Below are 55,545 nucleotides of genomic sequence, written 5' to 3' on the forward strand. Positions count from 1 at the left end.
GCGCGCACCGGGATAGCTGAAATCGGAAATGGTCTGGTAGGTCGGCGTGATGCCGCTCATCGTCAGGCCCTTGATGCGATCGGCGTTCTCTTCGACATAAGAGAAGCCGAAGATGCCGATCGCCTTGGGATTGGCTTCGATCTTCTGCACGATGAGGTTGTCGTTTTCGCCGGCATCCACATAGACGCCGTCTTCACGCACCTGGGTGCAGACATCGTCATGCTTCTTCTTGTCGCTGTCCTTGAGCGCCTTCATCTCGGCATTGGCATCGCAGCCCTTGGCCAGGATCAGTTCCTTGAGCGCGTCGCGCGTGCCCGAGGTGGAGGGCGGGCCATAGACCAGGATCGGATCGGCGGGCAGCGACGGGTTCACGTCGTGCCAGGTCTTGGCGGTGTTGGGCTTGCCATAGGGATTCTTGGCCAGCGCCTTGTAGATGTCTTCGGGCGTCAGGGCGAGGCTGGCGCCGCCCTTGGCTTCGGCAAAGGCCACGCCATCCAGGCCCACCTGGATTTCGGCGATGTCCTTGACGCCATTGGCCACGCATTCGTCGAATTCCGACTTCTTCATGCGACGCGAGGCATCTTCGATATCGGGGTGCTGCGGGCCGACGCCAGCGCAGAACAGCTTCATGCCCGCGCCCGTGCCGGTCGATTCGATGATCGGCGACTTGATCGACGGGTCGCTCTTGGCGAGCTGCTCGGCCACGGCCTTGGCAAAGGGATAGACGGTCGACGAGCCGACCGCGCGGACCTGGTCGCGGCTGCCGGAGTCGGCGCCGCCGCAACCGGCCAGGGCAAACGAACCCAGCGCGGCCGTCGAAAGAGCAAGAGTGCGAAACGTGACCATGGCAATACCTTCCATTCCCCGTGGCCTGCCGTTCTTGGTGGCCTGGATGTGTCCCGGTGGATGCTGCGCCAATGCGACCGGCGTGTGACAGGTTTATGACAATTCCCGAAGCGATTGTGACAAAACCGCCAAGCCCCCGGAAAAGCGCCGGTCAGCCCTGTGCCGCGGCCTCTTCGGTAGCGAGATCCACCAGCGGCAGATGGACGGTTACGGTGGTGCCTTCGCCCAGGGTGCTGGCGATATCGAGCTTGCCACGATGGCGTTCGACGATGTGCTTCACGATCGCAAGGCCAAGCCCGGTACCGCCCGCCGCGCGGCTGCGCCCCGGATCGGAACGGTAGAACCGCCGCGTGAGGTAAGGCAGGTGATCGGGGTGGATGCCTTCGCCGCGGTCGGCCACTTCGAGCACGACATCGCTGCCCTCGCGGCGCACGCGCACGCGCACCGGTGCCTGCGCATCGCCATACTTGAAGGCGTTGTCGATCAGGTTGCGGATCAACTGGTCCAGTTGCTGGCGGTCGCCGCAGACCAGGCCGCTGTCGGTTTCGGCCACGATCCGCTCGTCGCCCACGGTAAAGCCCACTTCGCTGGCGATCGTCTGGGCCATTTGCCCCAGGTCGATCTTCTCGCGCGGGAATTCGTGCTTTTCCGCCTCGATCCGTGAAAGTGACATGAGGTCTTCCACCAGCGTCTGCAGCCGCTTGGCCTCGCGCAGGACGGTGGCGTGGAACTTGGCCGAAGTGGCCGGATCGATGCGCGCATCGGGATCGGCCAGGGTTTCGACATAGCCGATGATCGAGGCGAGCGGCGTGCGCAATTCGTGGCTGGCATTGGCGACGAAATCGGTGTGGGCGCGGCTGATGTCGGCCTCGGCGGTGCGGTTGACCAGCTCGATCAGCGAAAACCGTTCGTCGATCGCCACGCGGCTGACCTGCCAGATGCTGCGTGCGCCAGTCAGCCCGCGAACCAGCGCGGTTCCCTCGGGCTTGTCGAGCAGGGTGATCGCTTCGGGATGGCGCAGCGCCACGCGCGCATCCTGGCCCACGATGTGCGGGCCCAGCGCCTCGCGCGCGGCGGCATTGGCCGATGCGATGCGCTGGCGATCGAGCATCAGCACGGGCACGCTGAACGGTTCGACCAGCGCGACCATCGCCTGGCGCGAAACGCTGCCTTCCTCGGGCCGGACCTGGACGATCTCGGGCTCGGGACTGGCAAGCCAGAGCGAGGCAAGCCACACGACCAGCACTGCAAAGGCCAGCCACAGGCTGGCGCCGGCAAAGGGCATGGCAAGCGCAGCCGCCAGCGCGATGGCCACGCTTGTCCAGGGCAGGGCCAGACCTTTCATGGGGGTACGTCACTTTCGCAGGAAAACGAAGATGGCCCACCTGTTAGGCGAGGGCAGGGGGTGGCGGCAAGCCTGCGTGGGTGCTGTCACACTTGCGGTCCACAGAAGAGGCGCGTGGGCGCAAAGGCCGGGCGGCGCGCCAGCTTTTGCTTCCGTTTCGGCGGGACCGGTTATGCCGGGCACATTGATCGCGCAAATCTGGCCGGGATAAAAGATTGTTTTGCTTTGCCGAAGTCCGCTGTCTTGGCCATTTTGGCACATGCGCTGGTTGCAGCCGATACCGCCAAAGCTGCGGGGAAAGACGTGGCCGGGCGCCGCCGGGGCGCGTAAACGGGGGGCAAGGTCGAACATTCCCTTCATGGCTCGCCCGCAAGCAGGCACGGGGCAATGGCATGCGCAAGGGCGGTGGGGTGCGCAGGACGGCCCAACGAGGATGCAGCGTTCGGCATGAACCGATCGGCGCCATGGAGTGGAAGGACGTTAGCATGAAACCCTCGGATCGCACCGGCGCCGACAAGGCCGTTCTGGCCGACCTGATCGGCATGCTCGAAGGCTCGCTGGCCGTGCTGGATCGCCAGGGCGCCTCTCTGGCGGCTGCGCACCTGTCGATGGTGCTCGACCTCATGCGCAAGGAACTGGCCGGCCCACGCGTGGTGGAAGGCATCGCCGGCATCCCCGCAACCATGCAATCCTCGCAGGTGCATTGAGCGCCAACGGGGTGCCATCGGGCAAGGCGTTGCCGCCGGGACGCGCCCGCTGATGTGCCAAAATGGAATGTGATCGGGGCTGGCGCTTTGGCGCAGGACCATGATTGCAAACGGTGCTGCGGCAACCGGCCGTCATGGTGACCCCTACGGGAATCGAACCCGTGTTTCAGCCGTGAAAGGGCCGCGTCCTGACCGCTAGACGAAGGGGCCTTTGCATGAAAAGGCGTGCCATAGGCTGCATCGCGCATTGTAGCGTTGCCGGCAATCCACACCTTGGGGAAGGCGGGAATGGTGACCCCTACGGGAATCGAACCCGTGTTTCAGCCGTGAAAGGGCCGCGTCCTGACCGCTAGACGAAGGGGCCGTCCGGCAGCGTGCAATGATGGTGACCCCTACGGGAATCGAACCCGTGTTTCAGCCGTGAAAGGGCCGCGTCCTGACCGCTAGACGAAGGGGCCGCCGGGCTTGCGCCGCTGGGCAGGTCCGCGCCTCTATTAGGCTGGGCGCGGTGCGTCAACCCGGCGATCCAAAAAATCCCGCCAAAAAAATCGGGCCTGAAAATTCAATCGGCAAAAGCGGCGTCTTCGATGTGGAGTTCGGCCGCCGGGCGGCTGCCCCAGTCATCCAGCCGGACCCGCCCGGCAAGCCACAGCTGGCGCCCCTTGCAGCCATGCAGCAGGGTCTGGCCCAACTCAGTTTGCGCGGCGCGAAAGGCCATGGCCTTGAACGAGCGGCCATCGGCGCCCGCCACGATTGCGCGCACGTGATCGTTGCCCACCAGATCGCATTTGACCAGCCGCACCGGCCCCACCGCCACGCGCGGGCCGGGCCAACCCACGCCATAGGGGCCGGCGCCCTCCAGCGTTTCGACCAGGCTGGGGGTGAGGCCACCGGGGCTTAGCGAGAGATCGAGCGCAAGGCTTTGCGCGGCGCGGGCGTTGGCGACATCGCGCCCCAGGCGCTCGTCCAGCCACTGTGCCAGCGGTTCGACGCGATCGTGCGCAATGGTCAGGCCGCAGGCCATGGCATGGCCGCCGCCCTTGACCAGCAACCCAGCTTCGCGCGCGGCAATGATCGCGGCACCCAGGTCGACGCCGGGAATGGACCGGCCCGAGCCCTTGCCCATGCCGGCGCCGTCCACCTCGGCCTGCTCGCCATCGTCCAGCGCGATGACCAGCGTGGGCTTGCCGGTCTTTTCCTTGATGCGCCCGGCCACGATCCCGATCACGCCGGGGTGCCAACCCAGGCCCGACACCACGACCACCGCACGGTTGTGCTGCGCTTCCACTTGTGCTTCGGCGGCTTCCTGCACCGCCTGCTCGATCGCGCGGCGTTCGTCGTTCAGCGCAGACAGGCGGGTGGCGATGTCCTTGGCTTCGTCCGGGTCTTGCGTGGTAAGCAGCCGCACGCCCAGCGAGGAATCGCCGATGCGCCCGGCGGCGTTGATGCGCGGGCCCAGCGCAAAGCCCAGGTCGCTGGCCGTGGGCGCGCGGGCGATGCGGCTGGCATCGATCAGCGCGGACAGGCCGATGTTGGCGCGCTTGGCCATGACTTTAAGCCCCTGTGCCACCAGCGCGCGGTTGAGGCCTTTCAACTGCGCCACGTCGGCCACGGTGCCCAGCGCCACCAGATCGAGCAGCGTCATGAGATCGGGCGTCGGCCGGCTTTCGAACCAGCCGCGGACCCGCAGCACGCGGACCGTGGCCACGGCAAGGAGAAACGCGACGCCGACTGCCGCGAGATGGCCATGGGCGGCGGCTTCGTCTTCCTCGTCCAGGCGATTGGGATTGACCAGGGCCACGGCGGGCGGCAGTTCGGCCGCGCACTTGTGATGGTCCACCACGATCACGTCGATCCCGGCGGCCTGGGCCTGGCCCAGTGCATCGTGGGCCATCGCGCCGCAATCGACCGTGACGATCAGCTGGCTGCCTTCGCGGCCCAGCCGCACCAGCGCCTCGCCCGACGGGCCATAGCCTTCGAGCAGGCGATCGGGGATATAGGCCTGACCTTCCACCCCCAAGGCGCGGAGCAGGCGCAGCAGCAGCGCGGCGCTGGTGGCGCCATCGACGTCGTAATCGCCATAGACGGTGATGCGCTCGGCCCGCACCACGGCGTCCGCCAGGCGGCGGGCGGCCACATCCATGTCGCGAAACACCGAAGGATCGGGCAGGAAATCGCGCAAGGTGGGGCGGCGGTGCCGCTCCAGATCGTCATGGGGCACCCCGCGCGAGAGCAGCAGTTGATCGACCAGGTCGTTGCTCAGGCCATCGTCGCCTGAACCGGCGCGGCCGAAGCGGCCCGAAAGGTCCATGTTGCCGCCGCGCCAACGCCAGGCGAGGCCGGAAAGGGAATGGGTAATCGCAGTGACGGGGATCATCCCTGCGCGGTAGCCGATCAGCGCGGCAGGGGCAAATCGGCCCGATGCCGCCAACACCGTGGAAACCGCATCGGCCACGCGCCGTTCATATCCGATTTGACACGAATTTGTCGGGCGCGTTTGCTGAGGTGGCCGGGGGCTTGGCGGGCAGGCGCGGGATTAAGGATCGGGGCATGTTGGCGATTATCTGGCACAGCCGCACGGGCGCGGCACAGGCCATGGCCGAAGCGGCCGCGCAGGGCGCTGCAGGCGCGGCGATTGCCGTGCGCCTGCTGCGTGCCGAAGCCACCACGCCCGAAGATTGCCTGGCGGCGCAAGGCTTCCTGTTCATCTGCCCCGAGAACCTGGGCGGGCTGACCGGGGAGATGAAGGCGTTTTTCGATCGCTGCTATTATCCCTTGCTGGGCCGGCTGGAGGGGCGCGCCTATGCCAGTGCCATCGCCGCCGGCACGGCGGGGCAGGGGGCGCAGGCCCAGCTCGACAGAATCGTCACCGGCTGGCGGCTGCGCCGTGTTGCCCCGCCCTGCATCATCCTTACGGGTGCAGATCGGCCCGATTCGATCTTGGCCGCCAAGACGCTGCCACATATTGCATTGCAAAAATGTCGCGAATTGGGACAGTTGTTATCAAATGGCTTGGAAATGGGTGCCTTTTGATCGTGGCGCCGCCAGATGTTGACGATATTTCGACCTTCTTGAGCGCAGGCACTCTAAGTAGCCGCAATGGATTGCGGTGCGGTGGTTGGCCCGAAGACAGGAGCGTGTGCGGTGGGCAATGGTAAGGACAGTGCAGGGGGGCGCGCGATGGCGACGCTGTTGTTCGCCCCGGGCGCACGTCCCGATGCCGATGCCCTGGCCCGGCTGGCGCAGGCCGATCATGCTTTTGCGGTAAGCCATCGCCCGGCCGGCTCGGCGGGATGGGTGGAATTGCTGCGCGACGGTTTAACGTTCGATCTCAGCGGTTTATCCCCTGATGGCGGCAATCCCCCACCCGTTGCCGCATCCCGCGTTGGGCTGCCTGCAGGGCTTGACGTGGCCGCGTGCGAAGCCTTGTCGCTGGCGCCAGGACCGCATCTGGCGGGCGCGGAAAATCTGCTTCCCGTGGTTCAGGTGGCCGCCAGCCTGCTCTTGGCGCTGGCCACGTTGCCGGGCTTGGTGGCGATCGGCTGGGTGCCTGCGGGCAACCTCGTTTCGCCACGCTGGTTCGTGGATGCCGTGCAACCCTGGCTCGACGGCGGGCCGTTTCCGGCGCTGGCGCTGGCCGGACTGAAGCGCGGAGCCGAGAGCGTGACGAGCAGTGGCTTGCGATTCTTCACCGGCCAGGAATTTGAACTGCACACGCAGGGCGGCCGGCCCAACGAAAGCCACGCGCGCGCTGCCGTGCGCCTGATCGATTGGCTGGTGGCCCATGGGCGGATCACCCAGGCCCAGACGATCACTTTGCCTGGCATTGGTGCGCTCTGGATAGAAACGGATGAAAGCGGTAATATTTCGGTACGATGGGCCTGACGAAAAATGTTCCTGATTCGTCCCAAAAGCTGCGCCAGGCGGCGCGCACCACGATTCCCTTCTATTCCGTTAACGTGGCCGGATCGCCAGGATACCAGGCGCACATGCAGCGGCACCATATCCTGCCGCGCCAAATCCTCAGCCGTCCCGCGCTGCACACGATGCTGGCCCGCCTGGGCGAGGCCAGCGTGGGCTTTCACGATTTCCGCCGCAACGGCCTGCTGCTGCCGGCGACCGAAGCGGCGGCACGGCGCGTGTTCATGCCGCTGCATCGCGGGCCGCACCGGCAATACAACCAACTCGTGCTCGAACGCATTGGCCAGATCGAGGCCGGCTGGCAAAAGCGCCGCGCCGGCAACGATATGGCCGCCGATCACGAGGCGCTGATGCGGATCGACCTGTTGCAGCGCGCCTTGCGCCGGCGCCTGCTCGATCCGCGGCGCTGGGGCGGCATGCCGCTCAACTCGCGTGATCCTGCGGCCGATTTCAGCCATCTGGACGCGATGGCCGACATGCTCTGGGCCGAAACCGAAGCATAAGCAAAACGCCCCGGAAGCAGACCTTCCGGGGCGCCCTATGCGATTGAAGTGGTTGGCCGTTCAGCGCCCGGCGTTGGCCGCCGAAAGGATGGCGCGCACGCTGGCGGTGGCGACGTCTTCGTCGATCCCCACGCCCCACACCACGCGGCCATCGGCCAGCACGCATTCGACATAGGCTGCGGCGCGCGCATTGGTGCCGCTGCCCATGGCGTGTTCGGAATAGTCGCGCACTTCCAGGCCCACGCCGAAGCCATCGTTGAGCGTGGCCACCACCGACGAGATCAGGCCGTTGCCGCGCCCGCTGACGGATTGCACCTGGCCGTCGATCTCGATCTTGCCGGCAAACACGCGGGTGCCATCGGTGCCGCGCTGCTCGTCATAATCGACCAGCTGGAAGTGCTGCGGTGCATCCAGGCGATAGACCTTGCGGAACACGCCCCAGATATCGCCGGCCTGCAGTTCGCGCCCCAGTTCGTCGGCCAGTTCCTGCACATGGCGCGAGAAGTGCGCCTGCATCTTCTTGGGCAGTTTCAGGCCCTGGTCCTGCTCCAGCACCCAGGCAAACCCGCCCTTGCCGCTTTGCGAATTGACGCGGATCACCGCTTCATAGCTGCGGCCCAGGTCTGCCGGGTCGATCGGCAGGTAGGGTACGGCCCAGAGTTCGTCGTTGCGCTGTTCCTGCGCGGCGAAGCCCTTCTTGATGGCGTCCTGGTGGCTGCCGGAAAAGGCCGTGAAAACCAGTTCGCCGCCATAGGGATGGCGCGGGTGCACGGGCAGCTGGTTGCAGTATTCCACGGTCTGGATCACTTCGTCGATGTCCGAGAAGTCCAGTTCCGGGTCTACGCCTTGCGTGTAGAGATTGAGGCCCACGGTCACCAGGCAGCAGTTGCCGGTGCGCTCGCCATTGCCGAACAGGCAGCCTTCGACGCGGTCTGCGCCGGCCATCAGGCCCAGTTCCGCCGCGGCCACGCCGGTGCCACGGTCGTTATGGGTGTGCAGGCTGATCACCGCGCGGTCGCGGCCGGGCAGGTTGCGGCAGAAATACTCGATCTGGTCGGCATAGATGTTGGGCGTTGCCGCTTCCACCGTGGCCGGCAGGTTGAGGATGATCGGCTTTTCCACCGTGGGTTGCAGCACGTCCATCACCGCTTCGCAGCATTCGATGCTGAAATCGAGTTCGGCGGTGGAGAAGGTTTCCGGGCTGTACTGGAAATGCCAGTCGGTCTGCGGGAAACGGGCGGCCTGGTCGCGCAGGAACGTGGCGCCGCGGCGGGCGATCTCGCGGATTTCGCTCTTTTCCATGCCGAACACCACTGTGCGCCACAGCGGCGAAACGGCGTTGTAGACGTGGACGATGGCCTTCCTCGCGCCAGCAAGGCTTTCGAACGAGGTCTTGATCAGGTCCTCGCGCGATTGCGTCAGCACCTGGACGACGACGTCTTCGGGAATGCGGCCTTCATCGACCAGCGCGCGGATGAAATCATATTCGGTCGCCCCGGCGCTGGGAAAGCCGACTTCGATTTCCTTGATGCCAACCTTGCACAGCAGATCGAAGAAGCGTGCCTTCTTGTCGGCGTCCATCGGATCGATCAGCGACTGGTTGCCATCGCGCATGTCGGTGGAAAGCCAGCGCGGCGCCTGGGTGATGGTGCGCGAGGGCCACAGGCGATCGGGCAGATCAACCTGCGGGAACGGACGGTACTTGATGCCGGGATTCTTCAGCATGGCCATGATGGCTGAACCTTGGATTTGGGAATGATGCGTCTGGTGTGAAGGGATGACCCTTGGGCGCCGTGCGCGCCGCGAAACCGACGCGTCAGCTCACGCCCAAGGGCGTGTAAGTCGCAGGGTAAGGTTCAGCGCGGCGATCATGGGGCATGCCTATGGTGGTTTGCGGCCGCCTTGTCCAGATGAAATGTCCGGCCAAGACAAACCCCGCACCGGCCGGGCCGATGCGGGGTTCGGTTCTGCGCTGGGCGGATCAGGCGGTCTTTTCGAACGCGATCGTGATGTTCAGCTTCACCTCGTCCGACACGAACGGCAGTACGCCGTTCACGCCAAAGTCGGAGCGCTTGATCGTGGTTGCGCCTTCAAAACCCACGGTTTCCTTGCCCGACATGATGTTCTTGCCCGCGCCGATGAAATGCGCGGGGATCGACACCGGCTTGGTCACGCCATTGAGCGTGAGGTTGCCGGCGACAGTGGCGCTGGTGCCATCGGCGCCAGGTGTCACGCTGGTCGAGGTGAACGTGGCATCGGCCGGGGCGGGGCCGAAGAAATCGGGCTTCTTGCCGTCGGCGCCGGGGCGCAGCAGGTGGGCAGTAAGGCCGGCGCTGGCCGTGATCACCTTGCTGACGGGGATCGTGGCCGTCACCTTGGCGGCAGAAGGATTGGCCGGGTCGAGCGTCAGCGTGCCGGTCACGCTGCCGAACAGGCCGAAATAGTCATTGAAGCCCAGGTGATTGACACTCCAGGCCACCAGCGAGTGGTTGGGATCGGCGGCATAGCTGCCGGCAGTGACACGGGCCTTGTCGGGCTGGCCGGGCAGGGCCGGGGCCTGGGCAATCATCGGCGTGGCCGCCAGGGCAAGGGCCAGCGGCGCTGCCAGCGTGAACGCGGTACGAACGGTGATCATGTGAAGTCTCCCATGGGCGCTGCCGTTTCGCAGCAGGGCACGGCGCCCAGGGCATGGGATGCCAAAGGGCTGCGCCTGTGGCAAGCGAGCAAAGCTCATGGCTGGGCCGGCATGCGCGAACAGGACGCGTGCGCGCTGGGCGAGGCGGATAGACCAACCCCACGCGCGATTGCCTCAGCCGCAGCGCGTGGCCGCAATCTGGCCGTGCTCGTCGACGATCACATTGAGGCGGCCGGGTTGGTAATCCATCGTCACGGCGTCGCCGGGATGCACCCAGCGGATGTGGCGGTGGCCGACGGCCGCGATCACGGCGGCGTGGGTCTCATCGTTCTCCGGCTGGTGCATCAGGGCGGCCAGACGCCCTTCGCCGCAATTGATCGCGGGAAGGCTTTCGGCATCGATAGCGTCGCTGCCCTCGGCGAGCGGCGTGGCGGTGCTGGCCTCGGCCGAGGAACCCGGCTTGGGCACCTTGGCGCCGCACGCCGCCAGCAGGCAGAAACCGGCGCAGGCCGTGGCAAGATGTCGCAGCGAAAGCATCGGCAACTCGAATCTGGTCACGCGGGACACGTGGTGGGACAGGGCAAAGGCGGCAATTTCGAACCGGTAGGTCCAAAATGGCTATAATTGCTTTCTGGCCGTTGGCCATGCCGTTTGTCGAGCCTGCGCATACATCCGTAGAGGCCTGATACAAACGGCAAAGGGCCGGCCCGGGTGCGGGCCGGCCCTTTGCCGGACGACATGCGCCCCGCTGCGCAGGCAGCGGGGCGGCAGGCGTTCTGGGGATCAGTTCTTGGTCTGGTCGACCAGCTTGTTGGCGCCGATCCAGGGCATCATCGCGCGCAGTTGGGCACCGGTCTTTTCGATCGGGTGCGCGGCAGCGGCCTTGCGCGCAGCCTTGAGTTCGGGCTGGCCGGCGCGGTTGTCGAGCACGAAGTTCTTGACGAAGCGGCCCGACTGGATGTCGGCTAGAACGCGCTTCATTTCCGCCTTGGTTTCAGCGGTGATGATGCGCGGACCGGTCACGATGTCGCCGTATTCGGCGGTGTTCGAGATCGAGTAGCGCATGTTGGCGATGCCGCCTTCATAGAGCAGATCGACAATCAGCTTGGTTTCGTGGAGGCATTCGAAATAGGCCATTTCCGGGGCATAGCCGGCTTCGACCAGGGTTTCGAAACCCGCCTGGATCAGGTGGGTCACGCCGCCGCACAGCACGGCCTGCTCGCCGAACAGGTCGGTTTCGCATTCTTCCTTGAAGTTGGTTTCGATGATGCCCGAACGGCCACCGCCCACGCCCGAAGCATAGGCCAGCGCGATATCGTGTGCATTGCCGGTCGCGTCCTGGTGGATCGCGACGAGGCAGGGCACGCCGCCGCCCTTGACGTATTCACCCCGCACGGTGTGGCCGGGGCCCTTGGGGGCGACCATGATCACGTCCACGTCGGCGCGCGGTTCGATCAGGCCGAAATGCACGTTGAGACCGTGGGCAAAGGCCAGCGCCGCGCCGGGGCGCAGGTTGGCATGGATGTCGTCGGCATAGATCGCGGCCTGGTGCTCGTCGGGCGCCAGGATCATGAGCACGTCGGCCCAGGCGGCGGCTTCGGCGTTGGGCAGGACCTTGAAGCCGGCCGCTTCGGCCTTGGCGGCGCTGGCCGAGCCCGGACGCAGCGCGATGGCCACTTCCTTGATGCCCGAATCGCGCAAGTTCTGCGCATGCGCGTGGCCCTGGCTGCCATAACCGAGGATGGCGATCTTCTTGCCGGTGATCAGGTTCAGATCGCAATCGGCGTCGTAATAAACCTTCATGGTATTCGTCCTTGGTTGGTCGTCCTGCCGCAAGGGCATCCATCGGGCTGCAAGAGCGCTGTGGCGGACGTTGGTTTGGTCTGTCGCGAAAAATTCTGGTCTGGCGAACGCCGGCTGGTTCAGGCCGCCAGGGCGCCGCGGATCATGCCGACGATGCCGGTGCGGCCCACTTCGACCAGGCCGAGTTCCTTCATCAGGGCAACAAAGGTGTCGATCTTGTCGGGCGCGCCGGTCAGTTCGAAAATGAAGCTCGACGTCGTGGTGTCGACCACGTTGGCACGAAACACTTCGGCCAGGCGCAGCGCTTCCACGCGGTTCTCGCCCTTGCCCGAAACCTTGATCAGCGCCAGTTCGCGGGCCACGTAGGGGCCAACCTCGGTCAGGTCGGTCACCTTGTGCACCGGCACCAGGCGTTCGAGCTGGGCGTGGATCTGGTCGATCACCGCCGGCGGGCCGTGCGTCACGATCGTGATGCGGCTGACATCGTGCTCGTCGGTGATGTCGGCCACGGTCAGGCTGTCGATATTGTAGCCGCGCGCGGTGAACAGCCCGGCGATCTTGGCCAGGATGCCCGCTTCGTTGTCGACCGTGATGGTCAGGACGTGGCGCTCCTGCGCCTCTGCTTTGATTTTCATCATCGGATCAATCTTCAAAATCTGGCTTCAATTCCGGCTTCAGACCAGGGCCTTGGCTTCATCATCCATCGTGCCGGCCACTTCGTCGCCGTAGAGGATCATGTCGGTGTGCGCCGCGCCCGAGGGGATCATCGGGAAGCAGTTGGCTTCCTTCGTCACGCGGCAATCGACGATCACCGGGCCGGGATAGTCGATCATCGCGCGGATGCCATCGTCCAGCTGGTCGAGCGTGTCGATCTGGATGCCCTTCCAGCCATAGGCCTCTGCCAGCTTCACGAAATCGGGCAGGGCATCGGAATAGGAGCTGGAATAACGGCTTTCATACGTCAGTTCCTGCCACTGGCGCACCATCCCCATCCATTCGTTGTTGAGGATGAAGACCTTGACCGGCAGGCGAAACTGCGTGGCGGTGCCCAGTTCCTGGATGTTCATCTGGATCGAGGCGTCGCCGGCAATATCGATCACCAGCGCATCGGGGCAACCGACCTGCGCACCGATGGCGGCGGGCAGGCCATAGCCCATCGTGCCCAGGCCCCCGGACGTGAGCCACTTGTTGGGCGCATCGAAATGGAAATGCTGCGCCGCCCACATCTGGTGCTGGCCCACTTCGGTGCTGATGATCGGCTCGCGGTCCTTGGTCAGTTCATAGAGCCGCTCGATCGCCAGCTGGGGCATGATCTCGCCATTGGTGCGCTTGGGATAGGCCAGGCTGTTGCGCGCGCGCCAGCCTTCGATCCGCGCCTGCCATTCGCCCAGGTCTTGCGCCACATGCCCGGCATCGAGCCAGCCGGTGATGATCTGGCGCAGCACCTGGCCGCAATCGCCCACAAGCGGGAGATCGACGCGCACGGTCTTGTTGATCGAGGCGCGGTCGATATCGATGTGGATCTTGCGGCTGTCGGGCGAGAACGCATCGAGGCGGCCGGTGACGCGATCGTCGAACCGCGCCCCGACGCACACGACCAGATCGGCCTTGTTCATCGCCATGTTGGCTTCATAGGTGCCGTGCATGCCCAGCATGCCCAGCCAATCCTTGTGCGCGGCGGGAAATGCGCCCAGGCCCATCAGCGTGGACGTGACCGGCGCGCCGGTGAGCGCCTGGAGTTCCTGCAGCAGGCGCGCGGCTTCCGGGCCGGAATTGATCACGCCGCCACCAGTATAGAGCACCGGTGCCTTGGCCGCGGCCAGCATGGCAACGGCCTGGGCAACGGCGTCGGCCGGGGCTTCCACTTGCGGGGTATAGCGGTTGCGCACTTGCGGTGCCTGGCCGGTCCAGCGGGTGGAGGCGATCTGCACGTCCTTGGGAATGTCGATCACCACCGGGCCGGGGCGGCCTTGCGTCGCGATGCGGAACGCCTCGTCGATCACGCTGGCCAGTTCGGCCGGGTCCTTCACCAGGTAATTGTGCTTGGTGCAGTGGCGCGTGATGCCAACGGTATCGGCTTCCTGGAACGCGTCGGAACCGATGAGGGCGGTGGGCACCTGGCCGGTAATCACGACGAGCGGAATCGAATCGAGGAACGCGTCGGCAATCCCGGTGACGGCATTGGTGGCGCCGGGGCCGGAGGTGACCAGCACGACGCCGGCTTGCCCGTGGCGCGGGCATAGCCTTCGGCCGCGTGGGCCGCGCCGGCTTCGTGGCGGACCAGGATGTGGCGGATGCGTTCATCGCCGAACAGCGCATCATAGATCGGAAGTACGGCGCCACCGGGATAGCCGAACACGAATTCGACGCCCTTGGCGACCAGGCTTTCGACCAGGATTTCAGCGCCGCTGCGCTCGCTTTTCACGACCTTGTTCCCTTGCTTGCAGGGCCGGATCAACGGCCCAAAACCCTTGAAAACTGCGACCGGCCGCAGTCGCCTGCGCCGGTCCAAAACCCTTAAAAACTGCGGCCCGGCTGCAGTTGCCTGCGCCGGGCCGTCTCTCCCTACTCGGGCACCTGGCAAAGCCAGGCAATTGACGGCTTGGTAATTGACACAAACATTCGTGTCAACTCATGAGTTTTGAAATAAAGATGCTAGGGCGTGGCTGTCAAGGAAATTTTCGTGCGTCCCGCGCGGCCATTCGCCCGGAAACTGGTGTTTGGCCCAGGTGAATTGCCGTTTGGCGTAACGCCGCGTCGCCTGTTGACCGGCGGCAATGGCGGATTCGGCAGTCATTTCCCCACGCAGGAACGCGGCGGTTTCGGGCACGCCGATCGCGCGCATCACCGGCAAATCGGGATCGAGGTTGCGCGCCAGCAGCGCCGTAACTTCCTCCAGCGCGCCGCCCTGCCACATGCGTTCAAAGCGCAAGTCGCAGCGGGCATAGAGCCAGGCGCGATCGGGCAGCAGCACCAGCGGGCGCAGGTCGACCGCAGCGGCAATGCCGCCTTCGCGCCGGCCCTGCCAGTGGGCCAGGGGCTGACCGGTGGAGCGCACCACTTCGAGGGCACGCGCCACGCGGGTGGTATCTGCCGGGTTGAGCAGTGCGGCGCGCGCCGGGTCTTCGCGGCAGAGCGCGGCATGGGCCTCTGCCACCGGCAGCGCGCGCACCGCGGCGCGGGTGGCAGGGTCGATCGGCGGGATGGGGGCAATGCCCTCGATCAGCGTGCGGATATAAAGGCCGGTGCCGCCCACCAGGATGGGCAGCGCGTCTTGCGCATGCGCCGCGGCGATCGCGGCCTTGGCCGCCTGCGCCCAATCGGCGGCAGAGCAGGCCTGCGCCCCGTCCCATGCGCTGAACAGGTGGTGGGGCACGCCTTGCATTTCTTCGGGCGATGGGCGTGCGCTCAACACGGCAAGGTCGGCATAGACCTGCGCGCTATCGGCGTTGATCACCACGGCGCGGCCGCCGGCGGCCTGCTCGGCCAGGGCCAGGCGCACGGCAAGATCGCTCTTGCCGCTGGCGGTCGGCCCTGCAATGAGCGCGAGCCGAGGCCGGCGGTCCGCTGCGGATGCGTGTTGGCCGGAACAGGAAAGGGACGTTTCAGTGCTCATTGCCCGTCTGATAGCAGACCCGGAGACGCTTGGTGACAATCTTGCGCGGGCCATGGAACTGATCGAGGAAGCCGGCGCCGAAGTGGCCGGGGCCGGCATGCTGGATTTCTGCGAATCGGTGCTGGAAATGGAAGTGGTCGATGGCGATGCGGCCACGGTGCGCGACATTCTCGATCGCTGCTTCCCCACCAGCGATTTCCTGCTGTCCGACCGCGTGATCGAAACCCCGCGCCTGTTCGTGTCTGACATGGATTCGACCATGATCAGCGCCGAATGCATCGATGAGCTGGCCGATTTTGCCGGGCTCAAGGATCGCATCGCGGCGATTACCGAACGCGCCATGCAGGGCGAGCTTGATTTCGAATCCGCCCTGCGCGAGCGGGTGGGCCTGCTCAAGGACTTGCCCGAGGCCGCGATCACGCAGTGCCTCGACGAACGCATACGCCCGATGCCCGGCGCGCGCGTGCTGGTGTCCACGCTGAAATCGCGCGGCTGCCACACCGTGCTGGTTACCGGGGGCTTCCATTCCTTTGCCGATCCAGTCGCGGCGCAGCTTGGTTTCGACCGCGTGGTGGGCAATCGCCTGGAAATCGTCGATGGCAAGCTGACGGGGGCCCTGGTTGGCGGGATCGTCGACAGCGGCGTGAAAAAGACCGTGCTGCTGGACGAACTGGCGCGGCTTGGCCCAGCCACCGTCAGCCTGGCCACGGGCGACGGTGCCAACGATATCCCGATGATCGAGGCCGCGACCCACGGAATTGCCTATTATGCCAAGCCCAAGGCACGCCAGGCCGCCGACGGCTGGATCGACCGGGGCGACCTGACCTCGATCCTCCATCTGTTCGGGATCGCGCGCGAGGATTGGGTGATCGACTGATGCAGGCGGAAGAGCGCGACTTTGCGGCGCTGCCGCTGCTGGATCCCGCACGGGAAAAGCCGCGCCTGCGCCCCTGGGTTGCATTCGGGCACTTTCGCCGCCTGATGCACAACACCGAGAACACTGCCGAAGTGTTCGGCATCTTTGCCGCGTTGCCCTGGCGCGGCGGCGGCCGGGCAGGGACGGCGTTCCTGTCCACGCCGCAGGGCCAGGCGCTGGCCCTGGCCGAACCGTGGCTGCCCGCCGTGCTCGACGATCACGGGGCGCTGCGCCGCATGCCGGCCGGCTCGCTCGCCCAGGCCTATTGCGATTTCATGGAAGCCGAGGGGCTGACCGCACAGGGACTGGTGGACGAGGCGGAGCGCTTCCTGGCCGATCGCCCGCGCTACAACGACCGTTTCCAGTGGTACATGAACCGGCTGCGCGATGTGCACGATCTGATCCACGTGCTCACCGGTTATGGCCGTGATCCGCTGGGCGAGGCCTGCGTGCTGGCATTCACTTATCCCCAGCAGCCCGCGCCTGGGCACTTGTTCATCGCGTGGATGGCGGCCCTGCAGATGAAACTGCGCCTGAAAAGCCGCGCCCCGGTGCTGGCCGCCGTGCGCGAGGCCTGGCGGCGGGGCAAGGCTTGCCCGCGTCTGATGGAGCAATCGATCACCATGCTGCTGCCGCTACCGCTGGAGGAAGCCCGGCGGCGGCTGGGGATCGTGCCCGGCCTGACCTATGATCGGGCACACGCTGTTTGGCGCGGCGAGAGCATCGACCCGCGCGACTTGCTGGCCTCGGCGCGCTGAATCCAGATAGCCCCTCCCGCCTGCGAGAGGGGTTGGGGGAGGGCGTGTCATGCCCTGCCGTTTAGGGCTTCCACCACCCCCCGACCCCCTCCTCTGAAGAGGAGGGGGAGTATCGAGCAGGCACAAAAAAGCCCCCTCCTCTTCAGAGGAGGGGGTTGGGGGTGGTGCGAGGCCTAGCAAAGACCTCGAACGATCACCCCTCCATCCAATCCCGGAAGAACGCTTCGTTGGCTTCGCGCAGGGTGGCGAGCGGCACGCCGGCCACGGCCTGGCCACCAGTGGTGCCGAGCTTCGTCGCGCCTTCCAGGTCCACCCCGGCAGGCGTGGTGACGACATAGCGCGACTGGTCTTCGCCAAAGGCCTGCGCGGTGGTGAGCGGCGCATCGAGCGTCACGCCGATCTTGCCGGCCAGCGCCATTTCGGTGAGCGCCACGAGCAGGCCGCCGTCGGCCACGTCGTGCACCGCAGTCACCTTGCCGTCGGCAATCCATTCGCGCACCTGCTCGCCATTGCGGCGTTCGAGCGCGAGATCGACGGACGGTGCTTGGCCTTCCTCGCGGCCCAGGATTTCGCGCAAGTAGAGCGACTGGCCCAGGTGCGTGCCCTGGGGCCCAAGCAGCCACACGGTTTCGCCTTCGGCCTTGAACGCGATGGTGGCCATCTGTTCGTGGTCGAGCATCAGGCCGACGCCGCCGATGGCCGGGGTGGGCAGAATGGCCGAGCCGCCGCCGGTCGCCTTGGATTCGTTGTAGAGGGAGACGTTGCCCGACACGATCGGGTAATCGAGCGCGCGGCAGGCGTCGCCCATGCCTTCCAGGCAGCCCACGATCTGGCCCATGATTTCCGGGCGCTGCGGGTTGGCGAAGTTGAGGCAGTTGGTGATCGCCAGCGGCGTGGCGCCAACCGCGCAGATGTTGCGGAACGTCTCGGCCACGGCCTGCTTGCCGCCTTCATAGGGATCGGCAAAGCAATAGCGAGGGGTGCAATCGGTGCTCATCGCCAGCGCTTTGTCGGTGCCGTGCACGCGCACCACGGCCGCATCGCCACCGCTCTTCTGCAGCGTGTCGGCGCCCACCTGGCTATCGTATTGCTCGAAAATCCAGCGGCGGTTGGCCAGGTCCGGGCTGCCGATCAGCTTGACCAGGTCCGCGCCGATATCCGCGCTTTCGGGCAGGGCGCCGAGCGGCGCCGGCTTAGGGCTCGGCACGTGCGGGCGATCATAGAGCGGGGCATCGTCGGCCAGCGGGTCGAGCGGAATGTCGCACACGACTTCGCCGTTCCATTCCAGCACCATGTGGCCGGTGTCGGTCACTTCGCCGATCACGGCAAAGTCCAGTTCCCACTTGCGGAAGATCGCTTCGGCCATCGGCTCCTTGCCGGGCTTCAAGACCATGAGCATGCGCTCCTGGCTTTCCGAGAGCATCATTTCATAAGGCGTCATGCCCTCTTCGCGGCACGGCACCATGTTCATGTTGAGGCGGATGCCCGCGCCGCCCTTGCTGGCCATTTCCACCGAGGACGACGTGAGACCGGCCGCGCCCATGTCCTGGATGGCCACGATCGCGTCGGTGGCCATCAATTCGAGGCAGGCCTCGATCAGCAGCTTTTCGGTGAAGGGGTCGCCCACTTGCACGGTGGGGCGCTTTTCCTCGCTCTTCTCGTCGAAATCGGCGCTGGCCATGGTGGCGCCGTGGATGCCGTCGCGCCCGGTCTTGGACCCGACATAGACGATCGGGTTGCCCAGGCCCGTGGCCGCCGAGTAAAAGATCTTGTCGGTATCGGCCACGCCCACGGTCATCGCGTTGACCAGGATGTTGCCGTCATAGGCCTTGTGGAAATTGGTTTCGCCGCCAACCGTCGGCACGCCCACGCAATTGCCATAGCCGCCGATGCCCGCGACCACGCCTTGCACCAGATGCTTCATCTTGGGGTGGTCGGGCCGGCCGAAACGCAGCGCGTTCATGTTGGCCACGGGCCGCGCGCCCATGGTGAACACGTCGCGCAGGATGCCGCCAACGCCCGTCGCCGCGCCCTGGTAAGGTTCGATGTAGCTGGGGTGGTTGTGGCTTTCCATCTTGAAGATGGCGGCCTGGCCATCGCCGATGTCGATCACGCCAGCGTTCTCGCCGGGGCCGCAGATCACCCAGGGCGCCGTGGTCGGCAGCTTCTTCAAGTGGATGCGGCTCGACTTGTACGAGCAGTGTTCGGACCACATGACCGAGAAGATGCCCAGTTCCACCAGATTGGGCTCGCGCCCCAGCGCGCCGAGCACGCGGGCGTATTCTTCTTCCGACAGGCCGTGGGCGGCGACGATTTCAGCGGTGATCTGGGACATGGCAGCGCCCTTAGCCGCGTGCGCGCGATTGCGCCAGAGGGAGAACGGCGCAAAAGGCGGGTGAGGGCACGCATGTTCGTCGTGTCACCGGGCTTGACCGGCCTGCCGCGCCCGGCCATTGCTGGCGCCGATGGCAAGCACACCCGATATCGCCGCGCTCAGCTTCGAGGATGCGCTGAAAGAACTGGAAGTGGTGGTTCGCCGCCTGGAAAGCGGCGAGGCTCCGCTCGACGAGTCGATCGACCTCTACACCCGGGGCGAGGCATTGCGCACGCATTGCCAGGCCCGGCTCGATGCCGCGCAGGCGCGAATCGAGGCTGTCGTGGCTGATCGTGAAGGACGTCCGGCGGCAACGCGGCCGTTCGACGGGGCCTGAACGCCATGGCCGCGCCCGAGGGCCGCTTCGGCTTGCTCAAGCCCGCACTGGCGGCGATCCAGGCCGAGATCGACGCGAGTTTCGACGCGCTGCTGCCCATCCCGGGCGATCCGCGTGACCGGCTGGTCGAGGCCATGCGCTATGCCACCATCGGCGGCGGCAAGCGGTTGCGCCCGCTTTTGGTAACCGCGACTGCGGCGATGTATGGCGTCGATCGCCAGGCGGCGGTGCGTGCCGGCACCGCGCTTGAGGCGATCCACGTCTATTCGCTGATCCACGACGATCTGCCGTGCATGGACAATGACGACCTGCGCCATGGCAAGGCCACGGTGCACAAGGCGTTCGACGATGCCACGGCCGTGCTGGCCGGCGACGCGCTGCACGATTTCGCGTTCGAAGTGCTGTCCGATCCGGCGATGAGCGGCGATCCCTTCGTGCGGGTGGAATTGATCCGCACTCTGGCGGTCAACAGCGGCACGCATGGCATGGCCGGCGGCCAGATGATGGACATCGTGGCCGAAACCGCCACGTTCGATTTGCCCACGGTCACCCGGCTGCAACAGCTCAAGACCGGGGCCCTGCTCGCCACGGCGGTGGAAATGGGCGCGATCCTGGGGCGCCTGCCGCCTGAGGGACGCACCCATCTGCGCGGCTATGCGCGCGACATCGGCCTGGCGTTCCAGATCGCCGACGACCTGCTCGACGCCGAAGGCGACGAAGCCGCCGCCGGCAAGGCGCTGCGCAAGGACGCGGTGGCGGGCAAGGAAACCTTTGTTTCGCTCCTGGGCGTGGAGCGCGCCCGCGAACAGGCGAGTATCCTGGTGGAGCAGGCCATTGCCCATCTCGCCAGCCATGGTTCGGAGGCGGACCTGCTGCGCGAACTGGCGCGCTTCATCGTGGAAAGGAATCACTGATGGCGCCGCGCGTTGGCATCTATCCCGGCACGTTCGATCCGATCACGCTGGGCCATCTCGACATCATCCGCCGCGGGGCCAAGCTGGTGGACCAGCTGATCGTGGGGGTGACCACCAATCCTTCCAAGAACCCGATGTTCACGCCTGAAGAGCGCATGGACATGGTGACCCGCGAACTGGACGAGCAGGGCATCGAGAATGTCTCGGTGGTTGGGTTCAATGCCCTGCTGATGAAGTTTGCCGAAGCGCAGGGCGCCAGCGTGATCGTGCGGGGCCTGCGCGCCGTGGCCGATTTCGAATACGAATACCAGATGGCCGGGATGAACCAGCAGCTCAATGACCGCATCGAGACGGTGTTCCTGATGGCCGATGTCAGCCTTCAGCCGATCGCGTCCAAGCTGGTCAAGGAAATCGCCCTGTTCGGTGGCGACATTTCCGGCTTCGTTACCCCCACCGTGCGCGACGATGTGGTGGCGCGTGTGGAGCAGATCGGCCGCCTGGGAGACTATTGACCCCGCGCGCCGGGACACTGGCGGCGTTTATTGCCGAATCGTTCATTGCAGTGTCAGCGCGCTCGGCCTAATCGGCGTTTCACCTATTCCAACAAGGATCGCAGGCTTGATGATCGCCCGTTCGTTTTCCAAGGCCCTGATGAGCGCTGCACTGGCGGCCACGGCGATTGTCTTTGCGGCAACTGCCGCGCCGGCGATGGCGCAAAGCCAGCAGGAAAAGGCGCCGGCCCAGCCCTTCAAGCTCGACAAGGTGGTGCCCGAGCACGAAATTCCCTATGCCGTCGATACGGATCCCGCGCACGATCCCGACAACGTGCTGGTGCTCGACCTGTCGAATGGCGGGCGAGTGCTCATCCGCCTGATGCCGCAATGGGCCCCGCATCATGTGGAGCGGATCAAGACGCTGACGCGCCAGGGCTTTTACGACGGGATCATCTTCCACCGCGTGATCGACGGGTTCATGGCGCAGACCGGCGACCCCACCGGCACCGGGCAGGGCGGGTCCAAGCTGCCCGACCTTCAGGCCGAATTCAACGATGCCCCGCACATGCGCGGCACGGTGTCGATGGCCCGCACCAACGAGCCCAATTCGGCCAACAGCCAGTTCTTCATCGTGTTCTATCCGCGCTTTGCGCTGGATCACAAGTATACCAATTTCGGCCGTGTGATCAGCGGTATGGATGCGGTGGACACCATCGTGCGCGGCGAACCGCCCAGCAACCCGACCAAGATCCTCCAGGCCTCGATCCTGGCCGACAACAAGCCACGCCCGGCCCCGCCGGCAGCCGTGCCGACCAGCGCGATCACGCCCGACATGCTGAGCAAGTCGCGCACCAACTGAGCGGGTATCCGCAAGGCCCTTCGACAAGCTCAGGGCGAACGGCGGGGAGTGTTCGGATTCCCTCAAATCCCGTTCGGGCCGAGCCTGTCGAAGCCCCCTAGCGGTCAAGCCCTTGCCCTGCGCCACCGCTGCGGCTAGCGGCCTGCCCCATGCGTGTTGACCTTTTCGATTTCGAACTGCCGCCCGAAAACATCGCCCTGCGTCCGGCCCGCCCGCGCGATGCGGCCAAGCTGCTCCATGTTGCCGGTGGCGGGGCGCTGACCGATCACGTGGTGCGCGATCTGCCCGGCCTGTTGCGCGCAGGCGATGTGCTCGTGTTCAACGATACCCGCGTGATTCCGGCCCAATTGGAAGGCCGCCGGGGCGAAGCGCGGATCGGCGCCACGCTGCACAAGCGGCTGGATCTGCGGCGCTGGCAGGCGTTCATCCGCAACGGCAAGCGCCTGCGCGCGGGCGATACGATCGATTTCGGCGCCGATGTTGCCGCCACGGCCGAAGAGCGCCATGCCGATGGCAGCTGGACCCTGTTCTTTCCGGGCGAGGAGCCGGTGGAAATCTTGCTGGAGCGGGCGGGGCGCATGCCGCTGCCGCCCTACATCGCCGGCAAGCGAGAGACCGACGCGCAGGATCGCAGCGACTATCAGACGATGTTCGCCCAAAAGGATGGCGCCGTGGCCGCGCCCACGGCGGCGCTGCATTTCACGCCCGAACTGATGGCGGCGCTGGCCCAGGCCGGGATCGCCCATGAAACGCTGACTTTGCATGTCGGCGCGGGCACGTTCCTGCCGGTCAAGGCAGACGACACTGCGGACCACCAGATGCATGCCGAATGGGGCCGGATCGAGCCGGACACCGCAGCCCGCCTCAACGCCGCGCGGGCAGCCGGTGGGCGGATCATCGCGGTGGGCACCACATCGCTGCGCCTGCTGGAAAGCGCGGCCGACGAGGCCCGCACGATCCATCCCTTCGAAGGCGACACCGCCATTTTCATCACGCCCGGCTACACCTTCAAGGCGATCGACGGGCTGATGACCAATTTCCACCTGCCCAAGTCCACGCTGTTCATGCTGGTTTCGGCGTTGATGGGGCTGGAAACGATGCAGGCGGCCTATGCCCACGCCATCGCCGGTGGTTATCGCTTCTACAGCTACGGGGATTCCTCGCTGCTGCTGCCATAAAGCGCAGTTTGCGCCGCGCGCATGATCGTTAAGCCTGCGCTTCCGACAAGCCAGGGGAGAGCGGCATGGTTCCGGCGCATGTTCCACACGCGCGGGTGGTGGATTTCGACATCTTCGATCCGCCCGGCGTGGAGCAGGATTATTTCGCGGCATGGCAGGCGCTGGCTGATGGGCAGGGCCTGGTGTGGACGCGGTCCAATGGCGGCCACTGGATCGCCACGCGGGGCGATGTGGTGCGCGCGCTGTGGATGGATGCAGACCGGCTTTCCAGCGCCTGTCTGGCGGTAACGCCGGGGCTGGGGGAGGTGATGCAGTTCATTCCGCTGCAGCAGGACGGGGCCGAGCACAAGGCATACCGCACCCCGGTGATGAAGGGCCTGGCGTCCCGCTTCGTGGTGGCGATGGAGCCGCAGGTGGAAGCGGTGGCGCGCGAATTGTGCGCCGGCCTGCGCCCGCGCCAGGCTTGCGAATTCGTGGCCGACTTTGCCGAGATCCTGCCCCTCAATATCTTCCTCACCATGATCGACGTGCCGCTGGAAGATCGCCCGCGCCTGCGCCGGCTGGGCGCCCAGCTCACTCGGCCCGATGGCTCGATGACGGTGGAGCAATTGAAGCAGGCTGCCGACGACTATCTCTGGCCGTTCATCGAGAAGCGCATGGCCGCGCCGGGCGAAGACCTGTTCAGCCGCATCCTGGCCGAACCGGTGGAGGGCCGGCCCTGGACGGTCGAGGCGGCGCGGCGCATGTGCCGCAACCTGCTGTTCGGCGGGCTCGATACGGTGGCGGCGATGATCGGCATGGTGGCGCTGCATCTGGCGCGCCACCCGCAGGACCAGGACCTGCTGCGCGCGCAGCCCGACCTGATCCCGGCCGCGGCGGACGAACTGATGCGGCGCTATCCCACGGTCTCGGTTAGCCGCAATGCCGTGGCCGATGTTGCCGTGGATGGCGTGACGATCCGTGCGGGCGATCTGGTCTATCTGCCCAGCGTTCTGCACAATCTCGATCCGGCCTGCTTCGACCGGCCAGAGGAAGTGGACTTTGCCCGCTCCCTTTCGCCCATGCGCCACACCACGCTGGGTGCTGGGGCGCATCGCTGCGTCGGCGCGGGGCTGGCGCGGATGGAAGTGATCGTGTTCCTGCGCGAATGGCTGGCGGCGATCCCGCGCTTTGCCCTGGCGCCCGATCAGCCGGTGACGATGAAAGGCGGCAATGTGGGGGCCTGCACCCGGCTGCCGCTGGTCTGGACGGCCTAGGCGCGGGAACGATCGAGCCGGACGAGAGCAAAGCCGGCGAGAAGCGCCACGGCGCTGCCGATCACGGTATCGAGTGCACGGGCGACCAGCAGCGTTTCCAGCGCCAGCGGGCCGCGATGCGCGGCTTGCGCCAGCAGCAGCGCCAGCGGTGTGATCAGCATCACGGCCAGGCCATAGTGGCGCGGCACCAGCGCTTCGACGCCCCACGAAAGCAATGTGATCGCCAGCGCGACCAGCCAGGGATGCGGCGCAAGCGGGAGCAGCAGCGCGGCCGGCACCAGGCCCAGCAGCGTGCCCGCCACGCGGTGGGCATAACGGGTCTTCACCGCGGCAAAGCTCATCCCCTGGATCACGGCGATGCAACTGACCGGTGCCCAATGAGGGCGCGGCACGCCGGCAAGGTGGGCAAGCGCGTGCGATGCCGCCACGGCAAGTCCTACAACCACCGGCACTGCGCCGCTGCGCTCCACCCAGGCCAGCGGCGTGGCAGCGGGGGCGGACAAGTCCGGCGCCACCACGCGGAACAGCCCGACCATCGCCAGGGCGAGGGCTACCCCGCTGCCCAATTGCAGCATCACCTGCGGCAGGGCGGCGAGCGGCAGCGCAATTTGCGTGGCAAGCGCGGCACTCATGCACGGGAACAGCGCGCCGGGCATCCCCACGCGCCCGCGGAGCACCGCCGCCACCGCGCCGGCGGCAAACAGGCCCAGCCCGATTGCCGCCATCGGCCCGGAAGGCGCCACGATCGTGCCCAGCACGAACCCGGCGATGATCCCCAGCCCCATCGCGCCAACCACTGCAAATTGCCGCCGGGGTGAGCCAGGGAGCAGGGCGCAAAAGGCAAAGGCGCCCAACGCCGCATTGGTGCCGGCCGGAATATTGCCCGCGATCGCGCCGCCGGCCATGGCCACGCCCACCGCCGCTGCGGCCAGCACGGCCAATTGCCACGGACGGCTCGCCGGGCGCAGCGTCAGCAGGCCGTGCAGCCGTGCCATCACCCGGCAAACCATTGCCACACCAGCCGCCCGGTCAGGCCCAGGCTGACGACGATGAGCAGCGGGCGTATCAACCGGGCGCCAAAGCGGGTGGCGAAATGGCTGCCGATCACCGCGCCCGCCATCGCGCCTGCACCCATGCACAGGCCTAGCAGCCACAGCACGTGGCCACCCAGCGCGAAGACGATCACGCTGGCGAGGTTGCTGATCAGGTTGAGCAGCTTGGTCAGTCCCGTGGCGCGGGTCAGCCCCATGCCGCGCAGGGCAACCAGGGTGGTCGTATAGAACTGCCCCGCGCCCGGTCCGAAGAAGCCGTCATAGAACCCCACGCCACCGGCAACGGGCAGGAAGCCGCGCGGCCCCACGCGATCGTGCCGGTCGCCATCGTCCATGCGCGGCGAGAGCACGGTATAGAGTGCCACGCCGATCAGCAGCACCGGCACGATCAGCGAAAGCACATGGGCATCGAAATGCTGGATGATCAGTGCCCCGATCAACGCCCCGGCAAAAGTCACCGCGGCAAGGGTGCCATTGCCCGCCATGGTGAACAGGCCGGCGCGGTGATAGCGCCAGGTGGCCATGCTGGTGCCGCACATCGACTGGATCTTGTTGGTGCCCAGCGTCAGGTGCGGGGGCAGGCCCAGTGTGATCAGCGCCGGCATCATGATCAGACCGCCGCCCCCGGCAATCGCATCGACCATGCCGGTGACCACGGCGATCGCCGTCAGCACGCCATACATCCAGGCGTGCGGCTCGAACGGCGCAACCGGCGGGGTGGCCTGGGTCGCAGCTTGGGCGGTGGCGATGGCAAGGTGGATCAGCGACATTTGCACGCCTTGGCGTTTGCGCCTAAGGGCCGCAACTGTTCTTTCTCCCCCGGATGCCAGCTAGCCCACGATGACCCGCTTTTCGTTCCAGATTCACGCCACCAGCGGCAAGGCCCGCACCGGCACCATCCAGATGATGCGGGGCGAGATCCGCACCCCCGCGTTCATGCCGGTGGGCACCGCGGCCACGGTCAAGGCGATGAAAGTGGAAGACGTGCGCCGCACCGGCGCCGACATCATCCTGGGCAACACCTATCACCTGATGCTGCGTCCCGGCGCCGAGCGCATGGCCCGGCTGGGGGGCCTGCACGCCTTCATGGGCTGGGATCGCCCGATCCTGACCGACAGCGGCGGCTATCAGGTGATGAGCCTGTCGGAACTGCGCAAGATCACCGAGGATGGCGTGACGTTCGCCAGCCACCTCGATGGCTCGCGCCACATGCTCAGTCCCGAACGCTCGATGGAAATCCAGCGCCTGCTCGGCTCCGACATCGTCATGGCGTTCGACGAATGCCCGCGTGCCGACCAGCCGCGCGACGTGATTGCCCGTTCGATGGAAATGTCGATGCGCTGGGCCCGCCGCAGCCGTGCCGGGTTCGACAGTGGCGAGGAACACGCCGCGCGTTCCGCCCTGTTCGGCATCCAGCAGGGCGCGCTCGATGAAGGCCTGCGCCAGGCCAGCGCCGACGCGCTGCGCGACATCGGCTTCGATGGCTATGCCATCGGTGGGCTTGCCGTCGGCGAGGGGCAGGAGGCGATGTTCGCCACGCTCGATTTCGCACCGGGCCAGTTGCCCGCCGATCGCCCGCGCTACCTGATGGGCGTGGGCAAGCCCGATGACCTGGTGGGCGCGGTGGAGCGCGGAGTGGACATGTTCGATTGCGTGCTGCCCACGCGATCGGGCCGCAACGGCCAGGGCTTTACCTGGAACGGCCCGATCAACATGCGCAACGCCCGCCATGCCGAGGACACCGGCCCGCTCGACGAGCGCTGCACCTGCCCGGTCTGCGCCAAATACAGCCGCGCCTATCTGCATCACCTGCACAAGTCGGGCGAGATGCTGGGCGCCATGCTGCTGACCGAGCACAACCTCTCGTTCTACCAGCAGCTGATGGCGGCCATGCGCGCCGCGATTGCCGAAGACCGCTTTGCCGCCTTTGCCGCCGATTTCCGCCGGGACTATCTGCGCAAGGAGTAAGCCCCGCAAAACGGATGCGAATTTTCCCGGTCCTGCCTTTCCCATCCGCGCCACTTTGCTATGCCTAGCAAGGTTTTGATACGAATTGGGATGGGGCATGGCGCATCGGCATCGGGGATTTGGCGGCCTTTTGGCAGGCGCGGGAATGGCGCTGGTGGCCGCGGTTGCTGGCAGCAGTGCCCAGGCCGCCGATCCGGCGGCGCTGGATGGCGCAGCAGCCGCGCGGGCATTCGGCGCACGCGTGGGCGTTTCGGCAATGAGCATGTCGCCCGATGGCACCCATGTCTCTTTCCTGGTGCCCGATGGCGATGGGCAAAAGGTCATGGTTGCAGATCTGGTTGCGGGCGGTGCGCCGCGCGCGATCCTGGGCAGCAATCGCAGCGATGAAAGGATCCGTAGCTGCACCTGGCCCACCAACCAGCGCCTGTTCTGCCGTGTCCAGGTCTATTCCGAGAATGCCGGCACACCGATCAGCTTTGCGCGCATGCTGGCCGTCGATGTGGATGGCAAGCACGTTGGCGTGGTGTCTGAACAGCAAAGCGATCGGGCCCTGGGTTTCGATTATCACGGCGGCGCGGTGATCGATTGGACCGGCGACAAGCCCGGGCAGGTGCTGATGACGCGCACGTTCGTGCCCGAAACCACGATCGGCACGCACCTGGCCAAGACCGACGACGGCTTCGGCGTCGAATCCGTGGACGCGACCACCTTGCAGCGCCGCACCGTGGAACGGCCCCGTGTCGATGCCGAGGCCTATGTCACCGATGGCATCGGCCACGTCCGCCTGATGGCCCGTGCTGTGGCCAATGCCACCGGTTACGATACCGGCAAGGCCACATGGTATTATCGCAAGGCCGGATCGTCCGATTGGCTGGCGTTGGGCCGCACGGATGAAAGCGACGGCATTTCCGCGCGCGGTTTCCAGCCCGCTGCGGTCGATCCCACGCAGGACGTGGCCTATGGCTTCGATGCCGGCGATGGCGGGCGCAGCGCACTGTTTCGCATCAAGCTGGACGGCTCGCTGGCACGCGATCGCGTGCTTGGGCGCGGCGATGTCGATGTTGACGAACTGGTCACCATCGGGCGCAACCGCCGCGTCGTGGGGTGAGCTACGCCACCGAAACCCGCGTGGTGGAATTCTTCGATCCCGCGCTCAAGGCCCTGGCTGCCGCGCTGCACAAGGCCTTGCCCGGCCAGCCGCAGATCGACTTCATCGATGCGGCGGCCGACGAAAGCCGGCTGCTGCTGCTGGCTGGTGGCGATACTGATCCGGGAACCTATTACGTCTACGACAAGCCGACGCACCATCTCGAACAGGTCCTCGCCGTCCGTCCGGAACTTACCGGTGTCGGCTTGGCCCCGATGAAGCCGATCACTTATCCCGCCGCTGACGGAACGTCGATCCCGGCCTACCTCACGCTCCCGGCTGGCAGCAATGGCAAGGGCCTGCCGGCCATCGTCATGCCCCATGGCGGGCCCAGTGCGCGCGATGAATGGGGTTTTGACTGGCTGGTGCAGTTCTTCGCGGCGCGTGGCTATGCCGTGCTGCAGCCCAATTATCGTGGCTCGTCGGGGTTCGGGATCGATTGGCAATCCAGGAACGGCTTTCAATCCTGGCCCAAGGCGATCGGCGATATCGACGACGCGGGTCGCTGGCTTTTGTCGCAGGGCATTGCCGCGCCCGGGAAGATCGCCATCTTCGGCTGGTCCTATGGCGGCTATGCCGCGTTGCAATCGGGAGTGGTCGATCCCGGATTGTTCAAGGCCGTCGTCGCGGTCGCACCGGTGACGGACCTCGCGCGGCTGCGCGAAAACGCGCAAAGCTATACCAATGGTGTCATCGTCGACCGCCAGATCGGCCATGGCGACTATATCAAGGCGGGCTCACCCGCGCAGAACGCATCGTCGATCACGGTGCCGGTCATGCTGTTTCACGGCGATGCCGATCTCAATGTGCCGGTGGACCAATCGCGCCTGATGGCAGACCGGCTCCGGGCGGCGGGTCGCTCCGTCGAATATGTCGAGTTCAAGAAGCTCGATCATCAGCTCGATAGCGGGGCGGCGCGCATCCAGTTGCTGAGCAGCAGCGATGCGTTCCTGCGCAAGGCGATGGGCATCGCTCCCTAAAGCGAGGCCGCCGCCCCGGGGCGGAGCCCCCGGCGTCAGGCAGCGATCTGGGGACGCGGCGTCATCACCGCCTGCGTCTCCAGGCGGGTGCCGGGATATTGCGCGAATTCGCCGGTGCGCGTGTCCAGAAAGCCGGCGCCGATGGCGCTGGCCTGGGCCTTGGCAGTTTCCAGATCGGGATACCATTTGCCGCAACGGTGCGGGGTGACGAAGCGATACATCAGCATGCTCCGACAATGCCTGCAGCGCCGTGCCGTTCCCGCTTTCTGCTGCGCGCGTGCGCGATTTGCGACGATCCGTTTATTGCGGGAAACGGCTGAAAATGTTGCTTTAATATGTCTACCAGGCAGAGGCCATCGGTGGCAGCATTTCCGCCAGGAATTCGATCCAGGCGCGGGTTCTGGCAGCCGGCCGGCGCGAGGGATGGGTGACCGCATGGATCGCGCCGAGTTGCGCCAGGGGCTGGTCCAATGGCACCTCCACCAGCCGGCCCTCGCGCAGCGCGCGTGCCGCGATGAAGCGCGGGCCATAGACCAGGCCCAGGCCTGCAGCGGCAGCTTCAACCAGCACATCGCCGTTGTCGGCTTGCAGCGTTCCGCGCACCGGCTGGTGGATCGTGCCGTCCAGGCCAAAGCGCCAGATGTGCCGCCCCAGCATCGACAGCGTGAAGCCAAGGCAATCGTGCTGCGCCAGGTCGCTCAATTGCGTGGGCGTGCCGCGCCGCGCGAGATAGTTGGGTGAAGCGCAGACGACCAGGTGCATGTCGGCCAGCTTGCGGGCGATCAGGTTGCCATCCAGCAGCCGGCCGATGCGGATCGCCATGTCCCAGCGCTCTTCCACCAGGTCGACATGCCGGTCGCTCAACCCCAGTTCGATGACGATGCCCGGGTGGCGCTGGTTGAAGGCGGCCACCAGCGGGGCCAGGTGCAGCACGCCGAACGACATCGGCACGCTTACCCGCAACAGTCCCTCGATCGCCACGCTTTGGGCGGCGGCATCGGCTTCCGCCTCGCGCAAGTCGGCCAGCACGCGCGTCGCCCGGTCGAGATAGGCCGTGCCCGCCTCGGTCAACAGCAGGCGCCGGGTGGTGCGGTGGACCAGCGTGGTGCCCAGCCTGCTTTCCAGCGCGGTAAGATGCTTGGCGGCCATCGCGGGGGACATGTGCAGCGTGCGCGCGGCGGCCGAAAGCCCGCCCAGGCGGATCGCTTCCACGAAGACTTCGATGCCGGTCAGGCGGTCGGCCACAGATTTCCTACCTCTGGTAAAAAGACAATGTCGTTGGCGACATATTATCATCCAAGGGTGGAAACGCCATCATGGCTGGGATCATTTCAACAAGGACGATCCCCTGTCATGACACGCAACAAGACTTTCGCCGCCCTGGCTCTGGCGCTGGCGGTTCCCGCCCTCGCGGTGCCGGCGCTGGTCGCCGCGCAGGCGACGGCCGCGCCCTCGGCCGTGCCGGCTGGCACCTATCAGGTGGAAAGCCACCACACCCTGGCCGAATTCACGGTCAGCCACTTCGGCTTCAACGATTTCTTCGGCGTCATCCCCGGCGCCACCGGCACGATGACGCTCAACCCGGCGGATCTTGCCGCCACGGCGCTCGACGTGTCGCTGCCGGTCTCGGCCATCTCCACCACCAACGCGACGCTTGATGGTGAACTCAAGAGCGCCGACTGGTTCGACGCGGCCAAGTATCCCACCATCCGCTTCGTGGCGCGCAAGGTGGTGCCCACTGGCGAGCGCAGCGCCAAGATCGAAGGTGATCTTACCCTGCACGGCGTGACCAAGCCGATTACGCTCGATGCCACGTTCGGCGGCGCCGGTGCCAATCCGATGAGCAAGGCCTTCACCGTGGGCTTTGGCGCCACCGGCACGCTCAAGCGTTCGGACTTCGGCGTGAGCAAGTACGTGCCCTTCGTGAGCGACGAAGTGCGCCTCAAGATCACTGTGGCGTTCGAAAAGAAGGCCTGATCGGCAAGGCGGCCCGGTGCGTGCAAACGCATCGGGCCTGCCGGCCAACCGCTGCTCGCAGGCAACAAAAAAGGCGGGGCAAAACCCCGCCTTTTCCGTTTGTCTGATCCTGTGTGGACCGACCGATCAGCGCGAATAGAATTCGACGACCAGGTTCGGTTCCATCTTCACCGGATAGGGCACTTCGTCGAGCGTGGGCACGCGCACGAAAGTGATCTTGTCGTTGCCTTCCTGGGCGACGTAGTCAGGCACGTCGCGCTCGGGCAGGGCCTGGGCTTCGGCGATCAGGGCCATTTCCTTGGCCTTGGGGCCCAGGGTGATGACGTCGCCGGGGCGCACGCGGCGGCTGGCGATGTTGCACTTCACGCCGTTCACGCGGATGTGGCCGTGCGAAACGATCTGGCGAGCCGAGAACACGGTCGGCGCGAACTTGGCGCGGTACACGACCATGTCGAGGCGCTGTTCGAGCAGGCCGATCAGGTTCTGACCGGTATCGCCCTTCATGTTCGACGCTTCCTGGTAGGTGCGCTTGAACTGCTTTTCGGTCACGTCGCCGTAGTAGCCCTTGAGCTTCTGCTTGGCGCGCAGCTGGATACCGAAGTCGGAAACCTTGCTCTTGCGGCGCTGGCCGTGCTGGCCGGGGCCATACGAGCGGCGGTTCACCGAGCTCTTGGGGCGGCCCCACAGGTTTTCACCAAGGCGACGGTCAATCTTGTACTTGGACGAATGGCGCTTCGACACGCGTTCGTTCCTTTCAACTAGCGTTTCATGTGAGGAAAGCCGCTGCGGCCTTCCTGGCTGTTGTCCGGACCCGCACCATCTGGCCTGTTGCCAGATGCGGCCACCACTTCACCGGACGTGTGGGGCCAATTGCGAAGGCGCGCCTAGAACAGGCATTGCCTTCAGAGTCAAGTGCGGAAAGGGAGAACGGGAAAAATCGGCGGGTTTGCGCCGTTCAGGGCCGCTCGCCAGGGGTGCGGCGCAAGGTGGAGAGCACCCCGCGCAGGGTGCGGATTTCCAGGTGATTCCACGCCGGCTTGGTCAACATCGTGCGCAAGGTGCGGCGGCTGGCCTCAGCGCGGCTGGGGGGCTGGAAATAGCCACGCGGTTCCAAGAGGTCGCACAGCTGGCTGAACATGCCCTCGAATTCCTCCTGCGGGGCAGGGGGCAGCAGTTCTTCCACCGTGGGCTGCACCAGCGCGGTGGCGCAGCCCTGATGCTTGGACCATTCATAGGCGCACAGGATCACCGCCTGGGCCAGGTTGAGCGAGCCGAATTCCGGGTTGATCGGCACGGTCACGATCGTGCGCGCCAGCGCCACGTCGTCGGTCTCCAGGCCCGACCGCTCCGGGCCGAACACCAGCGCGCTGCGGCCTTCCTCGGCCACGATCGCGCGCGCGGCTTCCTCGGGCGTGACGACCGGCTTGGTCACCCCGCGCTTGCGCACGGTGGTGGCATAGACATGGGCGCAATCGGCCACGGCCTCGGCCAGGCTGTCGAACACCTGGGCGCGTTCCAGCACGATGTCGGCACCCGAGGCAGCGGGCCCTGCCGAGGGGTTGGGCCAGCCATCGCGCGGGGAAACCAGGCGCATTTCAGCCAGGCCGAAGTTGAGCATGGCGCGCGCGGCCTTGCCGATGTTTTCGCCCAGTTGCGGGCGCACGAGCACGATAACGGGTTGGGAAGGCATGGTTCTTACTTGGCCACTTCGCGCACGGAAGAGGCGAATTCCTCGAAATCGCGGGCTTCGGAAAAATCGCGGTAGACGCTGGCAAAGCGGATATAGGCCACGCTGTCCAACTGGCGCAGCCCGTCCATCACCATTTCACCGATCACCTTGCTGGCCACTTCGCCATCGCCCATCGTCTCGATCTGGCGCTGGATGCCGGTAACCAGCTGGTCCAGCCGTTCCTGGGTGACCGGGCGCTTGCGGCAGGCGAGCGCCACGGACTGTTCGATCTTGGTGCGGTCGAACGGTTCGCGGCGCGGCTCGCTGCCATCGCCCTTGTTCTTCACCACCAGCACTTCGCGCAATTGCACGCGTTCGAACGTGGTGAAGCGGGCGCCGCAGCTTTCACATTGGCGCCGCCGGCGGATCGAGGTGTTGTCCTCGGTCGGCCGGCTGTCCTTCACCTGGCTGTTGTCATGGGCGCAGAACGGGCAACGCAAACGTTCAAAGCTCCGGGTAGATGGGGAACTGGGCGCACAGGTCGGCCACGGCATCGCGCACGCGCTGTTCCACCTGGCCATCGCCTTCGTCGCCATTGCGGGCAAGGCCTTCGACGACCTGGGCGATCAGCTGGCCGATCTGGCGGAATTCTTCCTCGCGGAAGCCGCGCGTGGTGCCCGCCGGCGTACCCAGGCGAATGCCCGAGGTGACAAACGGCGAGCGCTTGTCGAACGGCACGCCGTTCTTGTTGCAGGTGAGCCAGGCGCGATCGAGACCCTTTTCAGCGGCCTTGCCGGTCACGTCCTTGGCCGACAGGTCCACCAGCATCAGGTGGTTGTCGGTGCCGCCCGAAACGATCGACAGGCCCGCATCGACCAGCGACGCCGAAAGCGCGCGGGCATTGGCCACGATCTGGTGGGCATAGGCCTTGAATTCTGGGCGCAGGGCATCGGCAAAGGCCACCGCCTTGGCGGCGATCACATGCACCAGCGGGCCACCCTGCAAGCCGGGGAACACCGCCGTGTTGAACTTCTTGGCCAGCGCCTCGTCGTTGGTGAGGATGATGCCCGAACGGGGACCGCGCAGGCTCTTGTGCGTGGTGGAGGTGACCACATGGGCATGCGGGAACGGCGAGGGGTGCGCGCCACCGGCAACAAGGCCGGAGAAGTGCGACATGTCGACCAGCAGCCAGGCGCCCACTTCATCGGCGATTTCGCGGAAGCGCGGGAAATCCCACACGCGCGAATAGGCGGTGCCGCCCGCGATGATCAGCTTGGGCTTGTGCTCGCGCGCCAGGCGGGCCACTTCGTCCATGTCGATCAGGTGATCTTCCGGGCGCACGCCGTAGGGGATCGGCTTGAACCACTTGCCGCTCATGTTGACCGGCGAACCGTGGGTGAGGTGGCCGCCCGAATTGAGATCCAGCCCCATGAAGCTGTCGCCCGGCTGGAGCAGGGCCAGGAACACCGCCTGGTTCATCTGGCTGCCCGAATTGGGCTGCACATTGGCGAAATCGCAGCCGAACAGCTTCTTCGCGCGTTCGATCGCCAGGGTTTCCACCACGTCGGCATATTCGCAGCCGCCGTAATAGCGCTTGCCCGGATAGCCTTCGGCATACTTGTTGGTGAAGACCGAGCCGGTCGCTTCCAGCACGGCCAGGCTGGTGATGTTTTCCGAAGCGATCAGCTCGATCTTGGTCTGCTGACGCTTCAATTCACCCTGGATGGCGGCGAAGACTTCGGGATCGGCCGAGGCGAGGTGCTCGGTAAAGAAGCCGGCCGTGCGGACTTCCGACGGTGCGGTGGCAGCGGTGGACATCGGTGGGGCTCCTTTTCAGAGTGCGGGATTGGAAAGCTTGGTAACGCGGCGCACGTGGCGGTCACCAGCAAAGGGGGTGGCGAGAAACGCCTCGACGCAGGCCTTGGCCATGTCCAGCCCGGTCAGGCGGGCACCCATGGCCAGCACGTTGGCATCGTTGTGTTCGCGCGAAAGCTTGGCCGAAAGCGGCTCGCCCACCAGGGCGCAGCGCACGGCGGGATTGCGGTTCACGGCAATGGAAATGCCGATGCCCGAACCGCACAGGGCAATGCCGCGCTCGGCTTCGCCGGCCGCCATCGCGCTCGCCAGCTTGTAGCCATAGTCGGGGTAGTCGACGCTGTCGCCGTTGTAGGGGCCAAGGTCGGCCACGTCGTGGCCCAACTCGCCCAGCCATTGGACAAGATCGGCTTTCAGCGCCAGCGCGGCGTGATCGGAAGCAATGGCAATGCGCATGGGTTATAGCGTTTCCGGTTGCCTGTTACGGATATCGTGTCGGGGATTCTGGCGTCCCCCTAAACCCATTGCGCGCGCTATGCCAGATTAATTGGGCTTATGTTGCACCCATTGCCCCGATGGGTGGGCGAGGGGCGTCCGCGCTCAATGCGCCTCGCCGTGCGCGGCGGCCATCTTCCTGGCCACTTCGGGATGCTTGGCGAGATAGTCGGTGATCTGCGCTTTCATTTCCTGCGCGGTGGCCATCCCAACGGACATGCCCTCGCGGTTGAGCGCACCCATCACGGCCATCACTTCCGGGTCCTGCATCAGCTCTGCCGCGCGCGAGAGATAGCGCCCGCCCGCCGGCGTCTGGGCAAAGGCCAGGATGGCGCGCAGGTCTTCGCTGGAAAAGCGGCGCACATAGGCATGGGCCATCGCCTGCGTCAGTTCGGGCAGGTGGCGTTCCATCGCCGGGCGCATCGCGGCGGGCATCTTTTCGAGCATGGTGTCGAAAATCTGGTTGAGGCCGGGATCGTCCACGCCCAGGCCGGCGGCGATGTTGCCGCGCATGGCAGCCATCATCGCTTGCGTGACGCGCTCCACGATGGCCAGGCGCTGTTCGGGCGGCAGGATCACCGCGATGATCTGGTTGGCCACTGCCACGTCGGCGGGATTGAGCGGCACGGCAGCGGGGGGCGGCGTGGTCTGCGCGGCTGCGGGGCTGAGCGGCATGGCAATGGTGGCCAGAACGGCAAGGGCCATGGCGCGGCGGGCAAATGGCATCATCGGCTTCTCCCAGATACGGGGCAGGTGATCCATGCGTCCCGTGGCGCGGTGGTTGCGCCTTGTTGCATCCCGGTCAAGCCGCGAAAGCACTGCGACAGCGCCATGCACCGGGTGGAAATGAAAACGGGGCGGCATCGCTGCCGCCCCGCTTCATGTCATCAGCGGAACGAACCGCTGAGCGAAACCCCGATCGTGCGGGGATCGTTGTAGATCCCGGCGCGATAGTTCGAGGTGTCGATCACCCCGATCAGGTTGCGCTTGTCGGTCAGGTTGCGGGCAAACACCGCCAGTTCATAGCGGCCCCAGGCAACGCCAGCCTTGGCGCCCAGTTCGTAATTGCCGTTGGAGGTGTATTCCACCGTCTTGTACGGCACGTACATGGTATAGCCCTGCAGGTTGAAATCGCCGCCGACAAAGGCCTTGAAATCATCGCTGAGCGGCAGGTCGTAACGGCCCGAGATGTTCAGGTTGAACTTGGGCGCGTTGGGCAGCGGATTGCCGTTGATCTGCGCAAAGTAGTTCGCGCCCACCTGCTTGACCGGGTTGAGCACGGTTTCCGACAGCACGCCGCCGGCCGAGCCGGCCTGGGCATAGACATTGCTGTCCTTCACTTCGGTGTGCAGCACGCTCACGCCGATATCGAAGCGCAGGTTGGTTGCCGGGCGCAGGCCCAGTTCCGCTTCCGCGCCATAGCCCACGGCCTTGTCGGCATTGAACAGCACGCCGCTACCGTTGCTGTCGTTGCCGTTGAGCTGGATGTCGGTGACGGTGTAGTAGAACCCGGTGAGGTTGAACGTGACGGCATTGTCCAGCCACGCGCTCTTCACGCCGGCTTCCCACGAGGTGTTCTTTTCCGAATTGGCCGTGGTGAAGGCCGAATTGAACACGGCCGAGCGACCCTGGATGGTCGGGCCACGGAAGCCGCGCGCCACGCGGGCAAAGAACGACAGGTCGGAATTGGCGCGATAGAGCAGGCTTGCGTCAAAGCTCGGCTGCGTGTCCGACAGGCGCACGGTGCGCGGCGCGGTGGACGGGAACGTGACGACGCCGCCCACGGTGTCTGCCGTCTTGAGCAGCGAGGTGGTCTTGGTGTCGTTAGACAGGCGCGCGCCAGCGGTGAAGCGCAGCTTCTCGGTCAGGTCATAGCTGGCCTGGCCGAACACCGCCCAGCTGGTGTTGACGTTGTGCAGCAGCACCCAGTTGTTGGGATTGGGCGTGGTGCCCAGCGCATTGCTGGTGAGGAAATAGGCGCGCTGGTCGAACTCGGTGTAATCACGCGAATCGAAGTAGATGCCGCCAAACTGCCACTTGAAGCGGGCCGCATCCGGGCTCGCCAGGCGCAGTTCCTGGCTCCACTGGTTGAGGCTACGCAGCACGCCGCGCGATTCGCCATAGCCGGCGCCACCGAAATTGGCCGCCGCGCCGCCATCGGTGTCACCCCGGCTGGACCCGTGCGAGGCTTCGTAGGCGGTGATCGAGGTCAGCGTCGCGCCGCCGAAATCCTGCACGGCCTTGAGCGAGACGCCCTTGGTCTTGTAGGCCTGCGGGTTGTTGCCGCCTTCGTCATAGGCAACATTGGTCAGGTCCAGGTTTTCCGGCACGGTGTGCGTGCCCTTCTGGATCGACCCGCGATAGAAGATCGAGGCGCTGCCGTCATAATCGCGGTAGTGGCCCGACACGCGCAGCGACAGGGTTTCGGTGGGCTGGACCAGCAGCTGCAGGCGCACGTCGCGTTCGTTGAAGCCGCCCATCACATTGTTGCCGGGCTTGGTGCCGTCGTCGCTCACGCCGGTATAGGTGTTGTTGATCCAGTTGTCGCGGTGCTGGTAGAGGCCCGACAGGCGGAAGCTGATGCGGCCATCGCTGGTCAGCGGGCCGCCGACGCCGGCATCCACGTTGATCGCGTTGCGGCTGCCCCAGCTGGCGCTGCCCTGGCCCTGCCACGTCGCGGTGGGCTGGGCGGTGTCGAACTTGACGATGCCAGCCGTGGTGTTGCGGCCGAACAGCGAACCCTGGGGCCCGCGCAGCACTTCGACCTGGGCAATATCGAACGCCGGGTTCGACTTGAGCACGACGTGCTCCATCACCACGTCGTCCTGGATCACCGAGACCGGCTGCGAGGCGCCGAGGTAGAAGTCGATATTGCCCAGGCCACGGATGTAGAAGCGCGGGAAGATGCGGCCCGTGGTCGATTCAACGTTGAGGCTGGGCACGCGGCCGGCCAGCGAAAGCAGCGTGTCGGCGCCGGCAGCCTGCAGGTTGTGCAGCAGCTCGGGCTTCATCACCGCCACCGAAACCGGCACGGACATGATGTTTTCCTGGCGGCGCTCGGCGGTCACGACGATGGCATCGCCGGTTTCGGCGGCCGTGTCGGCAGCAGCCGGTGCGGTGTCTTGCGCGAATGCTGCGGGCGCGATGGCCGCAAGCGCGGCTCCCGCCAGCATGGCGGCAGCGAAATGGGTGGTACGCATGGAAATTCCCCTGACGGAAGGACGCGGTCTTTGCCGCTGTGGTTTGGTCCCTGCGGGGCTATTAGCGTTGTGTGTCAAACCTGTGTCAGACTAATGCAGGTTTGTGTCGGTTTCATCTGATACTGATGCCGCATTGCAACACAATGTCCGCAACGCAAAAGAGGCGCCGGGCCGGTGGCCGGGCGCCTCTTGCATGATGGGGCAGGAATGCCGCGCTTACTGGTCCAGGAACGAGCGCATCTTGCGGCTGCGGCTCGGGTGCTTGAGCTTGCGCAGCGCCTTGGCCTCGATCTGGCGGATACGTTCGCGCGTCACCGAGAACTGCTGGCCCACTTCCTCCAGCGTGTGATCGGTGTTCATGCCGATGCCGAAACGCATGCGTAGCACGCGTTCCTCGCGCGGGGTCAGGCTGGCAAGGACGCGGGTGACGGTTTCCTTGAGATTGGCCTGGATGGCCGCATCCACCGGAATGATCGCGTTCTTGTCCTCGATGAAATCGCCCAGGTGCGAATCTTCCTCGTCGCCGATCGGCGTTTCGAGAGAGATCGGCTCCTTGGCGATCTTCATCACCTTGCGCACCTTTTCGAGCGGCATCGACAGACGCTCGGCCATTTCCTCGGGCGTGGGCTCGCGGCCCTGCTCGTGCAGGAACTGGCGGCTGGTGCGCACCAGCTTGTTGATCGTTTCGATCATGTGCACCGGGATGCGGATGGTGCGCGCCTGGTCGGCGATCGAGCGGGTGATTGCCTGGCGGATCCACCACGTGGCATACGTGCTGAACTTGTAGCCGCGGCGATACTCGAACTTGTCCACCGCCTTCATCAGGCCGATGTTCCCTTCCTGGATCAGGTCCAGGAATTGCAGGCCACGGTTGGTGTACTTCTTGGCGATCGAGATCACCAGGCGCAGGTTCGCCTCGACCATTTCCTTCTTGGCGATGCGCGCTTCGCGCTCGCCCTTCTGCACCATGTTCACGATGCGGCGGAATTCGGCCAGTTGCATGCCGGTGGCCGAAGCGATGTCGGCCACTTCGGAACGAATGCGCTCGACGGCGGCGGTTTCGTTGGCGGCAAAGGCCGCCCACTTCTTGTCGCGCGTGGCGAGCGACTGCAACCAGCCTTCGTCCAGTTCACGGCCGACGTAGTGATCGAGGAAATCCTTGCGGCTCACCTTGTGGCGTTCGGCCAGGCGCAGCATCTGCCCGCCCAGCGTGGTCAGCCGGCGGTTGAACGCATAGAGATTGTCGACCAGGTATTCGATCTTGGAGGCATGGAACTGCACGCTTTCCACCTGCGCGGTCAGTTCCTCGCGCAGCTTGTGGTATTCGGCTTCCTTGGCGGCCGAAAACGCCAGGCCAAGGCCCAGGGAATCCAGGCGCTCGCCCTGCAGCTTTTCGAAAGTGCGGAACAGGCTGGTGATTTCGGCGAACTTCTCAAGCGCGGCCGGCTTGAGCGTGGCTTCCATCTGGGCAAGGGAAAGGGTGTTGTCCTCTTCCTCTTCCTCGGCCGGGCGCGCGCGGCGTTCGCGCAGCTCGTCGTCCTCGTCCTCAGTTTCCTCTTCCTCGACGTCTTCCTCTTCCTTGAAGGAAGGGCCGGCGGTCGCTTCGCTGATTTCGCCGTCGGCGTCTTCACCGTCTTCGGAAAGGTTTTCCGGCTGCGGTTCCTTGGACAGCATGGCGTCGAGATCGAGGATCTCGCGCAGCTGCATTTCGCCCGCGTTTAGCGCTTCGGACCACTGGATGATGGCGTGGAAGGTGATCGGGCTTTCGCACAGGCCCATGATCATGGTGTCGCGGCCGGCTTCGATGCGCTTGGCGATGGCGATTTCGCCCTCGCGGCTGAGCAGCTCCACCGCGCCCATTTCGCGCAAGTACATGCGCACCGGGTCGTCGGTACGCTCGATGGTTTCCTTGCGCTTTTCCACAACCGGGCGGTCATCCATCCCGGTGTCGGCGTCTTCGGCTTCCTCGGCCTCACGCTCTTCGGGATCGACCGCGTCCTCGTCGCTCTCGACGATGTTGACGCCCATTTCCGAGATCGCGGCCATGATGTCCTCGATCTGCTCGGAGGACATCTGGTCTTGCGGCAAAGCCTCGTTCAGCTCGTCATAAGTGATGACCCCGCGGCGCTTGGCGCGCGCGATCAGCTTCTTGATCGAAGCCTCGTTAAGGTCGATCAGCGGTGCATCGCCGCTATCGGTCTTGTCGTTGGAAGCCATTAACCCCGGTACCACCCTTTGACGTCATGCCGCTTTGGCCCTGGTCGGGGCCTAGGCCGGGATCGCGGCCGGTCTCGGGCGATCCCTATCTACCTATTATAACGATGCACGAGTGCGACCCATTTGCCCCAACCGGGCCAGCAATGCCAGCCTTCGTTGCAGCAATCGTTGCTGTTCGGCAAAGCTATCCTCGGAAAAATCGCTTTCCAGGCGCTCTGTCGCGTGCGCCAGCGCCGATTCCACCGCCGGAAGATCCACGATCAGCTCGATTGCCTCGGCCAGTTCGTCAAGCGCGGTTGCGCTCGTTTCGGACAAGAAGCCGAATCGCAGCCCATCGTAATCGTCTGCCTGTGGCACCCGTAGCTGCCGCTCCAGCAATATGGGGCGCAAGGCGGCGCTTTCAAGCGGGGCGCCCGATTCGGCAAAGGCCAGCAAAGTATCGAGCAGTGCCGCCATGCCGGGATTGGCCGGATGGATGCGGGCCAGCGCCTCGCCATGGCCGGCCAGCGCGGCGGGATGGACCACCAGCCCGGCCAGCACAGCGGCCAGCAGGGCATCGCCCGATCCCACTTTCTGTTGCAGGCGGCTGGCCGCCTCGGCGGGCAGGGGCGGGGGCGCGGGCTTCCACGGGCCACCTCGGCGCTGCTGCCCGCCCTGGAAGCTGCCGCCGCCGGCCTGGCGCGGGGTAAACGCCGGCCGCTCGCGCCGGGCAAAGGCCAGTTCGCCAAACCGGTCGAGCAATTCGCGGCGATAGAGCGCCTTGATGTCGGGGTGCTGGATCGTTTCGCAATGGGCCAGCAGGCGCGCTTTCAGGCCGGCCTTGTCCTCCGGCGTGGCGAGCGGCAGGGCGTCGCGCTCGCCCTGCCACAGCACCTCGACCAGGCTGCGCGCCGTCCCCAGCAGATCAAGCATGGCTTCGCGCCCGCGCTTCTTGACCACGTCGTCGGGGTCCATGCCATCGGGCAGGGTCACGATGCGCAGGGAATGGCCGGGGCGCAGCAAGGGCAGGGCGCGCGTCACCGCTTTCATCGCCGCGCGCTGCCCGGCGGCGTCCCCGTCAAAGCACAAGGTGGGGCATTCGGTCACACGCCACAGCCGCTCGATCTGGTGCTCGGTCAGCGCGGTGCCCAGCGGGGCCACCGCCTCGGCAATGCCGGCGGCGGCCAGGGCCACCACGTCCATATAGCCTTCGACCACCACGATCCGCGCGGCACTGCGTGCGGCAGGCGCGGCGCGGTGCAAGTTGTAAAGCGTGCGGCCCTTGTCGAACAGCGGCGTATCGGGCGAATTGAGATACTTGGGCGCGTCGGTCTTGTCGGCGGCCAGGATGCGCCCGCCGAACGCGATGATCCGCCCGCGCTGGTCGGCAATCGGCAGCATCAGCCGGCCGCGAAAGCGGTCGTACGGCGCCTTGCCGTCCACCACGATCTGCAGGCCCGCCTCGATCAGCATCTCTTCGGGAAACTGCGAGAGCGCCTCTTTCAAGGCGGTGCGGCTATCGGGCGCATAGCCAAAGCCGAATTCGCGCGCCACGCGCTCGGGAAACCCGCGCGAGGCAAGATAGGCACGCGCCTGTTCCGCGCCCGGCGCCTTGAGGCTGGCCGCAAAGAAATCCTGCGCGGCTTGCATCACGTCGTGCAACGATTTGGCCGCCTGCGCGCGCTGCGCCGCCTGGCGGTCCATCTCGGGCATGTCCATGCCCGCCTGCGCCGCCAGTTCCTTGACCGCCTCGATGAACGGCAGGCCCTGGTGATCGGTCATCCAGCGGATGACATCGCCATGCGCACCACAGCCAAAGCAGTGGTAGAAGCCCTTTTCGTCGTTGATCGTGAAGCTGGGCGTCTTCTCGTTGTGGAACGGGCAACACGCCTTGAACTCGCGCCCCGCCTTCTGCACGCGGATCGACCGCCCGATCACGCTCGACAGCGAAATCCGGTTGCGCAGTTCATCCAGCCATTGCGGGGTCAGGCTCATGGCGTTGCCCGATCCTCCCTCGCGCAGCGGGGGAGGGGGACCGCGCGCGCAGCGCGGGGTGGAGGGTGGCAGCCCCCTCCGTCAGGCCTGCGGCCTGCCACCTCCCCCGCGATGCGAGGGAGGATCGAGGTCACTGGGGGGACGGAGGCAAAGGCGGCCATGCGGTTCAGCTCAATGCCGCCTTCACCAGCCCGCTTGCCTTGCTCATGTCGATCTGGGTGCCGTGGCGCGCTTTCAGTTCGCCCACCACGCGGCCCATGTCCTTCATGCCGGTGGCGCCCAGTTCATCCTTGATCGTGGCAATCGCGGCTTTCACGTCGTCTTCCGACATCTGCGCCGGCAGGAAATCCTCGATCACGGCCAGTTCAGCCTTTTCCACGTCGGCCAGTTCCTGGCGGCCGCCCTGCTCGAACAGGGCAATCGATTCGCGGCGCTGCTTGACCATCTTCTGCAGCACGTCGATCACGATGGCATCGTCTTCGGGCACCACCGTGGCGGTGCGCAGTTCGATGTCCTTGTCCTTGAGCTTGGCCAGGATCAGGCGGACGGCCGCCAGGCGCCCCTTGTCTCCAGCTTTCATGGCAGCCACTTGCGCAGCCTTGATCGTGTCGCGGATCATGTCTCTCGATTCCTGTGGGTGGATGCCGCGCCGATGGCGGCAAAGGATTCCTCCTAGGACAAACTTTCTTGAACCGCTAGGTTGACGCTGCGGCCTTAGGGGCGTAGCGGCCGGGCCTTAGCAACATCGCCAGAACCCCTGCCAACGGAGCGCCCCCATAATGGCCGACCCCGCCCTTTCGCTTGCGTCCCAACCAGAAGGATCGACGGGTGTTCTCGTCCTTGCCGACGGTTCGGTCGCCTGGGGCCGAGGATTTGGCGCCGTGGGCGAAGCCGTGGGCGAAGTGTGCTTCAACACCGCGATGACCGGCTACCAGGAAGTGATGACCGATCCGAGCTATGCCTCGCAGATCGTCACCTTCACGTTCCCGCACATCGGCAACGTGGGCACCAATCCCGAAGACATGGAAAGCCACGGCGTGCCCGGCGCCGTGGGCTGCGTGGTGCGCGAAGACGTGACCGCGCCGGCCAACTTCCGCGCGCAGGGCACGTTCCAGCAGTGGATGGAGCGCCAGGGCCGCATCGGCCTGGCCGGGATCGACACCCGTGCGCTCACGCGCCGCATCCGTGTGGGCGGCGCCCCCAACGCCGTGATCGCGCACGACCCCGAAGGCAAGTTCGACCTCGAAGCGCTGCTCGACAAGGCGCGCGCCTGGCAGGGCCTGGAAGGGCTGGACCTGGCCCGCGTGGTCAGCCGCGAGGCGCAGGAAGAATGGCAGGGTTCGGTCTGGCACCTGGGGCAGGGCTATACCCGCCCCGAAGGCACCGGCCGCCCGCATGTGGTCGCCATGGATTTCGGCGCCAAGGACAATATCTTCCGCAACCTGGTCAAGGCCGGGGCAGACGTGACCGTGGTGCCCGCGCAGACCGGGTTCGACGCGATCATGGCCTTGCAGCCCGCCGGCGTGTTCCTCTCCAACGGCCCTGGCGATCCGGCCGCGACCGGCGCCTATGCGGTGCCGGTGATCCAGAAGCTGCTGGCGGCCGACGTGCCGATCTTCGGCATTTGCCTGGGCCACCAGATGCTCGGCCTTGCCGCCGGCGCGCGCACCACCAAGATGAACCAGGGCCATCGCGGCGCCAACCATCCGGTCAAGCGCAACGAGGATGGCGTCGTGGAAATCACTTCGATGAACCATGGCTTTGCCGTGGACAACGCGCCGGGTTCGCTGCCCGAGAACGTCATCGAAACCCATGTCTCGCTGTTCGACGGTTCCAACTGCGGGATCGCGATCGCCGGCAAGAAGGCCTTCGGCGTGCAATACCACCCCGAAGCCTCGCCCGGCCCACAGGACAGCTTCTATCTGTTTGAAAAGTTCGTGAGCATGCTGGGCTGACTGCCCGCAACCGCTTCACGAACCCATCCGCCGTGCCCGGCACGGCCGACGCAAGAACAAAGACAAAGGCCCTCCCATGCCCAAGCGCACTGACATCTCCTCGATCCTGATCATCGGCGCCGGGCCGATCGTCATCGGCCAGGCTTGCGAGTTCGACTATTCGGGCACGCAGGCGGTCAAGGCGCTCAAGGAAGAGGGCTATCGCATCATCCTGGTCAATTCCAACCCGGCCACGATCATGACCGACCCGGAAATGGCCGACGCCACTTATGTGGAGCCGATCACCCCCGAAGTGGTCGCCAAGATCATTGCCAAGGAACGGCCCGATGCGGTGCTGCCCACGATGGGCGGGCAGACCGCGCTCAACACCGCGCTGGCGCTGGCGCAGGATGGCACGCTGGAAAAGTATGGCGTGACGATGATCGGCGCCAATGCCGAAGCCATCGACAAGGCCGAAGACCGCCAGAAGTTCCGCGATGCGATGGACAAGATCGGTCTGGAATCGGCTCGCTCGGGTGTGGCGCATACGGTGGAAGAAGCACTGGCCGTGCTCGAAACCACTGGCCTGCCTTCGATCATCCGCCCCAGCTTTACCCTGGGCGGCACCGGCGGCGGCATCGCCTATAACAAGGACGAATTCATCAAGATCGTCCGCGGCGGGTTGGAAGCATCGCCCACCACCGAAGTCCTGATCGAGGAATCGCTCCTCGGCTGGAAGGAATACGAGATGGAAGTCGTCCGTGACCGGAACGACAATGCCATCATCATCTGCTCGATCGAAAACGTCGATCCCATGGGCGTCCACACCGGCGATTCGATCACCGTCGCGCCCGCACTGACGCTGACCGACAAGGAATACCAGATCATGCGCAATGCATCGATCGCGGTCCTGCGGGAAATCGGCGTGGAAACCGGCGGGTCCAACGTGCAGTTCGCGGTCAACCCCAAGGATGGGCGCCTGATCGTGATCGAGATGAACCCGCGCGTCTCGCGCTCCTCGGCGTTGGCGTCCAAGGCCACCGGCTTCCCGATCGCCAAGGTCGCGGCCAAGCTGGCCGTGGGCTATACGCTCGACGAGATCGTCAACGACATCACCGGCGCCACGCCGGCGAGCTTCGAGCCGACGATCGATTACGTCGTCACCAAGATCCCGCGCTTCGCCTTTGAAAAGTTCAAGGGCTCCGAACCGCTGCTGTCCACCGCGATGAAGTCGGTCGGCGAAGTCATGGCGATCGGGCGCAACCTCAAGGAATCGCTGCAAAAGGCGCTGCGTGGCCTGGAAACCGGCCTCGACGGCTTCAACCGCTACGATGCGCTCGAAGGCGCCACGCGCGACGAGATCAACGCCGCCTTGAGCCGCGCCACGCCCGAGCGCCTGCTCGTGGTGGGCCAGGCCTTCCGCGAAGGCTTCAGCGTGGAAGACGTCCACGCCGTGACCAAGTACGAACCCTGGTTCCTGCGCCACATCGCCGAAATCATCGCCGAGGAAGAGGCGGTGATCCAGCATGGCCTGCCCGTGACCGCACAGGGCATGCGCCGGTTGAAGGGCATGGGCTTTTCCGACAAGCGCCTGGCCAAGCTGGCCGTGCGTTCAGCGGGCCTTGTGGGCAGCGCCAACCACGCGCGTTCGGGCCTGGTCCACGATGTGGTTTCGGCGATCGCCGGCGCCACCAGCGAGGCTGAAGTGCGCAAGCTGCGCCACAAGCTGGGCGTGCGCCCGGTGTTCAAGCGCATCGACAGCTGCGCGGCGGAATTCGAAGCCGTCACGCCCTATATGTATTCCACCTATGAAGGCGGCCTGTTCGGCGAGCCGGAAAACGAAGCAGCGCCGAGCGATCGCCGCAAGATCGTGATCCTGGGTGGTGGGCCCAACCGTATCGGCCAGGGTATCGAGTTCGATTACTGCTGCTGCCACGCCTGCTTCGCGCTGGAAGAGGCCGGGTTCGAGACCATCATGGTCAACTGCAACCCGGAAACCGTCTCCACTGACTACGACACCTCGGACCGCCTCTATTTCGAACCGCTGACCGCCGAGGACGTGCTCGAGATCCTGGATGTCGAGCGTGAGAACGGTGAACTGGTCGGCGTTATCGTGCAGTTCGGCGGGCAGACCCCGCTCAAGCTGGCGCAGGCGCTCGAAGACGCCGGCATTCCGATCCTGGGTACCTCGCCCGACGCGATCGACCTTGCCGAAGACCGCGAACGCTTTGCCGCCCTGGTCGAGCAGCTTGGCCTGCGCCAGCCGGCCAACGGCATTGCCCGCAGCCGCGACGAAGCCATCGCGGTCGCCACCCGCATCGGCTATCCCGTGCTGATCCGCCCCAGCTATGTGCTGGGCGGCCGCGCCATGGAAATCGTCGACAGCCAGGCCCAGCTAGAGGACTACATCGCCACGGCGGTGCAGGTTTCGGGGGACAGCCCCGTGCTGATCGATCAGTATCTGCGCGACGCGATCGAGTGCGACGTGGATGCCCTGGCCGATGGCGAAACGGTGCGCGTGGCCGGTGTGCTCCAGCATATCGAGGAAGCCGGCATCCATTCGGGCGACAGCGCCTGCACTCTGCCGCCTTACAACCTGCCGGCCGAAATCGTGGCCGAAATGGAACGCCAGGCCGTCTTGCTGGCCCATGCGCTCAAGGTGCGCGGGCTGATGAACATCCAGTTCGCGGTGCAGGAAGGCGAAGTCTTCCTCATCGAGGTGAACCCGCGCGCCAGCCGCACGGTGCCCTTCGTGGCCAAGGCGGTGGGCCAGCCGGTGGCCAAGTATGCCGCGCGCGTGATGGCGGGCGAGCGCCTCGCCGATCTGCCCGAAATCCGCCGCGACATCGACTATATGGCGGTGAAGGAAGCGGTGTTCCCGTTTGCCCGTTTCCCCGGCGTCGATCCGGTGCTTTCGCCCGAAATGAAGTCCACCGGCGAAGTCATGGGCATCGACAGCAGCTTTGCCGTTGCTTTTGCCAAGGCGCAGCTTGGTGCCGGCACGCGCCTGCCGCAGGGCGGCACGCTGTTCGTTTCGGTCAAGGACACCGACAAGCCGGTTGTGCTGCCGGGCGTGCGCAAGCTGGCCGCGCTGGGCTTCAAGATCGTGGCGACGGGCGGTACGGCGCGTTACCTGGCGGAACAGGGCGTGGCCGTGGAGCAGGTCAACAAGGTGGCCGAAGGCCGCCCGCACATCGTCGACCGCATTATCGACGGCGAGATCGCCCTTATTTTCAACACGACCGAAGGCTGGCAAAGCCACAAGGACTCCGCTTCGATCCGCGCTTCGGCCCTGAACGGCAAGGTTCCCTACTTTACCACGGCGACCGCTTCGGTGGCCGCGGCCGAAGCGATCGAGGCCTTGCGCAGTGCCGAACTTGAAGTGAAGTCGCTGCAAGACTATTATCGTTGATCGTCCAAGGGTTCCCCTCCCACAGCGGTTAAATGCGGCCGGGCTGGTTTTCAGCCCGGCGGGGGAACGGTTTTCCCTTGAACCGATTGGGCCAGGGAATTGAAAGAGAAGGATTACGGATGGCCAGTGTAGAAAAGCTGCCGATGCTCCAGGAAGGCTATGAAAAGCTGACCGCAGAGCTCAAGCTGCTGCGCGAGGAGCGTCCCAAGATTGTCGACGCCATCGAGGAAGCACGCGCCCACGGCGATCTTTCCGAAAATGCCGAATATCACGCCGCCAAGGAACGCCAGGGCCAGGTGGAAGCGACGATCGCGGATCTCGAAGACAAGATCAGCCGTGCGCACATCATCGATCCCACCACCCTTTCGGGTGATCGCATCGTGTTCGGCGCCACGGTCACGCTGCTCGACGATGATGAAAAGCCGGTGCGCTACCAGATCGTGGGCCAGGCCGAGGCCGACGCCAAGCGCGGCCGCATCAGCTACAACTCGCCGCTGGGCCGCGCGCTGATCGGCCGCAAGGTGGACGAAGAGATCGAAGTGACCGTCCCTTCGGGCGACAAGTTCTATCTCGTGCAGAAGATCGAGTTCATCTGAGACCGACCTTCCAAGCATCATCAAAAAGCCCCCGGAAACCAATGTTTCCGGGGGCTTTTTGCTGTGCCTTGCGGCCGGTCAGGCTTCGCTCTGCGCCGGATCGAGCAGCTTGTGGAGGTGCACCACCACATAGCGCATTTCAGCGTCGTCAACCGTACGCTGCGCCGCCGAGCGCCACGCTTCTTCAGCGGCGGCATAATCGGCATAGACGCCAACGAGGTCGATGGCCTTGAGGTCGACAAAATCGAGGGTCTGCGGGTCTTTCACCCGGCCGCCCATCACGAGGTGGAGTTTCTGCATTGTGGCCCTTCCCTGGGAGGATGCGCCACAGCCGATGGCAAACTGCGCGCCTTTGCGCAAGGCCCGTGCACATGGCTGCATTTGCAACCTGCGCACGGGCGTTTGCGCAAAATGGGCGTCAGGCCCTGTGTTCAGCGCTTGAACCGCGCGGCGAGTTCGCTTGCCTTGGCCAAGGCGGCATCGGCTGCTTCGCGCACCACATGCCCGGCAACATCGGCCAGGTCGCCGGCTTTCTTGCGCGCCTCGCCAGCGCCATCGGCCAGTTTGCCACCGGCATCGCTGCCGATATCTTCCAGCTTGTGCACGCTGTCACGGCCGGCTTCGGCCGCCTTGGCGGCATAGGCCATGGCCACTTCGGCAGCGAGCGTCGCCAGTGCGCCCGCTTTCTTGCTGAGGCCGGCTGCCGCCTGTTCCGCCGGACCGGCGAAATCGGCGAAGCTGCGGCTGGGCGGCGCCTTGCGGCTGCGCCCCGCCAGCTTGCCGACGACGAGGCCGAGGGCGATCCCGCCGGCAAGCGCTGCCAGCGGGTGTTGTTCCACCACCTGGCGCACGGTGGAGCCGACATCGGCTGCCTTGGCGCGCGCCTGGGCCAGGCGGTCGGTGGTGTTGGCGCCGGCGTTGTCTTGAACCGGCTGCTCGGCCTCGGCCGGCGTGGCCAGGGCGAGGTCGGGCGTCTGCTTGGTTTCTTCGCTCACCATAATCCTCCAGATTTGCGCCCCCGATGTATATTCGCCCAGCTGCGTCGTGCCGGTTGGCCAAACCATCCGGCGGGCCGTTTGCGCCACAGCCATTGGGCCAGCGTGGCCAAGGGCGCGCGCAAGGTCCATCCGGCCAGCAACACCAGCGTGGTGATGAGGGCAGGGGCCGTGTCGCGCACCACGGTGCCCGCGCCGTCGATCGCCTCGACCATTTCGTCGATCAGCCGCTCACGCAGGCGCAATCCAAGCGGACGGGCCGTCAGGTCGTCTTTCAACCCAACCAGTTGCGCGCGCATGTCCTGCCAGGCTTGCGCGCGGGCCTGGGCCGTGGCGAGCAGGGTGTCTTCGGCGCTCATGCCTCACTCTCCTGGCCGGCATTTTCATGCACTGCGGCGACCACGGCCTCTTCGGCCTTGGTCGGTTTGCCCAGCACGGTGTCGCGCGCATCGCGGAATGCACGGACCGCCGCGCGGAAGCACAGCGCGCTAAGCAGCGCGAGGCCCAGGCCCACCACTGCCAGCGCGCCCCATGGCGTCAGCAACGGGGCCAGCGCAATCAGCAGCCCCACCACCAATGCCACCAAGGTCAGTCCGCCGAACGCGCCGGCCAAGGCCAGATAGAGGGCAACATGCTTGCCCCTGCTCCAGCCAAAGCCCACGCGCGCCTTTTGATAGGCCAGTTCGGCGCCCAACAGGGTTTCGCCCTGGCGCAGGAGCGCTTCGAGTCGCGCGGCCAGCGGCGTGGCCTCAGCTTCGGCACCGCTGCTGTCAGGCATCCTTGCTGTCGCCGCCGCGGAACAGGCGCGCCAGCACAAAGCCGGTGACGGCAGCAATGCCCAGCGCTGTGGCCGGGCTTTGGCGCACGAACGTCTTCACGTCTTCGCCCAGTTCGGCAAAGTCCTTGGACGCCAGCTTGTCGGCGGTTTCTTCCACGCTCTTGGCGGCGGTGCGGGCATAATCGCCGTACTTCACGCCCAGCTTCTCGTCGATCGCCTCGGCCGAGCTGCCGATGGCCTTGGCAACGGTAGCAAGCGCCTCGCTCGCCTTGGCCTTGCCATCGTGTGCCAGGTCGGCGCCCTTGTCCTTGGCCTGCGCGGCCAGGGCCTTGGCTTCGTCGGTCCACTGCGCTGCGGTGTCGCTCGCCTTGTCCTTGTAGGCCTGGCCCTTTTCCACGGCTTCGGCCTTCAGGGTTTCGGCGCTGGTGCGCGCGTCTTCCACGGCCTGGGCAAAGCGAGTCTTGGCCTTTTCGGCCAGATCGCGCGCGGCTTGGGCAAGATCGCCCGCCTTCACTTCGGCGGCGTCGACCGCCTTGGTCCCGGCATCCACCAGATCGGTGCCGGCATCCTTGATGGCGGCCTTCGTTTCGTTGGTTTCAGGTGCGGTGTCGGCCATGAGAATCCCTTTCTCTTTCGACAAATTCGTATGCCACAATCGTATGCCCTGGTCGGGCAGGCGCTTGGGCGGCGTTCAGGTGTTGCACTGCGGCATTATTTGCCGCTCTACGCCATCTTGCAAGCCAACGCCGCTTGCTTGCCAAGGTTCCACCCGATAGGAGCCCGGCAGGCCGGTGAAGTCCAGAGAAACTTGCCCTGGAAACTTGCACCGTCGTTCGCTGCTGGAAGCGGGCTCAAAGGGAGCCTGCCACCGAAAGCCAAGGGGAAGCCGATCATGACCGCGATCATCGATATTCACGCCCGCGAAATCCTCGACAGCCGGGGCAATCCCACCGTCGAAGTCGACGTTCTCCTTGACGATGGCTCGTTCGGTCGCGCCGCCGTTCCTTCGGGCGCCTCCACCGGCGCACACGAAGCGGTGGAACTGCGCGATGGCGACAAGAGCCGCTATCTGGGCAAGGGCGTGACCAAGGCGGTGGACGCCGTCAACGACGAAATCAGCGAAGTGCTGCTCGGCCTCGACGCCGAAGACCAGCGCGACATCGACCTGGCGATGATCGAGCTGGATGGTACCGAAAACAAGAGCCGCATCGGCGCCAACGCCATTCTCGGCACCTCGCTCGCGGTGGCCAAGGCCGCGGCCGACGCGCGCGGCCTGCCGCTCTATTCCTATGTCGGTGGGGTTTCGGCCCATGTCCTGCCGGTGCCGATGATGAACATCATCAACGGCGGCGAACATGCCGACAATCCGATCGATTTCCAGGAATTCATGATCATGCCGGTGGGCGCGCCCACCCTGGCCGAAGCGGTGCGCTGGGGCGCGGAAGTGTTCCACACCCTCAAGAAGGGCCTGCACGAAAAGGGCCTGGCCACGGCCGTTGGCGATGAAGGCGGCTTTGCTCCCAACCTTGCCAGCACGCGCGACGCGCTCGATTTCGTGATGGCCTCGATCGAAAAGGCCGGGTTCAAGCCGGGCGAGGACATGGTCCTGGCGCTGGACTGCGCCTCCACCGAATTCTTCCGTGGCGGCAAGTACGAAATCAGCGGCGAAGGCCTCTCGCTCAGCCCCGATGCCATGGCCGACTATCTCGCCGCGCTGTGCGATGCCTATCCGATCCTCTCGATCGAAGATGGCATGGCCGAAGACGATTTCGAAGGCTGGGCTGCGCTCACCGCCAAAGTCGGCAAGCGCGTGCAGCTGGTGGGTGACGACCTGTTCGTAACCAACCCCAAGCGCCTGCAGATGGGCATCGGCAAGGGCCTGGCGAATTCGCTGCTGGTCAAGGTCAACCAGATCGGCACGCTGACCGAAACGCTCGAAGCCGTCAGCATTGCGCAGCGCGCCGGCTACACTGCCGTGATGAGCCATCGTTCGGGTGAAACCGAAGATGCCACCATTGCCGATCTTGCGGTTGCCACCAACTGCGGCCAGATCAAGACCGGCTCGCTTGCCCGTTCGGACCGGCTTGCCAAGTACAACCAGCTCATCCGCATCGAGGAAGAGCTGGGCCAGGCCGCGCATTATGCCGGCCGGGGTGCGTTCGGCCGCTTGGCCTGAACCCAAAAGAAAACCCTCTCCCCGGCGGGGAGAGGGTTGGGTGAGCGGGTGTTGGGATGTTCGCTTGGTAACATTCCATCCCCCGACCCCTCCCGCAAGCGGGAGGGGAGAAGGTTAGGGGTGAGGGCTCAGTTGCCCCACTTCTGCTTCAGGTCATAGAGCGCGATCGCCGCCTTGGCCGCTTCGCCGCCCTTGTCCTTTTGCGCCGGATCGGCGCGGACCAGGGCTTGGCTCTCGTTTTCCACCGTCAGGATGCCGTTGCCGATCGGCAGGCCATCCATGGTCAGCGCCATGATCCCGCGCGCGCTTTCGCCGGCCACGATCTCGAAATGATAGGTCTCGCCCCGGATCACCACGCCGATGGCAATATAGCCATCATAGCTGCCGTCCTGGTCGGCCAGTGCGATGGCGGCCGGGATTTCCAGCGCGCCGGGCACGGTGACCACGTCCGCCTTGTGGCCGGCGGCCTTGATCGCGGCGCGGGCACCGGCAATCAGCTTGTCGTTGAGGTGCTCGTAAAAGCGGGCTTCGACGATGAGGAACTTGGCCAAGCAACTTACTCCGAAAGAATGGGGCGTTCGCCCACGATATTGAGGCCATAGCCTTCGATGGCGACCAGGGTGTGATGGGAATTGGTCAGCAGCACCATGTCGTGAATGCCCAGGTCCGCCAGGATCTGCGCTCCGATGCCATAGACGCGCAAGTCCACGTCCTGCCCCGGCGCGGCGCCGCGCACCGGGTCGCTATCGGCGTTGGGGAACAACAGCACGATCACGCCGGCGCCTTCGCGGCCGATTTCGGCCATGGCGCGCTGCAAGGTGCGCTTGCGCGGGCCGGCGCGGCCCAGCAGGTCGTCAAAGGCGGAAAAGGAATGGACGCGCACCAGGGTGGGGCGGCCAGGCACGACATGGCCCTTTTGCAGGACCAGGCTTTCGGTGCCGTCCACCTTGTTGCGATAGGTCAGCACGCGCCAGTCGCCGCCATAGTCCGACGTAAAGGGCACGTCCGCCGCTTTCTGGACGAGATGATCGTGCCGGCGGCGATATTCGATCAGGTCGCGAATCGTGCCGATCTTGAGGCCATGGCGCCGGGCAAATGGAACGAGATCGTCCATTCTGGCCATGGTGCCGTCGTCCTTCATGATCTCGCAGATCACGCCCGAGGGGTTGAGGCCGGCCAGGCGCGAAATGTCCACCGCCGCTTCGGTATGGCCGGTGCGCACCAGCACGCCGCCATCGCGCGCGATCAGGGGAAAGACGTGGCCGGGCGTGACGATGTCGCCACGTCCCTTGGTCGGGTCGATCGCCACGGTCACGGTGCGGGCACGGTCGTGCGCGGAAATCCCGGTGGTCACGCCATCGCGTGCCTCGATCGAAACGGTGAAGGCGGTTTCGTGGCGGGTGCCGTTGGCCCGGCTCATCAGTTCGAGGCCGAGTTCCTCCACGCGCTGGCGGGTCAGCGTCAGGCAGATCAGCCCGCGCCCGTGGGTGGCCATGAAATTGATCGCATCGGGCGTGACCATCTGGCCGGGGATGACCAGGTCGCCCTCGTTTTCGCGGTCCTCGTCATCCACCAGGATGAACATCCGGCCGTTGCGCGCTTCCTCGATGATTTCCTCGATCGGCACGATCGCGGGGCTGTCATCGCCTTCGGTCAGCACGCGCTCCAGCTTGGCCAGGGTGTCGGCGGTGGGGTTCCAGCCGGGCGAGGTGCATTCGCGCAAGGTGTTGGCGTGAAGGCCGGCGGCGCGGGCGAGCCCGGCGCGCGACATGCCCCCGTCGGTAACGAGCTTGCGGACGCGTTCGATCAGGTCGTTTGACATGCGCCGGCATTGTCACATTGAAATGTGATATGCAAGAGGTCAAAATCACATTTGCATGTTGTCCGCCTGGGGAACGACCAGGACAGTGACCGATGGCGTCGCGCTGGCGGCCACCTGCAACACATAGTCTCCGGGCTGCAAGGCAAAGTCCACGATCTTGCGGATGCCGCTGCAATCGGGCCCATGGCCATGGCCGGTGGCGGGCAATGTTGCGCCATTGGCCAGCAGATCGATCCAAGCCGGCGCGCCCAGCGCGACGCGATAAGTGCCCGCGGCTGTCACATGCACGCCGACCATGCCGCCAAAACTGCCTGCGCCGCCTGGCTTTGCCGGGGGCGAGACATAGTGAACCTCGGCCGTGGGATGCAGCGCCAGGTTTTCCGCCTCACCCGGTGCGATCTGCGTCATGGCAAGGCCGGGTTTGTCCGGGGCGCTGGTCAACGCGGTGGCGTTGGGCCAGGCGGAAAAGGCTGGCGGCAGCGGGGCTGGCGTAGCGGGGCAGGCGGGGCTGGCGCCCGGCGGCGTGGCGGGCTGGGCGTGGCCCGCCATGGGGAGCGCCGGCACGGCGAGCACGCCGATGGCCAGTTGGCACAGAAAATGGCGGGGCATGCGCATCGGGTTTCCTTTCATCCTGGCCGGGCTGGCCATGCCGGGCGGGGGCCATGAGAATCACGGCCAGGGCATGCAACCTGCTGGACGATAACCAACAATTGGCCGATGGCTATCCCAAAGCCGGGCCCTGTTCTGGCGGAGCGCGCTCGCCGACGTTCTGCCGGCGGCCCGGTGACCATGGAGGCACGCGATGGAATTCGATTTTTCGGTGGTCCCGGCGGGCGACCGCTATAAGCTCATGAGCGCCTCGATCACGCCGCGCCC

At 65.7% G+C, this 55,545-nt stretch carries 54 protein-coding genes, 3 tRNA genes and 1 pseudogene (2 of these 58 only partly in view); 22 read left to right on the forward strand and 36 right to left on the reverse strand.

What is annotated here, in order from left to right:
- Positions 1-846, reverse strand: the 5' portion of a protein-coding gene (locus R9J51_RS11190) for a substrate-binding domain-containing protein (RefSeq protein WP_168554544.1). It extends 201 nt beyond the left edge of the window; only the first 846 of its 1,047 coding nucleotides appear in the window; it begins with the start codon at positions 844-846; its stop codon lies beyond the left edge, outside the window.
- A gap of 151 nt (positions 847-997) precedes the next feature.
- Positions 998-2,191: a sensor histidine kinase gene (locus tag R9J51_RS11195; protein WP_168554545.1), complete on the reverse strand. Its 1,194-nt coding sequence runs from the start codon at positions 2,189-2,191 to the stop codon at positions 998-1,000.
- A gap of 114 nt (positions 2,192-2,305) precedes the next feature.
- Here R9J51_RS11195 and R9J51_RS11200 point away from each other — a divergent pair, with 114 nt between their 5' ends.
- Positions 2,306-2,521 (forward strand): hypothetical protein, encoded by a 216-nt coding sequence (locus R9J51_RS11200; RefSeq protein WP_168554546.1) that lies wholly within the window; start codon positions 2,306-2,308, stop codon positions 2,519-2,521.
- Positions 2,522-2,676: 155 nt separating this feature from the next.
- Positions 2,677-2,898, forward strand: coding sequence for a hypothetical protein (locus R9J51_RS11205; protein WP_169474068.1), 222 nt, complete (start codon positions 2,677-2,679; stop codon positions 2,896-2,898).
- 135 nt (positions 2,899-3,033) lie between these two features.
- Here R9J51_RS11205 and R9J51_RS11210 read toward each other — a convergent pair.
- The 4 genes from R9J51_RS11210 to recJ all read right to left on the reverse strand — a co-directional run bounded on the left by R9J51_RS11210 (position 3,034) and on the right by recJ (position 5,275).
- Positions 3,034-3,108, reverse strand: a tRNA-Glu gene (locus R9J51_RS11210).
- A 79-nt stretch (positions 3,109-3,187) separates the two neighbouring features.
- Positions 3,188-3,262 (reverse strand) — tRNA-Glu (locus tag R9J51_RS11215).
- A gap of 19 nt (positions 3,263-3,281) precedes the next feature.
- A tRNA-Glu gene (locus tag R9J51_RS11220) sits at positions 3,282-3,356 on the reverse strand.
- Positions 3,357-3,460: 104 nt separating this feature from the next.
- A complete protein-coding gene (recJ, locus tag R9J51_RS11225) occupies positions 3,461-5,275 on the reverse strand; it encodes a single-stranded-DNA-specific exonuclease RecJ (RefSeq protein ID WP_179506434.1) in 1,815 nt (604 codons plus the stop codon).
- 173 nt (positions 5,276-5,448) lie between these two features.
- Here recJ and R9J51_RS11230 point away from each other — a divergent pair, with 173 nt between their 5' ends.
- The 3 genes from R9J51_RS11230 (at position 5,449) to R9J51_RS11240 (ending at position 7,322) form a co-directional block, all read left to right on the forward strand.
- Positions 5,449-5,931 (forward strand): NAD(P)H-dependent oxidoreductase, encoded by a 483-nt coding sequence (locus R9J51_RS11230; protein WP_179504500.1) that lies wholly within the window; start codon positions 5,449-5,451, stop codon positions 5,929-5,931.
- Positions 5,932-6,078: 147 nt separating this feature from the next.
- Positions 6,079-6,783: a hypothetical protein gene (locus tag R9J51_RS11235; RefSeq protein ID WP_179504501.1), complete on the forward strand. Its 705-nt coding sequence runs from the start codon at positions 6,079-6,081 to the stop codon at positions 6,781-6,783.
- Between the two features lie 74 nt (positions 6,784-6,857).
- Entirely contained in the window at positions 6,858-7,322 is a 465-nt protein-coding gene (locus tag R9J51_RS11240) for an AHH domain-containing protein (protein WP_432787992.1), read from the forward strand.
- A gap of 60 nt (positions 7,323-7,382) precedes the next feature.
- Here R9J51_RS11240 and leuA read toward each other — a convergent pair whose 3' ends face one another.
- The 7 genes and pseudogenes from leuA to miaA form a co-directional block, all read right to left on the reverse strand.
- Entirely contained in the window at positions 7,383-9,053 is a 1,671-nt protein-coding gene (gene leuA, locus R9J51_RS11245; RefSeq protein ID WP_179504503.1) for a 2-isopropylmalate synthase, read from the reverse strand.
- Between the two features lie 250 nt (positions 9,054-9,303).
- Entirely contained in the window at positions 9,304-9,957 is a 654-nt protein-coding gene (locus R9J51_RS11250; protein WP_179504504.1) for a YceI family protein, read from the reverse strand.
- A gap of 174 nt (positions 9,958-10,131) precedes the next feature.
- Positions 10,132-10,494: an I78 family peptidase inhibitor gene (locus R9J51_RS11255; RefSeq protein WP_218847418.1), complete on the reverse strand. Its 363-nt coding sequence runs from the start codon at positions 10,492-10,494 to the stop codon at positions 10,132-10,134.
- Positions 10,495-10,740: 246 nt separating this feature from the next.
- Positions 10,741-11,760, reverse strand: coding sequence for a ketol-acid reductoisomerase (gene ilvC / locus R9J51_RS11260; RefSeq protein ID WP_168554554.1), 1,020 nt, complete (start codon positions 11,758-11,760; stop codon positions 10,741-10,743).
- A gap of 119 nt (positions 11,761-11,879) precedes the next feature.
- On the reverse strand, positions 11,880-12,395 hold the full coding sequence (gene ilvN / locus R9J51_RS11265; protein WP_179506435.1) for an acetolactate synthase small subunit: 516 nt from the start codon (positions 12,393-12,395) through the stop codon (positions 11,880-11,882).
- A 39-nt stretch (positions 12,396-12,434) separates the two neighbouring features.
- Positions 12,435-14,185: pseudogene (gene ilvB / locus R9J51_RS11270) on the reverse strand (biosynthetic-type acetolactate synthase large subunit).
- A 207-nt stretch (positions 14,186-14,392) separates the two neighbouring features.
- Positions 14,393-15,376, reverse strand: a complete 984-nt coding sequence (miaA, locus tag R9J51_RS11275; RefSeq protein WP_179504506.1) for a tRNA (adenosine(37)-N6)-dimethylallyltransferase MiaA — start codon at positions 15,374-15,376, stop codon at positions 14,393-14,395.
- Here miaA and serB point away from each other — a divergent pair.
- A complete protein-coding gene (gene serB, locus R9J51_RS11280) occupies positions 15,369-16,253 on the forward strand; it encodes a phosphoserine phosphatase SerB (protein ID WP_169474075.1) in 885 nt (294 codons plus the stop codon). The two genes, miaA and serB, sit on opposite strands and share 8 nt — an antisense overlap.
- A complete protein-coding gene (locus tag R9J51_RS11285) occupies positions 16,238-17,050 on the forward strand; it encodes a Coq4 family protein (RefSeq protein WP_432787395.1) in 813 nt (270 codons plus the stop codon). Before serB ends, R9J51_RS11285 begins: the two co-directional genes overlap by 16 nt.
- Before the next feature lie 193 nt (positions 17,051-17,243).
- On the opposite strand, the gene purL is transcribed toward R9J51_RS11285, so the two are convergent.
- Positions 17,244-19,385 (reverse strand): phosphoribosylformylglycinamidine synthase subunit PurL, encoded by a 2,142-nt coding sequence (purL, locus tag R9J51_RS11290; RefSeq protein ID WP_179504508.1) that lies wholly within the window; start codon positions 19,383-19,385, stop codon positions 17,244-17,246.
- A 130-nt stretch (positions 19,386-19,515) separates the two neighbouring features.
- Between purL and R9J51_RS11295 the strand changes: the two genes are divergently transcribed.
- The 6 genes from R9J51_RS11295 (at position 19,516) to R9J51_RS11320 (ending at position 24,462) form a co-directional block, all read left to right on the forward strand.
- A complete protein-coding gene (locus tag R9J51_RS11295) occupies positions 19,516-19,761 on the forward strand; it encodes an exodeoxyribonuclease VII small subunit (protein WP_110761299.1) in 246 nt (81 codons plus the stop codon).
- A 5-nt stretch (positions 19,762-19,766) separates the two neighbouring features.
- Positions 19,767-20,675 (forward strand): polyprenyl synthetase family protein, encoded by a 909-nt coding sequence (locus R9J51_RS11300; RefSeq protein ID WP_179504509.1) that lies wholly within the window; start codon positions 19,767-19,769, stop codon positions 20,673-20,675.
- Entirely contained in the window at positions 20,675-21,187 is a 513-nt protein-coding gene (gene coaD, locus R9J51_RS11305; RefSeq protein ID WP_168554562.1) for a pantetheine-phosphate adenylyltransferase, read from the forward strand. The genes R9J51_RS11300 and coaD overlap by 1 nt, the downstream gene beginning before the upstream one ends.
- Before the next feature lie 109 nt (positions 21,188-21,296).
- Positions 21,297-22,028, forward strand: a complete 732-nt coding sequence (locus tag R9J51_RS11310; RefSeq protein WP_248290268.1) for a peptidylprolyl isomerase — start codon at positions 21,297-21,299, stop codon at positions 22,026-22,028.
- Positions 22,029-22,177: 149 nt separating this feature from the next.
- On the forward strand, positions 22,178-23,206 hold the full coding sequence (gene queA / locus R9J51_RS11315; RefSeq protein ID WP_179504510.1) for a tRNA preQ1(34) S-adenosylmethionine ribosyltransferase-isomerase QueA: 1,029 nt from the start codon (positions 22,178-22,180) through the stop codon (positions 23,204-23,206).
- A 65-nt stretch (positions 23,207-23,271) separates the two neighbouring features.
- Entirely contained in the window at positions 23,272-24,462 is a 1,191-nt protein-coding gene (locus R9J51_RS11320; protein WP_179504511.1) for a cytochrome P450, read from the forward strand.
- Here the strand turns inward: R9J51_RS11320 and R9J51_RS11325 are convergent.
- On the reverse strand, positions 24,459-25,457 hold the full coding sequence (locus tag R9J51_RS11325) for an FUSC family protein (RefSeq protein ID WP_179504512.1): 999 nt from the start codon (positions 25,455-25,457) through the stop codon (positions 24,459-24,461). The two genes, R9J51_RS11320 and R9J51_RS11325, sit on opposite strands and share 4 nt — an antisense overlap.
- On the reverse strand, positions 25,457-26,284 hold the full coding sequence (locus tag R9J51_RS11330; RefSeq protein ID WP_168554566.1) for a TSUP family transporter: 828 nt from the start codon (positions 26,282-26,284) through the stop codon (positions 25,457-25,459). Before R9J51_RS11330 ends, R9J51_RS11325 begins: the two co-directional genes overlap by 1 nt.
- 70 nt (positions 26,285-26,354) lie before the next feature.
- On the opposite strand from R9J51_RS11330, the gene tgt reads away from it, so the two are divergent.
- The 3 genes from tgt to R9J51_RS11345 all read left to right on the forward strand — a co-directional run bounded on the left by tgt (position 26,355) and on the right by R9J51_RS11345 (position 29,609).
- Positions 26,355-27,482: a tRNA guanosine(34) transglycosylase Tgt gene (gene tgt, locus R9J51_RS11335; RefSeq protein WP_169474080.1), complete on the forward strand. Its 1,128-nt coding sequence runs from the start codon at positions 26,355-26,357 to the stop codon at positions 27,480-27,482.
- A 145-nt stretch (positions 27,483-27,627) separates the two neighbouring features.
- Positions 27,628-28,590 carry a hypothetical protein gene (locus R9J51_RS11340; RefSeq protein WP_432787397.1) on the forward strand — a complete coding sequence of 321 codons (963 nt, stop codon included), beginning with the start codon at positions 27,628-27,630 and terminating at the stop codon, positions 28,588-28,590.
- Positions 28,587-29,609: an alpha/beta hydrolase family protein gene (locus R9J51_RS11345; RefSeq protein WP_432787398.1), complete on the forward strand. Its 1,023-nt coding sequence runs from the start codon at positions 28,587-28,589 to the stop codon at positions 29,607-29,609. The genes R9J51_RS11340 and R9J51_RS11345 overlap by 4 nt, the downstream gene beginning before the upstream one ends.
- Before the next feature lie 35 nt (positions 29,610-29,644).
- Here the strand turns inward: R9J51_RS11345 and R9J51_RS11350 are convergent, their stop codons facing one another.
- On the reverse strand, positions 29,645-29,836 hold the full coding sequence (locus R9J51_RS11350) for a hypothetical protein (RefSeq protein WP_168554567.1): 192 nt from the start codon (positions 29,834-29,836) through the stop codon (positions 29,645-29,647).
- Between the two features lie 112 nt (positions 29,837-29,948).
- Positions 29,949-30,854 (reverse strand): LysR family transcriptional regulator, encoded by a 906-nt coding sequence (locus R9J51_RS11355; RefSeq protein WP_179504513.1) that lies wholly within the window; start codon positions 30,852-30,854, stop codon positions 29,949-29,951.
- A gap of 108 nt (positions 30,855-30,962) precedes the next feature.
- On the opposite strand from R9J51_RS11355, the gene R9J51_RS11360 reads away from it, so the two are divergent.
- A complete protein-coding gene (locus R9J51_RS11360) occupies positions 30,963-31,586 on the forward strand; it encodes a YceI family protein (RefSeq protein ID WP_168554569.1) in 624 nt (207 codons plus the stop codon).
- A gap of 126 nt (positions 31,587-31,712) precedes the next feature.
- Here R9J51_RS11360 and rpsD read toward each other — a convergent pair whose 3' ends face one another.
- The 10 genes from rpsD to R9J51_RS11410 all read right to left on the reverse strand — a co-directional run bounded on the left by rpsD (position 31,713) and on the right by R9J51_RS11410 (position 43,575).
- Positions 31,713-32,327, reverse strand: coding sequence for a 30S ribosomal protein S4 (rpsD, locus tag R9J51_RS11365; protein ID WP_168554570.1), 615 nt, complete (start codon positions 32,325-32,327; stop codon positions 31,713-31,715).
- Between the two features lie 214 nt (positions 32,328-32,541).
- Positions 32,542-33,276 carry an RNA methyltransferase gene (locus R9J51_RS11370; protein ID WP_179504514.1) on the reverse strand — a complete coding sequence of 245 codons (735 nt, stop codon included), beginning with the start codon at positions 33,274-33,276 and terminating at the stop codon, positions 32,542-32,544.
- A gap of 5 nt (positions 33,277-33,281) precedes the next feature.
- Positions 33,282-33,719, reverse strand: a complete 438-nt coding sequence (gene nrdR / locus R9J51_RS11375) for a transcriptional regulator NrdR (RefSeq protein WP_432787399.1) — start codon at positions 33,717-33,719, stop codon at positions 33,282-33,284.
- 40 nt (positions 33,720-33,759) lie between these two features.
- Positions 33,760-35,073 (reverse strand): serine hydroxymethyltransferase, encoded by a 1,314-nt coding sequence (glyA, locus tag R9J51_RS11380; protein WP_168554573.1) that lies wholly within the window; start codon positions 35,071-35,073, stop codon positions 33,760-33,762.
- A 15-nt stretch (positions 35,074-35,088) separates the two neighbouring features.
- A complete protein-coding gene (gene rpiB, locus R9J51_RS11385) occupies positions 35,089-35,526 on the reverse strand; it encodes a ribose 5-phosphate isomerase B (RefSeq protein ID WP_168554574.1) in 438 nt (145 codons plus the stop codon).
- A gap of 144 nt (positions 35,527-35,670) precedes the next feature.
- Positions 35,671-36,294, reverse strand: coding sequence for a DUF2059 domain-containing protein (locus R9J51_RS11390; RefSeq protein ID WP_168554575.1), 624 nt, complete (start codon positions 36,292-36,294; stop codon positions 35,671-35,673).
- 158 nt (positions 36,295-36,452) lie between these two features.
- The gene (locus tag R9J51_RS11395) at positions 36,453-38,765 is read right to left on the reverse strand and encodes a TonB-dependent receptor domain-containing protein (protein ID WP_179504516.1); all 2,313 of its coding nucleotides are present in this window, start codon (positions 38,763-38,765) and stop codon (positions 36,453-36,455) included.
- A 216-nt stretch (positions 38,766-38,981) separates the two neighbouring features.
- Positions 38,982-40,982 (reverse strand): RNA polymerase sigma factor RpoD, encoded by a 2,001-nt coding sequence (gene rpoD / locus R9J51_RS11400; RefSeq protein WP_168554577.1) that lies wholly within the window; start codon positions 40,980-40,982, stop codon positions 38,982-38,984.
- A 96-nt stretch (positions 40,983-41,078) separates the two neighbouring features.
- Positions 41,079-42,956 (reverse strand): DNA primase, encoded by a 1,878-nt coding sequence (gene dnaG / locus R9J51_RS11405; RefSeq protein ID WP_169474084.1) that lies wholly within the window; start codon positions 42,954-42,956, stop codon positions 41,079-41,081.
- 166 nt (positions 42,957-43,122) lie between these two features.
- Positions 43,123-43,575 carry a GatB/YqeY domain-containing protein gene (locus R9J51_RS11410; RefSeq protein ID WP_169474085.1) on the reverse strand — a complete coding sequence of 151 codons (453 nt, stop codon included), beginning with the start codon at positions 43,573-43,575 and terminating at the stop codon, positions 43,123-43,125.
- Positions 43,576-43,735: 160 nt separating this feature from the next.
- Between R9J51_RS11410 and carA the strand changes: the two genes are divergently transcribed.
- The 3 genes from carA to greA all read left to right on the forward strand — a co-directional run bounded on the left by carA (position 43,736) and on the right by greA (position 48,898).
- Positions 43,736-44,911, forward strand: coding sequence for a glutamine-hydrolyzing carbamoyl-phosphate synthase small subunit (gene carA / locus R9J51_RS11415; protein WP_179504517.1), 1,176 nt, complete (start codon positions 43,736-43,738; stop codon positions 44,909-44,911).
- Positions 44,912-44,987: 76 nt separating this feature from the next.
- The gene (gene carB, locus R9J51_RS11420; protein ID WP_168554582.1) at positions 44,988-48,302 is read left to right on the forward strand and encodes a carbamoyl-phosphate synthase large subunit; all 3,315 of its coding nucleotides are present in this window, start codon (positions 44,988-44,990) and stop codon (positions 48,300-48,302) included.
- A gap of 119 nt (positions 48,303-48,421) precedes the next feature.
- Positions 48,422-48,898 carry a transcription elongation factor GreA gene (greA, locus tag R9J51_RS11425; RefSeq protein WP_168554583.1) on the forward strand — a complete coding sequence of 159 codons (477 nt, stop codon included), beginning with the start codon at positions 48,422-48,424 and terminating at the stop codon, positions 48,896-48,898.
- 78 nt (positions 48,899-48,976) lie between these two features.
- Here the strand turns inward: greA and R9J51_RS11430 are convergent, their stop codons facing one another.
- From R9J51_RS11430 to R9J51_RS11450, 5 genes are all read right to left on the reverse strand, one after another.
- A complete protein-coding gene (locus R9J51_RS11430; RefSeq protein ID WP_168554584.1) occupies positions 48,977-49,198 on the reverse strand; it encodes a DUF4170 domain-containing protein in 222 nt (73 codons plus the stop codon).
- A 131-nt stretch (positions 49,199-49,329) separates the two neighbouring features.
- On the reverse strand, positions 49,330-49,896 hold the full coding sequence (locus R9J51_RS11435; RefSeq protein ID WP_179562282.1) for a hypothetical protein: 567 nt from the start codon (positions 49,894-49,896) through the stop codon (positions 49,330-49,332).
- Positions 49,890-50,252: a hypothetical protein gene (locus R9J51_RS11440; protein WP_168554586.1), complete on the reverse strand. Its 363-nt coding sequence runs from the start codon at positions 50,250-50,252 to the stop codon at positions 49,890-49,892. The genes R9J51_RS11435 and R9J51_RS11440 overlap by 7 nt, the downstream gene beginning before the upstream one ends.
- On the reverse strand, positions 50,249-50,671 hold the full coding sequence (locus tag R9J51_RS11445) for a phage holin family protein (RefSeq protein WP_179504519.1): 423 nt from the start codon (positions 50,669-50,671) through the stop codon (positions 50,249-50,251). Before R9J51_RS11445 ends, R9J51_RS11440 begins: the two co-directional genes overlap by 4 nt.
- Positions 50,664-51,287 (reverse strand): hypothetical protein, encoded by a 624-nt coding sequence (locus tag R9J51_RS11450; protein WP_432787400.1) that lies wholly within the window; start codon positions 51,285-51,287, stop codon positions 50,664-50,666. Before R9J51_RS11450 ends, R9J51_RS11445 begins: the two co-directional genes overlap by 8 nt.
- Positions 51,288-51,563: 276 nt before the next feature.
- On the opposite strand from R9J51_RS11450, the gene eno reads away from it, so the two are divergent.
- Positions 51,564-52,847: a phosphopyruvate hydratase gene (gene eno / locus R9J51_RS11455; RefSeq protein ID WP_168554588.1), complete on the forward strand. Its 1,284-nt coding sequence runs from the start codon at positions 51,564-51,566 to the stop codon at positions 52,845-52,847.
- A gap of 128 nt (positions 52,848-52,975) precedes the next feature.
- Here eno and ribH read toward each other — a convergent pair whose 3' ends face one another.
- From ribH to R9J51_RS11470, 3 genes are read right to left on the reverse strand one after another with little or no spacing between them, the layout of a single operon-like run.
- Complete coding sequence (ribH, locus tag R9J51_RS11460; protein ID WP_179504520.1) at positions 52,976-53,398, reverse strand: 6,7-dimethyl-8-ribityllumazine synthase; 423 nt, start codon at positions 53,396-53,398, stop codon at positions 52,976-52,978.
- Between the two features lie 5 nt (positions 53,399-53,403).
- Positions 53,404-54,669, reverse strand: coding sequence for a 3,4-dihydroxy-2-butanone-4-phosphate synthase (gene ribB, locus R9J51_RS11465; RefSeq protein ID WP_169474088.1), 1,266 nt, complete (start codon positions 54,667-54,669; stop codon positions 53,404-53,406).
- Positions 54,670-54,714: 45 nt separating this feature from the next.
- Positions 54,715-55,278: a homogentisate 1,2-dioxygenase gene (locus tag R9J51_RS11470; RefSeq protein ID WP_179504521.1), complete on the reverse strand. Its 564-nt coding sequence runs from the start codon at positions 55,276-55,278 to the stop codon at positions 54,715-54,717.
- A 193-nt stretch (positions 55,279-55,471) separates the two neighbouring features.
- Between R9J51_RS11470 and R9J51_RS11475 the strand changes: the two genes are divergently transcribed.
- A protein-coding gene (locus R9J51_RS11475; RefSeq protein WP_179504522.1) for a flavin reductase family protein crosses the window boundary here: on the forward strand, positions 55,472-55,545 show its 5' portion. It continues 562 nt past the right edge of the window; only the first 74 of its 636 coding nucleotides appear in the window; its start codon is at positions 55,472-55,474; the stop codon falls past the right edge of the window.

Source organism: Novosphingobium rhizosphaerae (assembly GCF_050920675.1).
Classification (GTDB): domain Bacteria; phylum Pseudomonadota; class Alphaproteobacteria; order Sphingomonadales; family Sphingomonadaceae; genus Novosphingobium; species Novosphingobium rhizosphaerae.

Excerpts from the sequence above, each read along its gene's own strand:
- R9J51_RS11195 (WP_168554545.1), bottom strand. The coding sequence starts at position 2,191 with ATGAAAGGTCTGGCCCTGCCCTGGACAAGCGTGGCCATCGCGCTGGCG.
- R9J51_RS11205 (WP_169474068.1), top strand. The coding sequence starts at position 2,677 with ATGAAACCCTCGGATCGCACCGGCGCCGACAAGGCCGTTCTGGCCGAC.
- recJ (WP_179506434.1), bottom strand. The coding sequence starts at position 5,275 with ATGATCCCCGTCACTGCGATTACCCATTCCCTTTCCGGCCTCGCCTGG.
- R9J51_RS11230 (WP_179504500.1), top strand. The coding sequence starts at position 5,449 with ATGTTGGCGATTATCTGGCACAGCCGCACGGGCGCGGCACAGGCCATG.
- R9J51_RS11235 (WP_179504501.1), top strand. The coding sequence starts at position 6,079 with ATGGCGACGCTGTTGTTCGCCCCGGGCGCACGTCCCGATGCCGATGCC.
- leuA (WP_179504503.1), bottom strand. The coding sequence starts at position 9,053 with ATGGCCATGCTGAAGAATCCCGGCATCAAGTACCGTCCGTTCCCGCAG.
- R9J51_RS11250 (WP_179504504.1), bottom strand. The coding sequence starts at position 9,957 with ATGATCACCGTTCGTACCGCGTTCACGCTGGCAGCGCCGCTGGCCCTT.
- R9J51_RS11255 (WP_218847418.1), bottom strand. The coding sequence starts at position 10,494 with ATGCTTTCGCTGCGACATCTTGCCACGGCCTGCGCCGGTTTCTGCCTG.
- ilvC (WP_168554554.1), bottom strand. The coding sequence starts at position 11,760 with ATGAAGGTTTATTACGACGCCGATTGCGATCTGAACCTGATCACCGGC.
- ilvN (WP_179506435.1), bottom strand. The coding sequence starts at position 12,395 with ATGAAAATCAAAGCAGAGGCGCAGGAGCGCCACGTCCTGACCATCACG.
- miaA (WP_179504506.1), bottom strand. The coding sequence starts at position 15,376 with ATGAGCACTGAAACGTCCCTTTCCTGTTCCGGCCAACACGCATCCGCA.
- purL (WP_179504508.1), bottom strand. The coding sequence starts at position 19,385 with ATGTCCCAGATCACCGCTGAAATCGTCGCCGCCCACGGCCTGTCGGAA.
- R9J51_RS11295 (WP_110761299.1), top strand. The coding sequence starts at position 19,516 with ATGGCAAGCACACCCGATATCGCCGCGCTCAGCTTCGAGGATGCGCTG.
- R9J51_RS11300 (WP_179504509.1), top strand. The coding sequence starts at position 19,767 with ATGGCCGCGCCCGAGGGCCGCTTCGGCTTGCTCAAGCCCGCACTGGCG.
- coaD (WP_168554562.1), top strand. The coding sequence starts at position 20,675 with ATGGCGCCGCGCGTTGGCATCTATCCCGGCACGTTCGATCCGATCACG.
- R9J51_RS11310 (WP_248290268.1), top strand. The coding sequence starts at position 21,297 with ATGATCGCCCGTTCGTTTTCCAAGGCCCTGATGAGCGCTGCACTGGCG.
- queA (WP_179504510.1), top strand. The coding sequence starts at position 22,178 with ATGCGTGTTGACCTTTTCGATTTCGAACTGCCGCCCGAAAACATCGCC.
- R9J51_RS11320 (WP_179504511.1), top strand. The coding sequence starts at position 23,272 with ATGGTTCCGGCGCATGTTCCACACGCGCGGGTGGTGGATTTCGACATC.
- R9J51_RS11325 (WP_179504512.1), bottom strand. The coding sequence starts at position 25,457 with ATGGCACGGCTGCACGGCCTGCTGACGCTGCGCCCGGCGAGCCGTCCG.
- R9J51_RS11330 (WP_168554566.1), bottom strand. The coding sequence starts at position 26,284 with ATGTCGCTGATCCACCTTGCCATCGCCACCGCCCAAGCTGCGACCCAG.
- tgt (WP_169474080.1), top strand. The coding sequence starts at position 26,355 with ATGACCCGCTTTTCGTTCCAGATTCACGCCACCAGCGGCAAGGCCCGC.
- R9J51_RS11340 (WP_432787397.1), top strand. The coding sequence starts at position 27,628 with ATGGCGCTGGTGGCCGCGGTTGCTGGCAGCAGTGCCCAGGCCGCCGAT.
- R9J51_RS11350 (WP_168554567.1), bottom strand. The coding sequence starts at position 29,836 with ATGCTGATGTATCGCTTCGTCACCCCGCACCGTTGCGGCAAATGGTAT.
- R9J51_RS11360 (WP_168554569.1), top strand. The coding sequence starts at position 30,963 with ATGACACGCAACAAGACTTTCGCCGCCCTGGCTCTGGCGCTGGCGGTT.
- R9J51_RS11370 (WP_179504514.1), bottom strand. The coding sequence starts at position 33,276 with ATGCCTTCCCAACCCGTTATCGTGCTCGTGCGCCCGCAACTGGGCGAA.
- glyA (WP_168554573.1), bottom strand. The coding sequence starts at position 35,073 with ATGTCCACCGCTGCCACCGCACCGTCGGAAGTCCGCACGGCCGGCTTC.
- rpiB (WP_168554574.1), bottom strand. The coding sequence starts at position 35,526 with ATGCGCATTGCCATTGCTTCCGATCACGCCGCGCTGGCGCTGAAAGCC.
- R9J51_RS11390 (WP_168554575.1), bottom strand. The coding sequence starts at position 36,294 with ATGATGCCATTTGCCCGCCGCGCCATGGCCCTTGCCGTTCTGGCCACC.
- R9J51_RS11395 (WP_179504516.1), bottom strand. The coding sequence starts at position 38,765 with ATGCGTACCACCCATTTCGCTGCCGCCATGCTGGCGGGAGCCGCGCTT.
- rpoD (WP_168554577.1), bottom strand. The coding sequence starts at position 40,982 with ATGGCTTCCAACGACAAGACCGATAGCGGCGATGCACCGCTGATCGAC.
- dnaG (WP_169474084.1), bottom strand. The coding sequence starts at position 42,956 with ATGAGCCTGACCCCGCAATGGCTGGATGAACTGCGCAACCGGATTTCG.
- R9J51_RS11410 (WP_169474085.1), bottom strand. The coding sequence starts at position 43,575 with ATGATCCGCGACACGATCAAGGCTGCGCAAGTGGCTGCCATGAAAGCT.
- carA (WP_179504517.1), top strand. The coding sequence starts at position 43,736 with ATGGCCGACCCCGCCCTTTCGCTTGCGTCCCAACCAGAAGGATCGACG.
- carB (WP_168554582.1), top strand. The coding sequence starts at position 44,988 with ATGCCCAAGCGCACTGACATCTCCTCGATCCTGATCATCGGCGCCGGG.
- greA (WP_168554583.1), top strand. The coding sequence starts at position 48,422 with ATGGCCAGTGTAGAAAAGCTGCCGATGCTCCAGGAAGGCTATGAAAAG.
- R9J51_RS11430 (WP_168554584.1), bottom strand. The coding sequence starts at position 49,198 with ATGCAGAAACTCCACCTCGTGATGGGCGGCCGGGTGAAAGACCCGCAG.
- R9J51_RS11435 (WP_179562282.1), bottom strand. The coding sequence starts at position 49,896 with ATGGTGAGCGAAGAAACCAAGCAGACGCCCGACCTCGCCCTGGCCACG.
- R9J51_RS11440 (WP_168554586.1), bottom strand. The coding sequence starts at position 50,252 with ATGAGCGCCGAAGACACCCTGCTCGCCACGGCCCAGGCCCGCGCGCAA.
- R9J51_RS11445 (WP_179504519.1), bottom strand. The coding sequence starts at position 50,671 with ATGCCTGACAGCAGCGGTGCCGAAGCTGAGGCCACGCCGCTGGCCGCG.
- R9J51_RS11450 (WP_432787400.1), bottom strand. The coding sequence starts at position 51,287 with ATGGCCGACACCGCACCTGAAACCAACGAAACGAAGGCCGCCATCAAG.
- eno (WP_168554588.1), top strand. The coding sequence starts at position 51,564 with ATGACCGCGATCATCGATATTCACGCCCGCGAAATCCTCGACAGCCGG.
- ribB (WP_169474088.1), bottom strand. The coding sequence starts at position 54,669 with ATGTCAAACGACCTGATCGAACGCGTCCGCAAGCTCGTTACCGACGGG.
- R9J51_RS11470 (WP_179504521.1), bottom strand. The coding sequence starts at position 55,278 with ATGCCCCGCCATTTTCTGTGCCAACTGGCCATCGGCGTGCTCGCCGTG.